The organism is Paeniroseomonas aquatica, assembly GCF_030409335.1.
GTDB classification, from domain to species: domain Bacteria; phylum Pseudomonadota; class Alphaproteobacteria; order Acetobacterales; family Acetobacteraceae; genus Belnapia; species Belnapia aquatica.
In genome coordinates, this window is sequence record NZ_JAUFPN010000184.1 from 110192 (window position 1) to 162955 (window position 52764).

The window sequence follows — 52764 nt, forward strand, 5'->3', positions numbered from 1 at the left end:
GGCCCTGCGGGCTGCGCGGCACCGGCAGCGGGCCATGGGTGCGGAAGAACTTGCCCTCGTATTTCACCGGCCGGACCTTGCTGGCATCGGCGAAGCGCCCGCTGACCTTGTCCAGCAGGATGGCGTCGTCGTCCCAGCTGTCCCAATGGCCCATGACCGCTTCCATGAACTCGTCGGCACGGTCGTAGCGGAGGTCGTGCTCGAGGTGCTCGGTGCGGCCGAAATTCGCCGCCTCGCTGTCGTTCAGCGAGGTCACGACATTCCAGGCGGCCCGCCCCCGGGTCATCAGATCCAGCGTCCCGAACAGTCGGGCGACGTGGAAGGGCTCGTAGTAGGTGGTCGAGTAGGTGCCGCCGAGACCGAGCTTCGAGGTCACCGCCGACATCACCGCCAGGATGGTCGCCGGGTCCATCTTCACCACCCGGATGCCGTTCTCCACCGCCGCCACGTGGTCGCGGCCGTAGATGTCGGGCATCGCCAGGCGGTCATCGAAGAAGGCGAGGTGGAACTTGCCATCCTCGAGCACGCGTGCGACGCGGGTGAAATAGTCCGGCGTCAGGAAGTCCGTCGCCGCATTCGGGTGTCGCCAGGATCCGGGCGCGATGGAGCAGTTCTGCGCCTGCAGAAAGCCCACCATCTTGATCGTGCGTTCCATGCTGTCTGCTCCCGCTCAGATGGCGCCGCTGCGGCGCAGCGCGTCGATGTCCCCGGCCAGCAGGCCGAGCCAGTCGTTGAGGATCGTCTGCGTGTCGGCGCCCCGCGCGCGGCCGGCATGGCGGAAGGTGGCCGGCGTCGCGGTCAGCCGCGGCACCGCCGCCGGCAGCGCCAGCTCCCCGGCACGTTCGTCCACCACCCGCAGGATGTTCTCCCGCGCGGCGAAATGCGCATCCTCGAAGATATCGGCGATGCTGTTGATCGGCCCCCAGGGGACGTCCGCCGCATCGCAGGCGACGCCGAGTTCCTCCATCGTCATGCCCGCGGCCCAATCGGCCACCAGCCCGTTGCATTCCGAACGGCGGGCGATGCGCTGCGCCGTGGTCTGCATCTGGTCGGCATTGGTCAGCTCCGGCTTGCCCATGGCGCCGGCCAAGCGCGCGAAGATCTTGTCGCTGGTGCAGGCGATGGCGACCCAGCGGCCCTCGCTGGTCTGCCAATGGCCATGCGGCACCACCGTCGGCACGTCGGCGCCCATGCGTTCCCGCACGAAACCCGTCTTGGCATAGGCCGGGGCGATCTCGTCCAGCAGCCGGAACACGGATTCGTACAAGCCGATATCCACGTCCTGGCCGATGCCGGTCCGCTCCGCGACCCGCAGCGACATCAGCACGCCGACCGCGCCCCAGATGCCGGAGAGATAGTCGGCCAGCGAGGTCGAGCCCGGCACCACCGGCTTGCCGTCCGGCTCGCCCGCCAGGTAGCTCAACCCGCCGAAGCCATGCGCCACGCGGGCGAAGCCCGGCAGCCCGCGCTTCGGCCCGGTCTGGCCATAGGCGGAGACCCGCAGCACCACCAGCTTCGGGTTGATCTCCCGCAGCAGGTCCGGGCCGAGGCCCCATTTCTCGAGCGTGCCGGGGCGGAAATTCTCGAGCAGCACGTCGGATTGCGCGATCAGCTTGCGGAACACCGCGGCCCCCTCGGGGTGCCGAAGGTCGAGCGTCATGCACTGCTTGTTCCGCGCCTCGCTCAGCCAGGCAAGCGTGTCGCCGCATTCGGTCTGGGTGCCGAAGGCGCGCATGGGGTCGCCGAGCTTCGGATGCTCGATCTTCAGCACCGTCGCGCCGAAGTCGGCGAGGATGGTGCCGGCGAAGGGCGCGGCGAGGAAGGTGGCGATGTCCAGCACCTTCACCCCCGCCATCGGTTGTGGCTTGGTCATGCTGTCTCTCCTGCCTGTCGCAATATGTCGCGCGCCATCAGCGCATGGACCGCATCCACCATCATGCCATCCTCGCTTGCCGCGCCGGCGCCGGCGGCTTCCGCCCGCGCCAGCACCGCCAGGATCTTCCGGGCCCACTCGATCCGTGCCGCATCCGGCGAGAAGACCGCATTGATCGGCGCGATCTGGTCCGGGTGGATCGCCCATTTGCCGTCGTAGCCCAGCGCCCGCGACCGCGTGGCGGAGGCCCTGAGCCCCGCCTCGTCGCGGAAATTCGCATAGACCGCGTCGATCGGCCGCACGCCGGCGGCACGGCACGCATTGGCGATGCGGGCCAGGGCGTAGTGCCACTGGTCGTTGGCCGCGCCGTCCAGCGCGTAGTCGGGGTTGGGCTGGCCAACCACCGTATCCGGCGTGCGCATCTCCCGCATGTAGTCGCCGAGGCCGAAGATCACCGTCTCCAGCCGCGGATGCGCCGCGGCGATCTCCTCCACCCGGCCGACGCCCTTCGCGGTCTCGACCAGCGCCGCGATGCCGATCGGCCTTCCGCCGCCGCGCGCCTGCTCCACCCCGTCCAGCAGGGTCGCGAGGAAGCGGATGTCGAAGGCCTCGCTCGACTTCGGCAGCACGATGCGGTCGAGCCGCGGGCAGGCCGCAGCGACCTCGACGATGTCGCGGTGGCACCAGGGCGTGCCGAGCCCATTGACCCGGACCGACATGATCCGCCCGCCCCAGTCCACCTCATTCAACGCCGCGATCGCCGCCGCCCGCGCCTCATCCTTGCGGTCCGGCGCCACGCCATCCTCGAGGTCGAGGACGATCGCATCCGCCGCGCTTGCCGCCGCCTTGGCGAAGAACTTGCCCGAGGTCGCCGGCACCGACAGCTCGCTCCGCTGCGGCAACCTCGCCCGGGCCTCGACGCACCCCTGCTCCGGTGTCACCCTGCGCCCTCCATGTCGGTCAACCTCAAGCTGCTGAACGCCTTCCTGCTGGTCGCCGAGCACCGCAGCTTCCGCCGCGCGGCGGAGCTGTCGCGCCGCAGCCAGTCCGCGCTCAGCCTGCAGGTGCGGGAGCTGGAGGCGCAGCTCGGCGCCTCGCTCTTCCACCGCACCACCCGCGCCGTGAGCCTGACGCGAGAGGGCGAGGCGCTGCTGCCGCATGCCCGCCGTGCCCAGGCCGAGCTCGATGCCGGGCTGCGCCGGGTCCGCGCCGCGGCGGCGATGGAGGGCGGCCGGGTCGCGCTCGGCTGCGCCCCGCATATCGCCATCGTCGCCCTGCCGTCGGTGGTCGCCGGCTTCCGCCTCGCCCACCCCGATGTCGCCATCAGCATCCGCGAGGCGCTGCAGGCCGAGGTGCTGGAGGCGGTGCGCCGGCAGGACCTCGATTTCGGCATCGGCCCGCGGCCGGCCAATGCGCCCAGCCTGACCTTCGCCCCGCTGCGGGAGGAAGCCATCCTCGCCCTTGCTCCGCCGCGCTTCGCCCCGCGCGGGGCGCGCAGCATCGGCCTGGCCGCGCTCGGCGCCCTGCCGCTGATCGTCACCGCCGGCACCAACAGCCTGCGCGCGATGATCGAGGAGGCCGCCGCCAGCATCGGCGTCTCCTTCGAGATCCGCTGCGAGGTGCAGATGCCGGGCACCGCCCTGGCGCTGGCCGAGGCCGGGGTCGGCGTCGCCATCATCCCGGAATTGTCACTGCCCCGCGGCCGGATCGCCGGCCTCAAGGTATTGCAGATCACCGACCCGCCGCTGATGCGGGAGGTCGGCATCGTCCAGCTGCGCGGCAACCGTCCGTCGCCGGCGGTCGCGGCCTTCCTGGCACTGCTGGAGGCGCAGCTCTCGGCCAGGCCTGGTTGATCGGACATCGCGCTCCCACCCCGCGCCTTGGACCGGCGCTTCAAGGCCATCGAAGCGCCTGCCGCCGCCGGATCACAAGCGAGTTTCGGCAACCGATTGATCGCATTTCCCGATCAACCTCCGGCGGCTCGACAGCGGGGCGAAACCGTTCCAGCCTTGCCCCCGGCAGATCGGGGGAAGCGCCATGGCGGATGCACTGGGCAGTGGCGACTACCGCTACGAACCGGTCCCCGGTTGGGGCCGCCTGCCGGAAGGCTGGCAGCTGCGCGACGTCGGCGCCGTGGCGGTCGATAGCCAGGACCGCGTCTATGTCTTCAACCGCGGCGAATACCCGATGGTGGTCTTCGACCGTGACGGCAAATTCCTGACCTCCTGGGGCGAGGGCCTGTTCGCCCGCGCGCATGGCCTGCACATGGGCCCCGACGACACGCTCTGGTGCACCGACGACGGCGACCACACCGTCCGCCGCTGCACCCTGGATGGCCGCGTGCTGATGACCCTCGGCGTCCCCGGACGGCCCTCGCCCTACATGGGCGGGATGCCCTTCAACCGCTGCACCCATACCGCGCTGTCGCCGGAGGGCGACATCTACGTCTCCGACGGCTACGGCAATGCCCAGGTCCACAAGTACTCGTCCAATGGAAAATACCTCTTTTCTTGGGGTGGCTCCGGCACCGAGCCCGGTCAGTTCAACCTGCCGCACAACATCGCCTACGATGCCGATGGCTGGGTCTACGTGGCGGACCGCGAGAGCCACCGCGTGCAGATCTTCAACGGCGACGGCCGCTACGAGACGCAGTGGAACAACCTGCACCGGCCCTGCTCGATCTTCCTCGGCAAGGGCCGCTGCCCCGTCTGCTACGTCGGCGAACTCGGCCCCGCGCTGGCGGTGAACATCACGGCGCCGAATCTTGGCCCGCGCGTCAGCGTCCTCTCGCATGAGGGCAAGCTGCTGTCCCGCTTCGGCGAGCTCGGCGAGGGCGAGGGGCAGTTCCTCTCGCCGCATGGGCTGGCGGTGGACAGCCACGGCGACATCTATGTCGGCGAAGTCGCCTATACCGCCTGGCCGCGCTACCACGGCGGCGCCGCGCCACCCGATGGCCTCCGCAGCCTGCAGAAATTCTGACGGCTCCCGTCATGATGCACCGCCGCGTCCTATTGGCCCTGACGCTCCTGCTGCCCGGCTGCCTCGGCGAGGAAATCCCGGCGCCGCCGGCCGGCGCGCTCGACCAGGCCGCGCCGAGTGGGCCGCATACCGCCATCGCTGCCCGGAGCTTCCCGCTGCCCGCGGCGCGGCTGTTCACCGCCATCACCGCCGTCGCCGCGACCGAACCCCGCACCGAGCCGCTGACCGCCTATGCTGACCGGCTGGAGGCCAGCTTCGTCGCCCGCAGCCGCGTCTTCGGCTTCCCCGACGTCATCCTCCTGCGCGTCACCCCGCAGGGGGAGGCGGCCAGCACGCTGACGCTGCATTCCTCCAGCCTTTACGGCTATTCCGACTTCGGGGTGAACGGCCGCCGGCTGGAGCATTGGCTGGCACGGCTGAGGACGGTGCTGCCGCCGTGAAAGCAAGAACCGGGGAGAAGATATTCTCCCCGGGCCCTTCATCTATTTCTGGGAGTCGCACCTACCGCGCGGCGGGTGCCGGACTCAGAAAAAACAATGGAGGGGTTTGGGGAGGAAATGCTTTCCTCCCCAACCTTTCCGTCACGAACGCAACCCCGGCGCCTCCTGCCCCGTCCGCGCCACGTATTCGGTGTAGCCGCCGCCATACTGGTGGATGCCCTCAGGCGTCAGCTCCAGCACCCGGTTCGACAGCGCCGCCAGGAAGTGACGGTCGTGCGAGACGAAGAGCATGGTGCCTTCGTACTGCGCCAGCGCCGCGATCAGCATCTCCTTGGTCGCCATGTCGAGGTGGTTGGTCGGCTCGTCCAGCACCAGGAAATTCGGCGGGTCGTAGAGCATCTTCGCCATGACCAGCCGTGCCTTCTCGCCGCCCGAGAGCACCCGGCAGCGCTTGCCCACCTCGTCGCCGGAAAAGCCGAAGCAGCCCGCGAGCGCACGGAGCGAGCCCTGCCCGGCCTGGGGAAAGGACGCCTCCAGCGCCTGGAACACGGTAAGGTCGCCATCCAGCAATTCCATGGCGTGCTGGGCGAAGTAGCCGAGCTTCACGCTGCCGCCGAGCGCCACGCTGCCGGCATCGGGTTCGGTCGTGCCGGTGACCAGCTTCAGCAGCGTCGACTTGCCGGCGCCGTTCACGCCGAGCACCGCGCAGCGCTCCCGCCGCCGCACCAGCAGGTCGAGGCCCTCATAGATCACCCGGCTGCCGTAGCGCTTGTGCACGCCCTTCAGGTTCACCACGTCGTCGCCCGAGCGCGGCGCCGGCTGGAATTCGAAGGTGACGGTCTGCCGCCGCTTCGGCGGCTCCACCCGCTCGATCTTGTCCAGCTTCTTCACCCGGCTCTGCACCTGCGCCGCGTGGGAGGCGCGGGCCTTGAAGCGCTCGATGAACTTGATCTCCTTGGCCAGCATCGCCTGCTGCCGCTCGAACTGCGCCTGCTGGTGCTTCTCGCTCAGCGCCCGCTGCTGCTCGTAGAATTCGTAGTCGCCGGAATAGGCGGTCAGGCTGCCGCCATCGATCTCGACGATGCGGTTGACGATGCGGTTCATGAACTCGCGGTCGTGCGAGGTCATCAGCAGCGCGCCGTCGTAACCCCGCAGGAAATTCTCGAGCCAGATCAGGCTCTCGAGGTCGAGGTGGTTGCTCGGCTCATCGAGCAGCATCACGTCGGGCCGCATCAGCAGGATGCGGGCGAGCGCCACGCGCATCTTCCAGCCGCCCGAGAGCGCGCCGACATCGCCCTCCATCATCTCCTGGCTGAAGCTGAGCCCGGCCAGCACCTCGCGCGCGCGGCCGTCCAGCTCGTAGCCGCCGAGCTGCTCGAAGCGCGCCTGGACCTCGCCGAAGCGCTCGATGATCGCTTCCAGCGCGTCGGCCTGCTCCGGGTCGGCCATGGCGGCCTCCAGCGCCGCCAGCTCGGCGGCGACCGTGCTCACGTCGCCGGCGCCGTCCATCACCTCGGCGACGGCGCTGCGGCCCGACATCTCCCCCACGTCCTGGCTGAAGAAGCCGATGCTGACGCCGCGGTCCACCAGGACCTGGCCCTCGTCCGGCTGCTCATCGCCGGTGATCATGCGGAACAGGGTGGACTTGCCGGCACCGTTGGGGCCGACCAGCCCGGTCTTCTCCCCCCGCTGGAGCGCCGCCGAGGCCTCGATGAAGAGGATCTGCTGGCCGTTCTGCTTGCTGATGGAATCGAGGCGGATCATGGGGTCCCGGGGCCTGGGGCGGTTGCGCCGCGCTTATGGCACGGCCCGGCGCAAAGGGCATGCCTGCCCTGCTGCATCCACCGGGACCGCCTCGGCGTAGTACCCGGGGCATGAGGGATGGTGGTCGATGCGCTTGCGACGAATGCTGACGGCGCTGCTGCTGGCGGCCGGCCTCGGCGGCTGTTCCGGCGCCGATGTGCTGAACGCCCTCGCCTCAGGCCGCGGCGTCGCCGCCACCCCGGACATCGCCTATGCGGAAGGCCCCGGCCACCGCCTCGACCTCTACACGCCGGCAACCCCCGCCCCCGGCGCCCCGGTGGTGGTCTTCTTCCACGGCGGCGGCTGGGAGACCGGGTCCCCCGCCGACTACCGCTTCCTCGGCACCACCCTCGCCCGGCATGGTGTCACCGCCGTCATCGCCGGCTACCGGCTGTATCCCGCGGTGCGCTACCCGTCCTTCCTCGAGGATGCGGCGCTGGCGACGCGCTGGGCGCGGGACCATGTGGCGGGCGGCGGCCGGGTCTTCGTCATGGGTCATTCCGCCGGCGCCTATATCGCCGCCATGCTGGCGCTGGACGGGCGCTGGCTCGGCGCCGTCGGGATGCAGCCGGGGCGGGATCTCGCCGGCTTCGTCGGCCTCTCCGGCCCCTATGACTTCCTGCCGCTGGAGAGCGAGACGCTGAAGACCATCTTCGGGCCGGAGGACCAGCGGCCGGATACCCAGCCCCTCCGCCACCTCGGCCCCGCCGCGCCGCCGATGTTCCTCGCCACCGGCTGCGCCGACACCACCGTGCTGCCGGCGAATACGGCGCGGCTGGCGGCGGCGCAGCGGGCGGCGGGGGGCATCGTGACGGAGCGCAGCTACCCGCTGCTCGGCCGCCCGCTGGTGCATGAGCTGACCATCGGCGCCTTCGCCGGCGTGCTCGGCTTCGTCGCCCCGGTGCGGGCGGAGGTGCTGGCCTTCCTGGCCGATCCCGCCGCACCACCGCCCCCGCTGCAGCCCTGCCCGGCCGCCACCGGCTAGGTGGGCATCGCCCGCCGCAGGGTGCCGCAGAGCACCACCATGCGGGCGATCGCATCGCCGCTGAACCGGTCGATCGCCGCCCGCACCGCCGGCCGCTGCGCCTCCGGCAAGGACACCGCCGCTGCCGGGTGCAGCCCCGCCGCCCGCGATTGCGCCAGCGCCAGTACCTCGGCGATTGTCGCCGGCAGTCCTCCCAGCGGCGCCAGCTGCGCCCAGGCGAGCGCCAGGTAGGGCGGCCAATGCGCCAGGGTCCGATACATGCTGGCGAGGATCGGCTCCGGCCCGGCGCCGAGGCCGTTCAGCCGCAGCACCAGCGCGGCGGTCTCCGGCGCCATCGCCTCCAGCCGCAGCAGCGGCGGGAGCGGGATCGCGGCCTCCGGCGGCACCGCCGGGCCGGCCGGGGCCGCCTGGCCCGCGCCGCCATCCAAGGCCTGACGCAGCACCGCCAGCGCCACCAGCGCCATCGGATTGGTCCGCTCGTAGGCATCCAGCACGGCGGTGATCCGCGCCTGCGCCGTCGCATCCAGCCCGGCTGCCGCCAGCACCTCCGGCGGGAGCACCGGCACGAGCGGCAGCCGCCGCGCCGCCCGGACCGCCGCCGCTTCCCGCGCGATGCGGCCATCCACGTACAGCGGCCGCACCGCCCCCCAGGCCCAGGGCAGCGCCCCGGGGAGGGTGGCGAGGTGCCGCCAGATCAGGTTCACCACGCCGACGCCATAGACCGCGCGGATATCGGCAAAGATCGCCGCCGTCTCCCCGGTCGCCGAGGCCTCGGCGACGGCGGCGACCGGGTCGCTCACGCCCCGAAGCTGGGCGCGCTGCGGGCGAGGCCGCCGAACAGGTCCAGCATCCGCTCCCGCCAGGCGTGCACGGGATCGCCGGCCTCCAGCAGCGGCAGCGGGCTGACGCTGCGCGGCCACATCAGCGTGCCGAAGGCGGCGAAATCGCCGTAGTCCGGCGCGACGCCGCCGAGGAATGCCTGCCCCCGCAGCACCATCCGCAACGGATGCAACAAGGCGCGGAATTCGGGCAGCTTCGCCTCCCGCCCCGCGGTCACCTCGGCGAGCTTCATGCCGAAGCGCTTCTCCCGGCTCTCGATGAAATAGGCCGCGTCCGCCGCCCCCAGCAGCGGCGGGATGTCGGAGACGATGAGCTTGGCCAGCGCCGGCAGCAGCACCGCATCGCACCAGGTGGGGTTAAAGCGCTGGCTCTCGGGCGGCCCCTGGAACAGCTTCGGCGCCTCCGGATAGGCCTCGTCGAGGTAGACCGCGATGGCCCAGCTGTCGGTCACCGTGCGGTCGCCGTCCACCAGAACCGGCACCTTGTCGTAGTGCGCGAAGGCCAGCGCCGCGGTATCGGTGAAGCGCCAGGGCACCACCTCGGCCTCCAGCCCCTTGTGCGCCAGCGCCATGCGGCTGCGCCAGCAATAGGGGCTGAAGCGCCGTGCCGGATCGGTGCCGCAGAGCTCGTACAGCTGGCGCGCCATGGCTCTCTCTCCCTCGATGCCGGCGGACGATACCGGCGCCCTTGGCCAACGCAAGCGCCTCCCCCATAGTCCCGGAAAAGGGGAAGGAAACGCGCCATGGCACATCCGCAGGCCGGCAGGCTCGCTGGCAAGGTCGCCTTCATCACCGGCGCCGGCACCGGCATCGGTCGCGCCACCGCCGAACTGTTTGCCCGCGAGGGCGCCCGCGTCGTCATCGCCGAGATCGACGCGTCGAGCGGCGAGGAGACCGCGCATCGGATCGCTTCCGCCGGCGGCGAGGCCATCGCCATCCCGACCGACGTGCGCGAGGCCGACAGCCTGCAGGCCGCCATCCGCCAGGCCGTTGCGCATTTCGGCCGGCTCGACGTGCTGCACAACAACGCCGGCGGTTCCACCTTGCAGGACTCCGACGTGGTGAATGCGCCGATCGAGGAATTCTGGCGGGCGATCACGCTGGACCTCTTCGGCACCTTCCTCGGCTGCCGCTTCGGCATCCCGGAGCTCATCCGCTCTGGCGGTGGCGCGGTCATCAACATGGCCTCGGTCGTCGCGCTGATGGGCTTCCCCGGGCGGGACTGCTACACCGCGGCCAAGGGCGGCATCGCCGCGCTGACCCGCTCGCTGGCGGTGGAATACGCGCCGCAGAAGGTGCGGGTGAATGCCATCGCCCCCTGCGTGACCCTGACGGATCGCGTCAACGGCCTGCTCGCCGGCAACGAGGGCGTGCGCAAGGTGGCCGAGGCGCATCTGCTCGGCCTCGGCCAGCCGATGGATATGGCACAGGCGGCGCTCTACCTCGCCTCCGACGAAAGCCGGATCATCACCGGCCATATCCTGCCGGTCGACAGCGGCATCGTCACCGCCTGAACAGGAGCCTCCCATGGCCAATACCACGCATATCGGCTTCATCGGCCTCGGCCAGATGGGCGCGCCCATGGCCGAACGGCTGCTCGCCGAGGATGTGACGCTCCATGTCCACGATCCGCGGCCGGAGGCGATGGCACCCTTCGTCGCCCGCGGCGCCATCGCCTGCGCCAGCCCGCGGGCGGTCGCCGATGCGGCGGCGGTGATCTTCGCCTGCCTGCCCAACGGCAAGGTCAGCCAGGCCGTCGCCTCCGGCGCGGAGGGAATCATCGGCGGCGGCGCGGTCCGCCTCTACGCGGAGATGTCCACCATCGGCAAATCCACCGTCGCCGGCATCGCCGCGACGCTGGCGGAACGCGGCATCGCCATGGTCGATGCGCCGATCAGCGGCGGCCCCGCCGGCGCCCGCAACGGGACACTCGCCATGCTCGCCGCCGGCGCCCCGGCCGCGGTGGAGGCGCTGCGCCCTTGGCTGCTGCGCATCGGCCGCCAGGTCTTCGTCCTAGGCGAGCAGCCGGGCCAGGCGCAGGTGATGAAGCTGGTGAACAACCTGATCTTCGCCGCCAACATGGTCTCGGCGCTGGAAGGCCTGTCGCTCGGCGCCAAGGCGGGCCTCGATGCCGATACCATGCTCGAGATGCTGAACGCCGGCACCGGCCGCAGCATGGTCAGCGAGCATATCATGCCGGAGGTGCTCTCCCGCCGCTTCGCCTTCGGCGCCACCATCGCGGTGGTGGACAAGGATGTCTCGCTGGGCCTGGCCGAGGCTGCGGCGCTGGATGTCCCGATGTGGGGGCTGGAACAGGCCGCCAGGGTCTGGCGCTTCGCCGCCAGCCAGGGCGCCGGGGCTGACGACATCTCCGAACTGGCCCGGGTGATGGAACGCTGGGCGGGGGCCGAGATCCGCAGCGGGGACTAGGCCGTGACCAGCGCTGCCAGCGCGGCGCGCACCTCGGCCACCTCCAGCCCCGCCAGCGGCGCGTGGCGCAGCACCGCCACCGCCCGGCCGCGCGGGGCGCAGAGCGCCGGGTCGCTGTCGTCACCGAACAGCGCCAGGGTCGGGCAGCCGGCGGCGGCGATCAGATGCGTCGGTCCGGTGTCGTTGCCGATGGCGAAGGCCGCCCGCCGGGCCACCGCGCCCAGCTGCACCAGGCTGGTCCGCCCGGTCAGGTCGATGCAGCCCGGCATCGCCGTGGCCAATGCCGCCTCCGCCCTGCTTCCCACCACCGCCACCGGCAGGCCGAGCCCGGCCGCCAGCGCCGCGAAACCCTCCACCGGCCAGCGCTTGCCCGGCCGCCCCGGCGAGGCGCCCGGCACCAGCAGGGCGAAGCGCGCCGGCAGGCCGAGGCCGGCGATGTCGTCTTCCAGCCAGTCCAGTGCCGGCGCGGGGAATTCGGTGATCCCGGCGACCTCCAGCTGTTCCCGCTGCCGTTCCACCGTATGCAGCAGGTCCCGCCCCGGATTGGCATGCGGGTGGCTCGCCCCGGGGGCGATGCCGGACCATTCGACCCGGCCGGGCAGGAGGCTGCGGTAGCGCGAGGAGCGCGCCGAGGTCTGCAGGTCGTAGACCCTGGCGAAGCCCGCCCCGCGCAGCCGCCGCGCCAGCCGCCACACCGCGCCGAGGCTCGTCCAGGCCGGCCGCCCATCCTCCCACACGTCATCGAACCAGGGGCTGCGCCGGGCCAGCGGCGCATAGGGCGGCGTGGTCAGCAGGGTAATGTGCGCGCCGGGATGATGCGCCCGGATGGCAGCGAAGGGCCCGAAGGCCTGCACGAAATCGCCGAGGGCGGCGAGCTTGATGACGAGGATGCGTTCGGTCACGCCGCCCTCGGCCTGTTATGGGCGCGGCTCCGCCGCGGGAGGGCAGCGAGCTTGATGACGAGAATACGTTCGGTCACACCAATTCCCGATAGACCGCCAAGGTCGCGTCCTGCATCGCCCGCGTGCTGTAGCACGCCAGCACATGCGCCCGCGCCGCCGCGCCGATCGCCGCGCGCGCCGCGTCCGGCATCGCCAGCACCCGGCCCAGCGCCGCGGCCAGGGCCGCCGCATCGCCCGGCGGCACCCGCCAGCCGGTGACGCCCTCCGCCACCGTCTCGCGCGGCCCGCCGAGATCGGCCGCCACCACCGCGCGGCCCATCGCCTGCGCCTCGATCACCGTGCGGCCGAAGGCCTCGGCATCGGTCGAGGCATGCACCACCACATCCGCCAGCAGCAGCGCCGAGGCCATGTCGTCGACATGGCCGACCAGCCGTAGCCGCCCCGCCACGCCCAACGCCTCGGCCCGCGCCGTCAGCTCCGCCCGGAAGGCCGAGCCGCCATCGCCGACCAGCACCGCCATGGCATCGCCGCCGAGCTTCGCCAGCGCCTCGACCAGCACCAGCTGGCCCTTCCAGCGGGTCAGCCGGCCCGGCAGCATCACCACCGGGCGGCCCTCCGGCAGGTGCCATTCCTCGCGCAGCGCCGCCAGCCGCTCCGCCGGCACCAACCCCGGGTCGAAGCGCCGCGGATCGACGCCGCGCGGGATGATGCGGATGCGCGCGGGGTCGGTGCCATGCGCCGCCCGCAGGTGGGCCGCGATGTGCTCGCTGATGGCGATCACTCGCTCGCCCCGCGCCATGACCGAATTGTACCAGCGCTTGCCGGGATAACCGGCGTTGTAGGTGCCGTGATAGGTGGTGACGAAATGCGCCCCCGTCCGCCGCGCCGCCAGCAGCGCCGACCAGGCCGGCGCCCTAGAGCGCGCATGGATGATCGAGACCTTCTCCACCGTCACCAGCTTCACCAGCGATGCCGCGTTGCGCCAGACGCCAAGCGGCGATTTCGCCTTCAGCGGCAGGGTCACGTGGCGCGCGCCCAGCCGTTCCAGCCGCCCGACCAGCGGCCCGCCGGCCGAGGCGACCAGCGCCCGGCCGCCGGCGCCGACGATCGCCTCGGCGATCTCCAGCGTCCCCCGCTCCACCCCGCCCGAGACCAGGGCGGGCAGCACCTGCAACACCGTCGGGAAGCTCATGCGGGAAGCGGCACCGGCGCGGCGATCCCGGCCGCCTGGGCGCGCGCCGCCAGCATCGGCGGGATGGAGGGGTGCAGCGCCACGCCCTCAGCCAAGGCCGCGCTGCGGCGCTGCCAGGCGCGTTCCCCGGGCAGGCGCGGCGCCGGGCCGCCCTTGACCGGCGGGTTCGTGTGCACCGCATCGGCCATCCAGCCGCTTTCGCGGAGGAAGCCCTCGGTGCCGCCGAAGCGGGCCGGGTCGATCACCAGCACCAGCACGTTGGCGCCCCAGCCGCCGGGATTCTCCGCCCGGCCCTGGCCGGAAAGCCCGGAGGTCAGCGCCTCCACCAGCAGCCCCAGGCCGAAGCCCTTGTGCCCCGCCGCCATGCCGCCCAGCGGCAGCAGGGTGCCGGCCGGGTCGGTGAAGAAGGCATTGGGGTCCGCGGTCGGCGCGCCCTCCGCGTCCAGCAGGGCATCGAAGGGGAAGCGCGTCCCCTCCCCCCGCCGCCGCGCCGTCATCCCATTGGTGGTGATGGACATCGAGACGTCGATCATCACAGGCCCGTCCTTGCCCGGCCAGCCGGCCGCCAGCGGGTTCGGCGTGATCACCCGCCGCGTGCCGCCCCAGGGCGCGACCGAGGCCGTCGCCGGGTCCGAGGACCAGACCTGCATCACCTGCCCCCGCTCCACCACCCGCGGCAGATAGGCGGCCAAGCAGCCGATATGATGGCAGCGGCGGATCGAGACCGCCGCCAAGCCAAACACAGCCGCCCGGGCCGAGGCCAGATCCCCCGCCTGCCGCACCAGCCAGGGCCCCGGCAACTTGCGGCCGTCCCAGGTCTCGACGACGGGCGTGCCGGACAGCACCTCCGGCTCCCCCTGCCCCAGCATGTCGCCGCTGGCCAGGCCATCGAGGTAGGGCGGCAGCAGCGCCAGCCCATGGGTGTCGTGGCCCATCAGGTCGCCCTCGACCAACACCTCGGCGACGGTGGCGGCCTTGGCCGGCTCCATGCCGCCGGCTTCGAACAGGGCGGCGGCGAAGCCGGTCAGGGCGGCAGGGGCGTAGCGGGTCATGCGGGCCTCGGCGAGGGTGGGGGTCGTTCGTCGACCGCGCCCCCGGTTTCGTCAAGCCAAGCCGGGTGTAGGATCGGCCCGGGGGAGACCAAGCGGATGATCGAGGACGCCATTGCGGCCCGTTGGCAACAGGCGGCGGCGGAGGATGCGGTGCTGGCCCGCTGGTGCCGCGGCGCCGCGGCGCGCTGCGTCATCCGGATCGGCGGCCGCGCGCTGGCCTTCCCCCTCGGCGCCGGCGGCCCGGAGTTCAGCCTCTCGGCCCCCAAGGCGGTCTGGGACAAGGTCCTGCAGCCGATCCCGCCGCGGCACCACCATTCGATCTTCGCGCTGCGGATGCGGGTGCCGGAATTCGTCCTCGGCGGCGATGAGCTGGCCTTCATCCAGCACTGCCGCCCGGCCCGCCGCCTGCTCGAGATCGGCCGCTGGATCCGCGCCGGGAACGCCGGCCCTACCCCCGCCAGCCTGCGCCCGGCCCTGGCGGAGCCCCCGCCCGCCGAGATCACCGGCCGCTACCTCCCCGTCCATGCCGATGGCACCGACTGGCGGATCCATGCCGAGAGCGCCGGCACCGGCCGCGACCTGCTCTGCCTGCATACCGCCGGCGCCGATGGCCGCCAGTTCCACCGGCTGATGGCCGATCCGCGCCTCACCCGTGACTGGCGGCTGACCGCCTTCGATCTGCCCTGGCACGGCAAGTCCCCGCCGCCTCCTGGGTCGCAGCCGGGCGACTGGCGGCTGACGACGGACCGCTACGTCGAGATCATCATGGGCGTCATCCGCGCCGCCGGGCTGCACCGGCCCGTGGTGCTCGGCGCCTCCATGTCCGGCGAGATCTGCTTGGAACTGGCTCTCCGCCACCCGGAGGCCTTCGGCGGCATCATCGCCTGCGAGGCCAGCGCCCATATCGAGGGCCGCAAGACGGGCTGGGCCGAGCACCCGCAGGTCGACCAGATGGTCTTCACCCCCGAATGGATCGAGGGGCTGGTGGCCCCCCAAAGCCCGGCCGCCTGCGCCACCGACGTCTGGTGGCACTACAGCCAGGGCGGCCACGCCACCTTCGCCCGCGACATCGATTTCTACAGCGGCGAATGGGACGCCCGCGACCGCGTCCACCGCATCGACACACGCCGCTGCCCGCTGTTCATGCTGACCGGCGAATACGACTATTCCTGCACCGCAGAGCATTCCGCGGCGACAGCCGCGCTCATCCCCGGCGCGCGCTTCGCCATGATGCCGGGGATCGGGCACTTCCCCTTCGCCGAGAACCCGCCGCTCTTCGCCCGGCACCTGCTGCCGGTGCTGGACGAGTTGCGCGGCTGATCAGAGGCCGAGGCGGCGCCGGAAGGCCTCATCGCGCATCGAGGCATCCTCGCCCTGCATGTCGTCGGCAGCCTTGGTGCAGAGGTACAGCAGGCCGCTGACCGCATGCGCCACCGGCGAGAGCTCGGCGCGGGGGATCTTGCTGATGACGTTCATCCCCGAGGCCCGGATCTTCACCTGCATCTCGGTATCGATGGTGCCCGGGGAGAAGCCGAAGATACGGATGCCCTTGCCGGCGGTCTCCAGCGCGATCGCCTTGGTCAGCATCGCCAGCCCCGCCTTGCCCGAGCAATAGGCGCTCCAGCCCTCCAGCGGCCGGTAGGCGGCACCGGAGGAGATGTTCACCATGGTCCCGCCGCCGCCCGCCAGCAGCCCCGGCAGCACCGCCCGCACCACGTTGTAGGCGCCCACCAGGTTGATGGTGATGTTGCGCGCCCAATCGCCTGGGTCGGAGACGGCGATCTCGGCGATCGGGTCGATGACGCCGGCATTGTTGATGAGGATGTCGAGCCCGCCCAGCTTCGCCCGCGTCGCCGCCACCACCGCCTCGACCGCGGCGTAGTCCGCGACGTCGCAGGCCATGGATTCCGCCCGGCCGCCGGCCGCGACGATGCCGGCCGCGACAGCACCGATCGCCGCCGCATCCCGCGCCACCAGCATCACCGCCACGCCCTCGGCCGCCAACGCCCGGGCGATGCCCTCGCCGAGGCCGCGCCCGCCGCCGGTGACCAAGGCCACCTTGCCCGTCAATTCCGCCATGCCCGTCTCTCCCCTGTCATTTCGGCGCCGCCGGGTACCAGTAGTCCGGCTCCGGCCGCTGCCAGCCCGGTGCGGAATACCGCACCTCGATCGTCGTGGTCAGGCTGCCCTCGGTCTCGTAATAGGCGAACTGGCTGCCGAGGTAATTCCCCTCCATGACCGGCGGCCAGCCGCGGGCGGTGAATTCCGCCGTGGTCTCGGCCAGGGTCCGGTCGCCGTAGTCCACCATGACATGGTGGATGCCCTCGCCATGGTCGCGCAGGAATTCCTGGTAGATCGAGGGCCCCTCCAGCGGCTGGATCAGCTCCCACATCATTTCGTTGGTCCAGGCCAGCGCCAGCTTCATGCTGTAGGGCGTCTCGATGCCGCGGATGCGCATCCCCGTCAGCTTCGGCGGCGCATAGGTATAGACCCGCCAGGGCCCGACCCCGAGCCTGTTGGCATATTGGTCCAACGCCTTGTCCAGGTCGCGGACCACGATCCCGACCTGGGTGATGTTCTGCACCAGCGGCGCCATGGCCCCCTCCCTCTCGGCAGCCTCTTGAAGCCGGGCCGCCCCGATGGTCTACCACCCCCATAGCGGGAGGCGAATATGGCAGGCGTTCTGGATGGCAAGGTCGCGCTGGTGACCGGCGCGGGGAAGAACATCGGCCGGGCGATTGCGCTGCAACTGGCCAAGGACGGCGCCACGGTGGTGGTGAACGGCCGCTCGGACCTGGCGGCGATCCAGGCGGTGGTCGCCGAGATCAATGCCCTTGGCGGCCAGGCCCTGGCGCAGCAGGCCGATGTCTCGGACGAGGCCGCGGTCGCCCGGATGATGGCGGCGATCGAGTCCAGCCTCGGCGGCGTCGACATCGCGGTGCTGAACGCCGGGCTGCGGCGGCAGACGCCCTTCCTGCAGATGGAATTGGCGGAGTGGAAGGAGATCCTCTCGGTCGCCCTCGACGGCGCCTTCATCCTCTCCCGCGCGGTGGCGCCGCAGATGATCAGGCGCGGCGGCGGCGCCATCGTCGGCCTCTCCGGCATCTCGACCCATGTCGGCACGCCGAACCGGGTGCATGTCTCCGCCTCAAAGTCGGGGCTGGAGGGGCTGATGCGGGCGCTGGCGGTGGAGCTTGCGCCGCATGGCATCCGCTGCAACAGCGTCTCCCCCGGCAGCATCGACACGCAGCGCGGCGCCTCCGCCGGCGCCATGCCGGCGACGCTGGCCGAGCGCGGCATCCCGCTGCAGCGCAAGGGCTCGGTCAAGGAGATCGCTGGCGTGGTGCGGATGCTGGTCGGGCCGGAGGGCGGCTACGTCACCGGCCAGACCATCCATGTGAACGGCGGCGCCTTCCTCACCTAAAGCAGGTCCTCCATGATCCGGGAGGAAAGTTCGCGCAGCCGCGGCACGATGCCGCGCTGCCGCCACTGGTGCAGCTCGATCGGCCGCCCGCGGGCGAATTCGCGTGCCAGGATGCGTTCCAGCGCCTGCGCCGTGTCCCGTCCCAGCACGATGGCATCCACCTCGTTGTTCCAGGCCACGCTGCGGTAATCGAGGTTCGAGGAGCCGATGGCCGACCAGACGCCATCGACCACCGCGACCTTGCCATGCAGCACGCCATCGCCGATCTCGTGGATCCCGACGCCGGCCTCCAGCAAGTCGTCGTAGGTGCCACGCTGCACATCCAGGGCCTGCGGGCTGTCGCTGACATGCGGCAGCAGCAGCCGCACCTTCACCCCGCGCCGTGCCGCCGCCCGCAGCGCCCGCCGCTGCTGCCAGGTCGGCACGAAATAGCCGGTACAGAGCCAGAGGCTGCTGCGCGCCGCGGCGATCGCGGTCAGCAGGGTGACGTAGTAGCGCGGCCGCTTCTCCCCAGGCGCGCTGCCCAGCATCCGGATGCGCGCCGGCCCGGGCGAGGCCAGGACGGGGAACCAGTTGCGCGGGGGCAGCGCCTCGCCGTGCTCCTTCGCCCAGGTTTCGAGAAAGAGCGTCTGCATGGCGCCGACGGTCGGCCCCTCGATGCGGATGGAGGTATCGTGCCAGCAGGCGGCCTCGGTATCTGGCTCCGGTGCCCCGGTGCCACAGGGATTCTCATAGACATGGTCTAGGTTGATCCCGCCCATGATTCCGAGGCGGCCATCCACGATCAGCATCTTGCGGTGGTCCCGGTTGTTCGGCCGCCAGCCGGTCTTCGCCGCGGTCGGGTCCAGCGGATGGAATTCCAGCGTCCGCGCGCCGGCCGCCCGCAACGGCCCAAAATCGCTGCCGAGCGAGCCGTAGCCGTCGTGGATGATGGTCACCGCCACGCCCTGCGCCAGCTTCAGCAGCAGCAGCCCGAACAAGGAAGGCCCCTCGGTGCCGGGGATGCGGACATCCTGCAGGATGTAGAATTCGAGGTTCACATGGTCGGTCGCCCCGGCAATCGCGCGGAAGGCCGCCTCGAACATCGCCACCCCGCCATCCAGCACGTCGACCTTGTTGCCGGCCAGCAGCGGCGCGCCATCGAGCTGCTCGACCAGCAGGGCGTGCCGCTCCATCGGGTCCTCGGGACCATCCGGCAGGACGGGGATCCGGGCGCAGGCGGCGAGTGCCGGCAGGCCGGCCAACACGGCCCGCCGGGTGGTACGGGAATGGGTCATCCCGGCCCAACGCGGCCCGCCCGCTTCGTTTCATTTCAGCAATACGCGAGCAGCCTCCAGCTCCTCCGGCGTGGCCGCCACGCCGCGGCGCCGCAGCGCCGCCGAGACCGCCGGTGACGCGGTGAGGACGCAGAGCGGCACCGCCAGCAGCAGCCCGGCCGTCCAGGGCAGCGCCCACCAGGCCGCCCGCGCCGCCGCCGCCAGCAGCAGGGCCAGGACCAGCGCGCCGAAGGCGGCATGCGGCCAGAGCAGCCGTGCCGCATCCGCCCAGCCCACGCCGCGGTCCGCCCGGTTCTGCGGCGCCCAGCCGGGCTTCACCCCGAAGGGCAGCGCCGCCAGGAACATCGCTTTGTTGAAAATGCTGACGGGGTCCAGCAGGGTGGTGAAGGCCAGCTCCGCCACCGCCCCGCGCAGGAAGGCCCACCGCCCGCCGTAGCGCGCCGCCAGCTCGGTCTTCAGCAGCACCTCGGCATATCCCACCAGCTTCGGCGCATGCAGCATGGCCCAGCTTGCCGCCATCAGCAGCGCCAGCCAGCCGCCGGGGGTCGCCGCGCCGCCGCCGCCCGCCACGTTCAGCACGGCGAAGACCAGCACGCCGACCCAGAGCGGCGCGCCGAGGAACAGCAGGATCGCCTGGGCCAGCTGCCAGCGCCCCATCCAGGTCATCCCCGGCAGGCGGAAGAGCGCGAAATACTGCATATTGCCCGCCGCCCAGCGCAGGTCGCGGGCCATGAATTCCGGCAGCGCCGGCGGGTTGCCCTCCATGCTGCCGGCCTCCTCCGGCAGGCAGCAGACCTTCCAGCCGGCGGCATGCAGCCGCACCGCCTCCACCTGGTCATGCGACAGGATGGGGCTGCCGTCCGGCAGCGCCTCCAGCCGGCAGTGGCGGCGGAAGGGCTCGATGCGGAGGATGGCATTGTGCCCCCAGTAGGGGCCATCGCCGCCCTGCCACCAGTCCTGGCCGGTCGCCCAGCTCCGCATCCCCGCCCGCATGCCGAATTGGAACAGCCGCGGGAAGGCCGCCGTCGCCGGCCGCCCGACGATGAGCTGCTGCAGGATCGCCAGGCGCGGGTCGGCCTCCATGCAGGCGACCAGCCGCAGCACCGCCGCCGCCGTCATCTCGCTGTCGGCATCGAGGCTGAGCATCAGCGCCGCATCGCCGGCATGGTGGTCGAGGAAGTCCATGACGTTGCCGGCCTTGAAGCCGGTATTGGCCTCCCGCCGGCGGTAGCGCACGGCCGGGTGCGTGGCGCGGAAGGCGGCGATCGCCGCCTCCTCCGCCGCCACCGCGGCCGGGTCCTGGGTGTCCGAGAGCAGCCACAGGGTGAAGCGCTCCGCCACCCCGGCCGCGGCCAGCCCCTCCAGCAGCCGGGCCAGCGGTGGCAGCACCTGCTGCATGTCCTCGTTGCGGATGCAGACGGCGATGGCCGTCCGCAGGATGCCGGTAGCGGGCCTAGCCCGCAGCACCGCGGCCGGCGGTGCGGGGGCCCGCAGCAGGATCGCCCCGCCGACCAACGCATTGCCGGCGCAGAGCGCGGTCCAGGGGGCGGTGCCGGAGAAGCAGGCCAGCAGCAGCACCTCCCACGGAGTCCAGCCGCCCGGCGCCAGGGTGCGGACCGCCAGCCAGAGCAGCAGCGACGTCAGGGCGAGGACGAGCAGGGCGAAGCCCAGGCGGCGGATCGGCATGGAGACAGCCTAGCGCGCCGGCATGGCGAAATTGGGAAGCGCGAGCCGCCCTCTCCCCTGGCTTGCGCTTCGGCCCCGCTGTCCCGAGACTGCTGGAAAAGCTTGGGGGAGAAGCGACCGCAATGGTCTATGATACCATCATCGTCGGCGGCGGCTCGGCTGGCTCGGTCCTGGCCAACCGGCTCTCGGCCCGCAGCAGCCACCAGGTCCTGCTCTGCGAGGCCGGGCAGGACACGCCGCATGGCAAGGTCCCGCCGGAGATCCTCGACAGCTACCCCGGCACCGTCTACTTCGACCCGCGCTTCCACTGGAACGCGCTGCGGGTGCAGACCCAGGTGGTGCAGCACAACGCGCCCGAGGCCACCCGCCCGCCGCTGCGGAAGTACGAGCAGGCGCGGGTGCTGGGCGGCGGTTCCTCCATCAACGGCCAGCTCGCCAATCGCGGCGCCCCCTGGGACTACGACGAGTGGGAGCAGCGCGGCGCCACCGGCTGGAACTGGGAGAGCTGCCTGCCCTATTTCCGCAAGGTCGAGCGGGACATGGACTTCACCGGCCCCTTCCACGGCAACGAGGGCCGCATCCCGGTCCGCCGCATCTTCCAGGATCTCTGGAACCCCCATGCCAAGGCCGCCGCCGCCGCCTTCGAGGCCGCGGGCTACCCCTACCTTGCCGACCAGAACGGCGAGTTCAAGGAGGGTCATTTCCCCATCACCATCTCCAATGCCTACGACCGCCGCGTCTCGGCGGCCATCGGCTACCTCGACCCGGCGACCCGGCAGCGGGAGAACCTGACCATCTCGACCAGCACCACGGTCGAGGCGCTGCTGTTCGAGGGCAGCCAGTGCACCGGCATCCGCGCCCGCGTCGCCGGCCGGCTGCAGGAATTCCACGCGAAGGAGGTCATCCTCTCCTGCGGCGCCATCCATTCCCCGGCGCATCTCATGCGCGCCGGCATCGGCCCGGTCGGCCATCTGAAGGAGATGGGCATCGAGGTCCGCGCCGCGCTGCCCGGCGTCGGCCAGGGGCTGATGGACCATCCCTCCATCTCGCTCTCGGCCTTCATCCACCCGGAAGCCCGCATGCGCGACCTGACGCGGCGGCACATCCTCGTCGGCATGCGCTATTCCTCCGGCATCGGCGAGGCGCCGCCCTGCGACATGTTCGTCGCCGCCGCCAGCAAATCCGCCTGGCATGCGGTGGGCGAGCAGGTCTCCGCCATGGTGCTCTTCGTGAACAAGACCTTCTCCGAGACCGGCCAGGTCCGCCTCGCCTCGCGCAGCGTCGCCGATGAGCCGCAGGTGGAGTTCAACCTGCTGTCCGACCGCCGCGACATGGAGCGGCTGATGGACGGCTTCCGCCGCCTCGGCGCCATGCATCTCAGTGGCCCGCTCACCGAGGTCACCAGCAACCCCTTCCCCGCCAGCTATACCGACCGCGTGCGCAAGATCGGCGTGGTCAACACCAAGAACCGGCTGATCACCAAGGCCGTCGCCGCCCTGCTCGACGGCCCGGCCTCCCTGCGCAAGGCGCTGATCGAGAAGGTCATCGTCGAGGGCTACCGCTTCGAGGAGGTCATGGCCGACGACGACGCCGCCGAGGCCTTCATCCGCGGCGCCGTCATCGGCGTTTGGCACGCCTCCTGCTCCTGCCGCATGGGCGCCGAGGGCGACCCGATGGCGGTGGTCGATCCCGCCGGCCGGGTGCGCGGCATCGACGGGCTGCGGGTGGTCGATGCCTCCATCTTCCCCGTCGTGCCCTGCGCCAATACCAACTTCCCCACGCTGATGACTGCCGAGAAGATGGCCGATGCCATCATCGCCGGGCACTGAGGATGAACGCCATGGAAGACGCCGACTACGTGATCCTGGGCGGCGGCTCCGCCGGCTGCGTCCTCGCCGCGCGCCTCTCGGAGGACCCGGCGGTGAAGGTCGTGCTGCTGGAGGCCGGGCCCTGGGACCGCAACCCCTGGATCCATATCCCGATGGGCTTCGCCCGCCTCTACGTCACCCGCAAGTACGACTGGAACTACCAGACCGAGGCGGAGCCCGAGCTGGGCGGCCGTAGCGTCTACTGGCCGCGCGGCCGGGTCATCGGCGGCTCCGGCAGCGTCAACGGATTGGTCTTCCTGCGCGGCAGCCCGCGCGACTACGACCGCTGGGCGCAATCCGGCGCCCGCGGCTGGTCGCATGAGGAGTGCCTGCCCTATTTCCGCAAGCTCGAGAACTTCGCGGGCGAGGCCAGCGAGTACCGCGGCAAGGACGGCCCGGTCCGGGTCGGCGAGGTCCCCGCCCCCTCCCCCGGCTGCCGTGCCTTCGTCGCCGCCTGCGAGCAGCTCGGCTTCGCCCGCAACCGCGACAACAACGGCGAATGGTTCGAGGGCGTCGCCCCCAACCAGCTCAATGTTCACAAGGGCCGCCGCTGGAGCCCTGCCGTGGCCTATCTCCGCCCGGCGCTCGGCCGGCCGAACCTCGTCGTGCATACCGAGCAGGTCGGCCAGCGCATCATCCTCGAGGGCAACCGCGCCGTCGGCGTCGCGGTGCGCGGGCCGGATGGCGTCGAGCGCATCCATCGGGCGAAGCGCGAGGTGCTGCTTTCGGCCGGCGCCATCGAGAGCCCGAAGATGCTGATGCTGTCGGGCATCGGCGACGGCGCCGCGCTGCAGTCCCTCGGCATCGAGACGAAGGTCCATGCGCCGGAGGTGGGGCGCAACCTGCAGGACCACTTCATGATCCGCTTCGCCTTCCGCACCAAGCCCTGCGGCACGCTGAACGAGTTCATGGCCAATCCGCTGAAGACCGCGCAGCTCGGCCTCGACTACGCGCTGCGCCGGCGCGGCCAGATGGCGATCGGCGCCTCGGAGGCCAGCCTGTTTGCCCGGGTCCTGCCCGGCTCCGAGGAGGCCGAGGTGCAGTACCAATTCGTCAACTACAGCCTCGACAACCAGGCGACCTCGGCGGCGGCGCTGTCGAAGCAGCCGGGCTTCACCTTCAACTTCTGCCAGTGCCGGCCGGACAGCCGCGGCGAACTCACCCTCCGCTCGCCGGATGTCGCGGACAAGCCGCGCATCCAGGCGAATTACCTGACCGCGGCCAGCGACGTCCGCATCATGCTGGAAGCGGCCAAGCTCGGCCGCCGCATCTCGCAGACCGAGCCCTTCGCCGGGCTGATCCGCACGGAGGACAGCCCCGGCCCGGCGACCGAGGGCGACGAGGCCATGCTGGACTACATCCGCCAGTCCGGCACCACCGTGTACCACCCCTGCGGCACCAACCGCATGGGCAGCGACGAGCGCAGCGTGGTCGATACCGATTTGCGCGTGCGCGGGGTGCAGGGCCTCCGGGTGGTGGATGCCTCGGTCTTCCCGCTGGTGCCGTCCTCCAACATCCACCCGGCGGTGCTGATGACGGCGGAAAAGGCCGCGGCCGCGATCCGGCGGGCCGTCTAGCCGCCCGGCGCCGGGGCGCGGCGGCTGGCGGGCGGCGCCGCGATGCCGCATGTTGCCCGCCCAGGGCCGCAGGAGGAACAGGCAGGATGGACGCAGTCGCATCGCGCTACGGCACGGCTTGGCCGAGCATCCGGGACCAGGTGAGCCCTGAGGAATGGCAGGCGCGGCTCGACCTCGCGGCCTGCTACCGGCTGGTCGACCGCTACGGCATGACCGACCTCATCTACAACCACATCACCCTGCGGATTCCCGGCACCGACCACCTGCTGATCAACCTCTATGGCCTCCTCTACAAGGAGATCACCGCGACCTCGCTCGCCCGGATCGATGTCGAGGGCAACATCCTCTGGAAGCCGGAGACCGACTACGGCATCAACAAGTCCGGCTACGTCATCCATGGCGCCATCCACAAGGCGCGGCCGGATGTGGCGGCGGTGATCCATACGCATACGCGGGCGGGGATGGCCGTCGCCTCGATGGAATGCGGCCTGCTGCCGCTGACCCAGACGACGATGCGCTTCGTCGGCCACCTCGGCTACCACGCCTACGAAGGCCCGGCGGTCGACCTGGCGGAGCGGGAGCGGATCGTCGCCGACCTCGGCCCGCATGACGCGCTGATCATGCGCAACCACGGGCTGCTGACCTGCGGCGCGACCCTGCCGCAGGCCTTCAACACCCTGTACCAGCTGGAGATGGCCTGCCGGGCGCAGGTGGATGCGATGGCGGCACGGACCGAGCTGACCATGCCCGGCGCCGAGATCCTCAAGCGCACCGCGCACCTCTACCAGCCGGGCACGCGACGGCCCTATGGCGTGCTGGAATGGCACGCGATGCTGCGGCTGCTGGAGGCCGAGCAGGCTTCCTCGGGCTTCCCGCCCTACTGGTCCTGATCCCGGCGCCGGCGTCAGGGCTTGATGAGCGTGCCGGCGCCGCCGTCGGTGAAGAGCTCGCGCAGCACCGCATGGGGGACGCGGCCGTCGAGGATGACGGCGCCCTTCACGCCGCGCTCGATGGCGTAGATGCAGGTCTCGACCTTCGGGATCATGCCGGCGGAAATCCAGCCGGCCTCGATCCCGGCCATCACCTCGGCGACCGTCATCTCCGGGATCAGGACGCCATCGGGGCCCTTCACGCCGGCGACGTCGGTCAGCATCAGCAGGCGTTCGGCGCCCAGCGCGCCGGCGATCGCGCCGGCCACGGTGTCGGCGTTGATGTTGTAGGTCTGGCCATCCTCGCCGACCCCGACCGGGGCGACCACCGGGATGATGTCGGCGCCGATCAGCAGCCGCAGCACCTTCGTATCGACCTCGGCCGGCTCGCCGACGAAGCCGAGGTCGAGCACCTGCTCGATCCTCGACTCCGGGTCGCGCACGGTACGGGTGACCTTGCGTGCCTTGATGAGCCCGCCGTCCTTGCCGGAGATGCCGACCGCGAGCGCTCCGGCGCGGGTGATGGCCTGGGCGACCTGCTTGTTCACCGGCCCGGCCAGGACCATCTCGACCACGTCGAGCATGGCGGCATCGGTGACGCGCAGCCCCTGCACGAAGGTGGACTGCACGTTGAGCCGCTTGAGCATGGCGTTGATCTGCGGGCCGCCGCCATGCACCACCACGGGGCTGACGCCGACCTGCTCCAGCAGCGCGATGTCGCGGCCGAAGCGGAGGGCGGTCTCCTCCTCCCCCATGGCATGACCGCCGTACTTCACCACGATGATCTGGTCGTCGTAGCGCTTCAGGAATGGCAGTGCGCCGGCCAGGGTCTTCATGGCATCGAGGGGATTGTCGGTCATCGGGCCGGCTCCAGCGGATGGCGCATTCGCTGTAGCGGAGATTGGGCGATTGGCAAGCCGGCCGATGCCGGGTTTCGGCGGCGGGCGCCGCCGGGCTGCCTCAGGCCGGCCGCGCCAGGGAGGCCATCTCGGCCCGCAGTTCCGGAATGCCGCCACCGGTATGGCTGCTGGTCACCAGCACCATCGGATGCCCCGCGGTATGCGACCGGGCCAGCTCCTCGGCCTCGGCGATGCGCTGCTTCAGCCACCAGGGCTTGGCGTCGTCGGCCTTGGTGACGACGATCTGGAAAGGCACCGCCGCATCGGTCAGCAATTCCATGGCCATGCGGTCGGCCGGCTTGGTCTCGATCCGGGCGTCCAGCAGCAGCAGGACCCGGCGCAGGGTGGGACGGCCGCGCAGGAAGTCGAACATCAGCCCCTGCCAGTCCTCCTTCACCGCCTTGGAGGCCTGGGCATAGCCATAGCCCGGCATGTCCACCAGGGTCAGCCGGTCGCCGAGGTTGAAGAAATTCAGCTGCTTGGTCCTGCCCGGTGTGTGGGAAACGCGGGCCAGGGCGTTGTGCCCGGTCAGCGCATTGACCAGCGAGGACTTGCCGACGTTGGAGCGGCCGCAGAAGGCGATCTCGGGGCCTTCCGCGGGGGGCAGCTGGTCGATCTTCTGCGAGGCGTAGAAGAACTCGCAGGGCTTGGCGAAGAGCAGCCGCCCGGCCTCGAGCAGGGCCGCGCGGTCCTGCTCGGTTCTCGCTTCCGAAAGTCCCCCCGCCAGGACGGCGGGGTGGACGGGGAGGAATTGGCCGGTCATCAGCCCTTCTTCGGTTTCGCCAGCGCCGGGGCGGCGGGGGCAGGCTTGCCGCCGCCGCGCTTGGCCTCGAGCGACATGATGTAGCGCTGCTGCGCAATCGACAGCAGGTTGTTCCACGACCAGTAGATCACCAGCCCGGCCGGGAAGCTGGCCAGCATGAAGGTGAAGATGATCGGCATCCACTGGAAGATCTTGGCCTGGATCGGGTCCGGCGGCTGCGGGTTCAGCTTCTGCTGGAAGAACATGGTGGCGCCCATGATCAGCGCCCAGGCCGGCATGTGCAGATAGTGCGTCAGCTGCGTCGGGTCGTAGGGGATCAGCCCGAAGAGGTTGAACAGGTTGGTCGGGTCAGGCGCCGAAAGATCGTGGATCCAGCCGAAGAAGGGCGCGTGCCGCATCTCGATGGTGACGAAGAGCACCTTGTAGAGGGCGAAGAAGACCGGGATCTGGATCAGGATGGGCAGGCAGCCCGAGGCCGGGTTGATCTTCTCGGTCTTGTAGAGCGCCATCATCTCCTGCTGCGCCTTGGCAGGGTCTTCCTTATGGCGCTCCCGGATCTCGGTCATCTTCGGACCGAGGATCTTCATCCGGCTCATGGACTTGTAGGCCTTGTTGGCGAGCGGGAAGAAGGCCGCCTTCAGGGCCACGGTGAAGATCAGGATGGCGACGCCGAAGTTGCCGATCAGCAGGAACAGCCAGTCGAGCGCGTAGAAGAAGGGCTTGGTCAGGAAGTAGAACCAGCCGAAGTCGATCGCCTTGTCGAAGTCGGGGATGCCGAGGTTGTCGCGGTAGGCATCCAGCAGCTTCACCTCCTTGGCGCCGGCAAACAGCCGGGTGCCGAGGACGGAGGTGGCGCCGTTGGCGACGCTGATCGGGCTGGTGGCGGCCATGTCGACCTGCCAGCGGTCCTCCGGCCCGCGCGGCCCGGCATCCGAGACGTGGCGGAAAGCGGTGCGGGTGCGGATGGCCGGGTTGGCCGGCGACAGGGCGGCGAGCCAGTACTTGTCGGTGAAGCCGGCCCAACCGGCGCCGGTCTCCTGGTCCAGCGCTACGCCATTGGCCTTGGCGCCGTCGCTCTTCGCGGTGGCGTAGGTGGCTTCCCGCAGCCGTCCGTCGAGCACGCCGACGAAGCCCTCGTGCAGGATGTAGAAGCCCTGGGTCGGCGGCGTGCTCTCGCGCCGGACCCGGGCCCAGGGCAGCAGCTGGACCGGCTCGGCGGCGGTGTTGCGGACCCGCTGCTCGGCGGTGACGAGGTAGTTCTCGTCCAGCGTCAGGGCGATCTCGAAGAGCTGGCCCTCGCCATTGTCCCAGCGCAGGGTGACCGGGGTGGCGGGGGTCAGCCGGGCGCCCGCATCCACGGTCCAGTCGGTGTCGTTGGCCGGGACCTTGGTGCGGCCATCGGTCGCGGTCCAGCCCCACTGGGCGTAGTAGGGGGCCGAGCCCTCCCGCGGGGCGAGGATGCGCACCAGCGGCGAGTTGCGGTCCACCGTCTCGTGGTAGTTGCGCAGCACCAGATCATCCAGCCGGGCGCCGCGGAGCGACAGAGTCCCCTCGACGCGCGGGCCTTCGACCGGCAGCCGGGCGGCCGGGGTCCGCGGCTCGCCGGCGGCCGGCGAGGCATCCGTCGGGGCGCGCAGCGGACCGGGCGGACCGGGCGTGGGGGCGGGCTGCTGGACCTGGGCGGCCTGCTGCTGCTGGGCCCGCTGGGCGTCCCGCGCCGGGCGGTTGAACATGTCGAAAAGCAGCAGGATGCCGATGGAAGCGGCAATCGCCACAAGGAGGCGCTTCTGGTCCATGGAACGGGGTCAGCCTTTCGGGACGGGCTGGATTGCGGCACCGGCCCCAGGAGAGAGGGGGACTGGGTCGTAGCCGCCGGGATGCCAGGGGTTGCAGCGGAGGATGCGGCGGCCGGCGAACCAGGCCCCGCGCAGGGCGCCATGGGTGCCGAGGGCTTCCAGCGCATAATCGCTGCAGGAGGGATAGAAGCGGCAGTTGCAGCCGAGCACCGGCCGCAGCGTGTACTGGTAGGCGAGGACCGCGCCCTTGAGCGCCCAGGTGCCGGGGTGCGGCGCACCGGCGGTCATGGTGCCGGATCCGCGGCCGGCCCGGCCGGGACCACGCCGATATGGCGCAAGGCGCCGCGCAGATCCGCCATGAGCTTGTCCCAGGGCCGGCTGCCGGTGCCGTCGCGGGCGATGAGCACGAGGTCCCAGCCCTGCGGCGGCGGAGCATCGGCCAGGGTCAGCCGGGCGGCGGCGCGCAGGCGGCGCTTGGCACGGTTGCGCACCACGGCGTTGCCGATCTTCTTGGTGGCGGTGAAGCCGACCCGCACCGGCCCCTCGGGCTGCGGCAGGGCCTGCAGCACCAGGGCTGGTCGCGCGGCCTTGCGGCCACGTCCGGCGACGCGGAGGAATTCGCTGCGCCGGGTCAGCCGGGAAAGGCGGCCCGGCATGCAGGGATCCCTCCGGATGCCTTAGGCGCTGAGCTTGCTGCGGCCCTTGGCGCGGCGGTTGGCCAGCACCTTGCGGCCGCCGACCGTCGCCGTGCGGGCACGGAAGCCATGCCGGCGCTTCCGGACGAGCTTGGAGGGCTGGTAGGTACGCTTCACGGCTCGGTCTCCGACAGGAAAACGCCCGGTTTCGCCAGACCCCGGAATGGGGCGGCGCTGCGCGGGCGGCCGGCGACCCTTGCGTGTGGGTCCCGGCGAAGGGAGGGACGTATAGGGAGAGGGATGGGGGCGCGTCAATCGGCCGCGCGTCCTCCCACGGTTTCGGCAGGCCGGACTGGTGCCGCGCCGCCGCATGGCGTAACCGCGGGCAGCTTGCGCAGCGGGGTTGCAGATGCCGGATTTCGACGTGGTGGTCATCGGCGCCGGAGCGGCCGGACTTTCGGTCGCGGCCATTTCGGCCGGATTGGGATTGAAGGTGGCGCTCATCGAGCGAGGCCGGATGGGGGGCGACTGCCTCAACTACGGCTGCGTGCCGTCCAAGGCGCTGCTGGCCGCCGGGCACGCGGCGGCCGAGGCCCGGGCGGCGCATCGCTACGGCATCCGCCTGCCGGAGCCCGAGATCGACTGGGCCGGGGTCAGGGCGCATGTCCAGGGCGCCATCGCCCGGATCGCGCCGACCGACAGCGTGGAGCGCTTCACCGGCCTCGGCGTCGAGGTGATCCAGGCCTCCGCCTGCTTCACCGCCCCCGACCGGATCGAGGCCGGCGGGCGGAGCCTGAGTTTCCGCCGGGCGGTGATCGCCGCCGGCAGCAGCGCCGTCGTGCCGGACCTGCCGGGACTCGACGGGGTGCCCTGGCTGACCAACGAGACGCTGTTCGGGCTGGAGGAGCCGCCGGGGCACCTGATCATCCTGGGCGGCGGGCCGATCGGGCTGGAGATGGCCCAGGCGCATGCCCGCCTCGGCTGCCTGGTGACGGTGCTGGAGGCCGCTCCGCGGGTGGCGATCCGCGAGGACCCGGAACTGGTCGAGGGGCTGCGTGCCGCCCTGGTGGCCGATGGCGTCGAGTTCCGCGAGGGGGTGAAGGTCACCCGGGTCGAGCAGCTCGAGCCGAACAGCAAGGCGGCGGTGGCCGGGGTGATCGCGGTGCTGGAGGACGGCAGCCGCATCGCCGGCACGCATCTGCTGCTGGCGGTCGGCCGGGCGCCGCGGCTGGCCGGGCTCGACCTGGCGACCGCCCAGGTGGAGGCGGGGCCGCGCGGGATCGTCACCGGCGCCGACCTGCGCTCGGTGTCCAACAAGCGTGTCTGGGCGGTGGGCGACATCGCCGACCCCCGGGGCATCGGGCCGCGCGCCTTCACCCATGTGGCGAGCCAGCATGCCGGCATCCTGGTGCGGTCGATGCTGTTCCGCCTGCCCTTCACCAAGGTCGGCTACGCCGCCCTCCCCCGGGTCACCTATACGGATCCGGAATTGGCGCAGATCGGCCTGACCGAGGCCGAGGCCCGCGAGCAGGGGCACGAGGAGGTGACCGTGCAACGCTGGACGCTCGCCGAGAACGACCGGGCCATCGCCGAGGCGCGCACCGAGGGCATGGTGAAGCTGGTCATCAGCAGGTCCGGCAAGCTGCTCGGCGCCGGGCTGCTGGCGCCGCGGGCCGGGGAGATGGCCGGGATGTTCGGGCTGATGATCGACCGCGGGCTGCCGCTCTCGGCCCTGGCCGGGCTGGTGCTGCCCTACCCCACCCTGGCCGAGGCGGCCAAGCGCGCCGCCGGCGCCCATTACACGCCGAAACTTCTCTCGCCCTTCACGAAGCGGCTAATCGGCTTGCTGAAACGCCTGCCCTGAGCGTTCATGCTGCAACTGCGAACTTCGGAGCCTGCTTTCATGGAACAATCTCTCGCCGGACGGACCGCGCTGATCACCGGCAGCACCAGCGGCATCGGCCACGGCATCGCCCTGCTCTATGCCCAGGCGGGGGCCAAGGTCATGCTGAACGGCTTCGGCAAGCCGGAGGAAATCGCCAGGGCCCGGGCCGAGATCGGCGCCGCCATGGGCGTGGCCGAGGCGCCCTATTCCGCCGCCGACCTGTCCAAGCCGGAAGCGGTGCGGCAGATGGTGAAGGATGCCGAGGCGGCGCTGGGCTCGGTCGATATCCTGGTGAACAACGCCGGCATCCAGTTCGTCGCGCCGGTCGACGAATTCCCCGATGATAAATTCGACGCCATCATCGCCATCAATTTCGCGTCCAATTTCCACGCCATCAAGGCTGCGCTGCCGGGCATGAAGGCGCGCAACTGGGGGCGGATCGTCAACATCGCCTCGGCGCACGGCCTGGTCGCCTCGCCGCAGAAGGTCGCCTACGTCTCGGCCAAGCATGCGGTGGTCGGCATGACCAAGACGGTCGCGCTGGAAGTCGCCAAGCTGCCGATCACCTGCAACGCCATCTGCCCCGGCTTCGTCCGCACTCCGCTGGCCGAGGCCCAGGTCGGCCCGCTGGCCAAGGCGCACAACGTCTCGGAGCAGGCCGCGCTGGAGGATCTCCTGCTGGAGAAGCAGCCCTCCAAGCGCTGGATCGAGGTGGATGAGGTGGCGCGCATGGCGCTCTATCTCGTCGGCCCCGGCAGCGGCGGGGTGAACGGCGCCGCCCTGTCGATCGATGGCGGCTGGCTGGCGGCCTGATGGACGACGCTTCGGGCGGCGCTCCGATCGTGCCGCAGGATTTGGCCTCGCCCGCGGTGGCGAGGCCGGTGGCCACCAAGCGGGTCAACCTGGCACTGCAGGGCGGCGGCACCCACGGCGCCTTCACCTGGGGCGTGCTGGAACGGCTGGCGGAGGACGACCGGCTGGTCTTCGACGGCGTCTCCGGTGCCTCGGCCGGGGCGATCAATGCCGCGGTCTTCGTCCAGGGCCTGGCCGATGGCGGGCCGCAGGGCGCCATCAAGGCCCTCGGCAAGATGTGGCGCGAGGTGGCGCAGGGGCTGGCGCGCAGCCCGATGCGCAACACGCCCTTCGAGAAGGCCCTCTGGGGCCATGACATGACCTACTCGCTGGCCTACCAGGCCTTCGAGACGCTGACCCGGGTCTTCTCGCCCTACCAGATCAACCCCTTCGCCGGGGACTTCAACCCGCTGCGCAAGGTGGTGGACGACAACCTCGACTGGCAGCGCCTGCGCACCGACCCCAGGGCGATCCGGCTCTTCATCTCGGCGACCAACGTGCGGACCGGCAAGCCGCGGGTCTTCAACCGGGCGGAGGTCAGCACCGACGTCGTGCTGGCCTCGGCCTGCCTGCCCAACGTGTTCCGGGCGGTGGAGATCGAGGGCGAGGCCTTCTGGGACGGCGGCTATGTCGGCAACCCGGCGCTCTGGCCGCTGTACTACGAGCGCGGCGCGCCCGACATCGTGCTGGTGCAGATCAACGCCATCGTCCGCGACGAGCTGCCGACCAATGCCGCCGACATCATGAACCGGCTGAACGAGATCAGCTTCAATGCCTCGCTGATGGCGGAGATGCGGGCGATCGACTTCGTCCAGCGGCTGCTGGACGGCGGCCGGCTGGAGCAGCCGCGCTACCGCCGCATCTTCCTGCACGTCATCGAGGACGAGGACCGGATGCGCGGCTTCAAGCTGAGCACCAAGCTGAACGGCGACTGGGAATTCCTGCAGATCCTGCGACGCTACGGGCGGGAAGCGGCGGACCGCTTCCTGGCCAGCCACTTCGACACGCTGGGCAAGGAAAGCACCCTGGATATCCAGCGCTACCTGTAGCGGAGCAGCCGCAGGCGGGCCGGCTGGCCCCGCGCCACGGTGACGATCGCGGCCTGGCGGAAGCGGCGGGCCAGGACCAGCAGCCGGCGCGGGTCGGCGCCGACCAAAAGGTGTGCCTCGCGCCAGCGGCCGGCGCCGCCCTGGCCGGGCGCGCTCGGCAGGCGGCGGGTCGCGGTCGCGAGCCGTTGCAGCATCCGGGCATTCCAGCCGTCCGGCCGCCGGTGGCTGAAAGGGTTCCAGGCGGTGACGAAGCCCCCCGCCCGCACGCCGAGCCGGGCCAGCAGAACATCCACCGCCGCGCTGCGCCGGCCGATGCGGGCCACGGCGCCGGCCGCCTCGTAGGTGCTGCGGCGATAGGCGGCCAGCAGCCGGTCGCTCATGTCAGCTGGAAGAGCATGCCCTTGAGGTAGGCGCTTTCCGGCAACTGCGGATGGATCGGGTGATCCGGCCCGGCGCCGCCCTGGAACAGCAGCTTGGCGTCCCGCCTGGCCCGGCCCAGACCCCAGATGACGGATTCGGCGAATTCGCTCGGCGCCACGTGGTGGCTGCAGGAGGCGATGAACAGGAAGCCGCCGGGCGCCACCAGGGTCGCCGCCATCCGCGCCAGCTTGGCATAGGCCCGCAGCGCGTTCGGCTGGTCCTTGCGCTGCTTGGCGAAGGCCGGCGGGTCGGCCACCACCAAGTCGAAGCGGGTACCGGCGTTGCCCAGGCGCTCGAGCTCCTCCAGCGCCTCCGCCCGGCGGCCGATGATGCGCTCGCCCAGGCCATTGGCCTTGGCGGTCTCATAGGCCAGCTCCAGCGCATGGGCGCTGCGGTCGAGCAGCGTCACCTGCGTCGCCCCGGCCGCGGCGGCGCGCAGGCCGAAGCCGCCGGTGTGGCAGAAGGCGTCCAGCATGGTGCCGCCGGCGGCCAGCTTCGCCACCCGGTCGCGGTTCTCCCGCTGGTCGAAGAACCAGCCGGTCTTCTGGCCACCGAGCAGGTCGGCGGAGAAGCGCAGCCCGCCCTCCTCCGCCAGCACCGAGCCGCCCTCCCCCAGCAGTACCTTCGTCTCCTCCGCCAGGCCCTCGAGCGTGCGGACGCTGGCATCGTTGCGGGCGATGATGAGGCGGGGCGAGAGCAGTTCGGTCAGTGCCTCGACCAGCAGCGGGGTCAGTGCCTCCATCCCCGCGGTATTGGCCTGCAGCGCCAGCGCATCGCCGTAGCGGTCGATGACCAGGCCGGGCATGCCATCCGCCTCGGCATGGATCAGGCGGTAGTAGGGGGTGTCATACAGCCGCTCGCGCAGGGCCAGCGCGGTGGCGAGGCGCCCGCGCACCCAGGCGAGGTCGACCGCCGCCGCGGGGTCGCGGTCCAGCCGGCGGGCGGCGATCAGGCTGTGCGGGTTGAACAGCCAGGTGCCGTGGGAGACGCCGTCGTCGCCCTCCAGCCGCACCGGGCTGCCCGGTGGCAATGCCCTGGCCGCCGGGGTCATGGCGATCTCGTTGGAGAAGGTCCAGGGATGGCCGGCCTTGACCCGGCGGTCGTGGCGGGGAAGCAGGCGGATCAGCGGGTGCGGGAAGGTTTGCATCAGGCGGCGGACCATGGCGGCGCCCGCCTTGCAGCGCAACGGCGGATGAGGCAGATGCGTCGGAATGCGCATCGCCCGAGACCTGCCGACCCTCCGTGCCGAGCTGGCGAGCCTCGGGCCGCTGGCCCTGGTGCCGACCATGGGGGCCTTGCACGAGGGGCATCTCTCGCTGCTCGCCGCGGCCCGCCAGGAGGCCCCGGCGGTCGCCGCGTCCATCTTCGTCAACCCGCTGCAATTCGGCCCGAACGAGGATCTCTCGCGCTATCCCCGGCAGGAGGCCCGTGACCTCGAGATGCTGGAGGCGGCGGGCTGTGACCTCGCCTGGCTGCCGAGCGTCGAGGCCATGTACCCGCCCGGCCGGGCGACCACCATCGACGTCGAAGGCGCGGCCGAGGGCTGGGAAGGCGCCGCGCGCCCGGGGCATTTCCGCGGCGTCGCCACGGTCTGCACCAAGCTGTTCCAGCAGACCGGCGCCGTCGCGGCGATGTTCGGCGAGAAGGACTGGCAGCAGCTGCAGGCCATCCGCCAGGTGGTGCGCGACCTCGACATGCCGATCCGCATCATCGGCTGCCCGACGGTGCGGGAGGCGGATGGGCTGGCCATGTCCTCCCGCAACCGTTTCCTCAGCCCGGCGGAGCGGGCCCAGGCTGCGGCCCTGCCGGGAGCGATGCAGGCCGCCATCGCCGCCATGGCCCGGGGCGCCACCCCCGCGGCGGCACTTGCCGAGGCCCGGGCCGGGCTGGCGGCGGCGGGCTTCGCCCTCGACTACCTAGCGCTGGTCGAGCCGGAGACGCTGCGCGCATGCGCCGCGCCGCCGGCCCGGCTGATCGCCGCCGCCCGGCTGGGCGGCGTGCGATTGCTGGACAACATGCCGGCCTGAAGGGCCGGCCTCAGTAGAACCAGTGGCCGGTGGCGGCGTAGTTCGCCTCCGCCTGGGCCGCGAGGGCGTACCAGTCGACCGGCGCCTCGGCAGGGGCGGCCGGCTGCGCCGGCTGCGGGGTGGCCGCGGTGCCTTCGGCGGCGGGCATGTCGTAGTACCAATGCCCGGTCGCCGCGAAATTCGCCGCGGCCTGCGCCGCCAGCGCATCCCAGTCGATGGCCGCCGCGGGGGCCGCCACGGGGACGGTCGGCGTCGGGGTGCTGGGCGCGGGGGCGGGAGACGGCGTCGGATCGGTCGCCGGCAACTGGGCCACCGGGGTGCCGGCCACGCCGAGCGGCACGTAGTCCACGTCGGTGACGGTCATCGAGGTTTCGTAGCTCGTGTTGAGCCAGCCGATGACGTTGTTCATGCCGCCGTGGTCGTAGTCGATCGGCACGTACTGGGTGAACTCGGCCTGCTTCACCCCATCGACCAGGTAGGTCAGGTGGTTCGGCTCCCAGATCAGCTTGAACTCGTGGAAGACCCCGGTGAGGACGCCCTCGTAGATGTCGGTCACCGCATGGTCGCCGTTGTCGTCCCAGTGCAGGGCGCCGTAGATGCGGCCGGTGCCGTCGTTGGTGACCTCGGCGAGGTTGATCTCCTGGCCCGGCCAGTGGTTGTCGCCCGGCCAGAGGATGATGGCGGGCCCGGGCATGGTGCCTTCGAACTTCGCGTTGATCGTGTAGGTGCCGTAGCCCTGGCCGGAGCTGGTGCTCACCGCCTGCTGCATGAGGCCGGAGGTTCCGCGCAGGGTCACCTGACCGGGGACGGAGGCATCGACGTTCCAGTTGTCGGTGAAGACACCGATGCCGTTGTCGAAGCTCTCGTGCAGGGGACGGTCGGTCTCGACGGCACTGGTCGGGCTGGTCGTTGCCATTCGGCAAAATCCTCGCGATTCGGCATTGCGGCTACCTGTCCGGGCGGAAGGCCCGGCCGCGATCCAGCCCCGCAACTGGGCCGAACATGGTGCGGCCGTCGGCTCACCCCAGGGGCGCAAGCATGCCGGCCACGACAGGCATCCCCGGACTTAGACCGCTGGCGCTGGCACGCAAGTACACGAACCCGGCAACTTGGAATGCGCCGAATATTCAACGCCCCAGCCGAAGCCCTTTGTCACAGACAATGAGGTAAAACGAAATATTCCGACGCCGCCTCATTGCTGCTTGACTACATTCGTCGTAGCCAGACCTGCTCGATCCTGTGCTCCGAGTCTTTGCGAAGCACCAGCCTGGCACGATGGCGCGTCGGCTGGATGTTCTCCCGCAGGTTTAGAAGATTGATGTCCTGCCAGATGCCCATGGCCACCGCTCGCGCCTCCGCCGGGGGCAGCTTGGCGAAATGATGGAAGTAGCTGTCGGGCTTGGGGAAGGCGATCTTCTGCAGAAGGAGGAAACGTTCGATGTACCAGGCCTCGATCTCCGCCTCGCCGGCATCGAGATAGACCGAGAAGTCGAAGAAATCGGAGGCGACGACGGCCGCGCCGGCGGCATGCTGCAGCACGTTCAACCCTTCGAAGATGACGATGTCGGGGCGCCGCAGCACCTGCGCCTCGCCGGGGATGATGTCGTATTTCAGGTGCGAGTAGACCGGCGCCGCCACCTCCGCCTCGCCCGCCTTCAGCGCATGCAGGAAGGCCAGCATCCGCCGCAGGTCGTAGCTTTCGGGGAAGCCCTTCCGCCGCATCAGCCCGCGCTCCTGCAGCACCCGGGTCGGGTGCAGGAAGCCGTCGGTGGTGACCAGTTCGACGCGGGGATGGTCCGGCCAGCGCGCCAGGATCGCCTGCAGCACCCGGGCCAGGGTGCTTTTCCCCACCGCGACGCTGCCGGCGATGCCGATGATGTAGGGCGGCGGCGCCGCCCGGTTGCCGAGGAAGCTGTCCTGCGCCATGGCCAGCCGCCGCGCCGCCCGCACCTGCAGGTTCAGCAGCCGCGACAGCGGCAGATAGATGTCCTGCACCTCGGCCAGGGAGACGGTGTCGTTGATGCCGCGCAGCGCGCCGATGTCGGCCCGGGTCAGCGACAGCGGCGTGTTGGCCCGCAGCGCGGCCCAGGCGGCGCGGTCGAAGATCCGGTAGCCCGGCTCGGCCAGCGGGGCATCGCCCGGGAGGTCGCCCGGGAGGCCATCGGCCAGGAGCGGGGCGGCCGGTCGGGGTTCGGCCGGGGGAGGATCGGCCATCAGCGGGGCGGCTTGCATGGGCGCCATCGTGTCATGCCGCGGGAAATCTCCAAAACCGATCAGCCGCGCGCCACCGGCACCACTCCGGCGAGGGTCAGCCCCAGGGCCGCCATGTCGCCCAGGCCGGGGCTTTCGTCCAGCACCCGGACCGGGCCGCGCGCCCGGCCGGCGGCGGTCACGGCGGCAGGGCCGGGTCGGCGAAGCCGGCCAGGGCCCGCACCTCGGCCGGGGTCATGCCGGCGTCGCGCAGCGACCGCAGGCTCGGCGCGCCGTCCCGCTTGGCGAGGCGCCTTCCGGCCGCATCGGCCAGCAGGCGGTGGTGGGCATAGCCCGGCTCCGGCCATCCCAGCAGGGTCTGCAGCAGGCGGTGAAGATGGGTGGCGGGCTTCAGGTCCTCGCCCCGGGTCACCAGCGTGACCCCCTGCAGCGCGTCGTCATGGGTGACGCACAGATGATAGCTGGCCGGGACATCCTTGCGCGCCAGCACCACGTCGCCGAACTGGCCGGGGTCGCAGCGCAGCCGCCCCTCCCCGGCCTCGTGGAACGAGAGATCCCCCGGCGCCGCGGCCAGGGCCGCCGCCATGTCGAGCCGCAGGGCGAAGGCATCGCCCCGGGCGATGCGGGCGGCCCGCCCGGCGGCGGTCAGCCGGCGGCAGGTGCCGGGGTAGAGCGGCCCGTCCGGCCCCTGTGGCGCCCGGCCGGCGGCGGCCACCTCGCGGGCGATCTCGCCACGGGTGCAGAAGCAGGGGTAGAGCAGCCCGCGGCCGGAGAGCCGGTCCAGGGTCGCGCGGTACTCGGCGAAATGCGCCGATTGCCGCCGTGGCGGCGCATCCCATGTGAGGCCCAGCCAGCCCAGGTCGGCCAGGATCGCCGCGGTGAACTCGGGGCGGCATCGGGTGGTGTCGATATCCTCGATCCGCAGCAGGCAGCGGTCCCCCGCCCGCCAGGCGGCCAGGGCGGCGTGGGCATGGCCGAGGTGCAGCAGCCCGGTCGGGCTGGGGGCGAAGCGGGTCACGGTTGCGGCCATGGCCGCCCCTGGGTAGCGGGTGCCGAGCAGAAGGAGCAAGCCGGATGGTGCTGTTGGATGGGCCCCGCATCGGGCCGCAGGCGGGCGGCAGCCCGCGGCAACTCGTGGTGCTGCTGCATGGGCTGGGGGCCGATGGCGCCGACCTGATCGACCTGGCGCCGCAATGGGCCGCGACGCTGCCGCATGCCGCCTTTGTCGCGCCGGACGCGCCGGAGCCCTGCGACATGGGCCCCTACGGCCGGCAGTGGTTCAGCCTGCAGGACCGCCGCCCGGCGGTGATGGCGGCGGGGGCGCGGCTGGCGGCCGAGGGGCTGAATGCCTTCCTGGATGCCGAGCTGGCCCGGCTCGGCCTGCCCGGCACCGCCCTGGCGCTGGCCGGCTTCAGCCAGGGCTGCATGATGGCGCTCTACGCCGGGCTGCGGCGGCCGGCGGCGCCGGCGGCGGCGGTCCTCGGCTATTCGGGCGCCCTGCTGGCCGCCGAGTCGCTGGCCGCCGAGCTCGTCTGCCGCCCGCCGGTGCTGCTCGTGCACGGGGAGGCCGACGACATCGTCCCCGTCGCCGCCAGCCGGGCGGCCGAGCAGTCGCTCCGTGCCGCCGGGGTTCCGGTGGAGGCGCTGTACCGGCCCGGCCTGGCGCATGGCATCGACGAGGCGGGGCTGCTGGCCGGCGCCCGGATGCTCGGCCGGGCCTTCGCCGCGGCGCCCGGCGCATGACAGCCGGATGAAACGAGCCGGCGGCCCTGTTGCACCGCCGCGACGGGACTGGCATGAATGCGCTGTTGATCGGCGGCGCCACTGCATGTTGGGCCCGTTAGCCGTGACAGGCCCCAATGCTGGATGGCCCCGCCCCGGATGAGGAGCGGCGCTTGCCTGACGGCGGTACGTTCATCGGTGGGCAGACTTTCCCGGCCCTGGTATTGAATGCGGACTTCCGGCCGCTTTCGTACTTTCCCCTGTCGATCTGGTCCTGGCAGGACGCGGTCAAGGCCGTGTTCCTCGACCGCGTCTCGGTGCTGAACGAATACGAGACCGAGGTGCATTCGCCGACCCTGTCGATGCGCCTGCCCAGCGTCATCGCGCTGAAGGAATACATCCCGGCGGCCCGCCGCCCGGCCTTCACCCGCTTCAACGTCTTCCTGCGCGACCGCTTCGAGTGCCAGTACTGCGGCGAGAACCGGCCGACCCACGACCTGACCTTCGACCACGTGATCCCGCGCAGCCGCGGCGGCCGGACCACCTGGGACAATGTCTGCACCGCCTGCGGCCCCTGCAACCTGCGCAAGGGCGCACGGCTGCCGCGGGAATGCCACATGCATCCCCGCGAGGTGCCGCGGCAGCCGACCAGCTGGGAACTGCAGGAGAACGGCCGGGCCTTCCCGCCGAACTACCTGCACGAGAGCTGGCGCGACTACCTCTACTGGGATTCCGAGCTGGAAAGCTGAGCCAGCACCAGGGCGGGCGGCGAGCCGGTCATGATCGTGGGGTAAGGCGAGACGAGGCCTTCGCCGGTGGCCAGCGCCTCGGCCAGGCTGGCGGCGAAATTGCCGACCAGGGTGTTCACCGCCATGCCGTTCATCGCATCGTGGTTGACGGTGGCGATGATGGTCAGGAAGCGGCCCTGCAGGCCGGTGACGCAGGTGTAGCGGACCTGGGCGCCCGCCCCGAGGGGACGGCGCAGGACCGAGCAGCGCAGGGCCGTGCCGGCGCCGCCCTGGAAGCCCTGGTCCGCCTCGCGGCGCCACGCCGCGGATGCGGCCTCCGACACGGCCGGTGCCGCCTCCCGGGTGGTGCCCCGGGTGGTGAAGGAGTCGGCCGGGCGCGGCGGCACGCCGGCTGGCGGTGCCCGGTGCTGGACGGAGGTGGTCAGCTGCTCCAGCAGCACCCGCACCTCGGCGCCTTCCGGCCCCTCCGGCAGGGCCTGCGGCGCCTGCGGCCGGGTCAGCACCACGCTCGAGAAGGCGCCGGGCACCCCGTAGGACCGGCCGGCGCTGTCGGCCACCGCCAGGGCGGTGGCGGGACCATGGGCGGTGAAGGCGGCCAGGCGCGGCGGCAGGCTGTTCAGCAGGTCGCGGCTGGACCGCTCGGGGGACTCCGGGGCCGGGACTGGGCCGGCGCAGGCCGCCAGCAGCAGGGCGCCGCCGAGCATCAGGGCATTCTGCAGGGTCATGCGACGCCATCCCATTGCCGCGGCCGGCCGATGCCGCCTCGTCCGGCCGTCAACCTGGTGAGCCTGCCGCCATTGGCGGCGGCGGACCATGCCAGCGCAAAAGGCCACCGGCTGTCAAAGCCCGCTGGCCCGCTACCGCGCCTTCACCGCGCGCTTGCCGTGGCTGTCCTGCGGCACCCCGCGCTGCAGCGACATGTGGCTGTGCACCCCGACCCAGCGCCCGTCCGGCTGCTTCGCCAGCACGATTGTCGCCCGCCCCGGCCGCGGGAAGGCGCGGCCGTCGGGGTGGAAGCCGGTGCTGTCCCAGGGCGCGACCGCCACCGCCATGCCGCCATCCGCAGAGGCCAGGACCAGGGTATTGGCCAGGTCGAAGGCGAAGCCCTCGGTCCGCGGCCAGACATTGTCCCACTGGCTGTCGGTCCAGGCCTGGCGGCTGCGGACCAGCTCCTGGTAGGTCCCGAAGATGACGATGGCATCGTGCCAGAAGGGATAGGCCCGGGCGTAGTCCACCTCCCGGACGCAGGCGGCGAAGCGGTCCAGCCAGTCCTTGACCGAGGCCGTGGTGGCTGCATCCGCCTCCGGGAGCGGCAGGGTCTCCATCAGATCTTCTCGCTCACCTTGATGGCCACCTTGCAGCCGGCCTTGATGGCGCTGCTCAGCAGCCGGTAGCCGGGCGTCAGCTCGGCCTCGTGCTCAAGCCCGGTATCGCGGTGCTCGAGCTCCTCGGCGCGGAACTGCACGATATGGGCGCGCAGCGGCGCCTCGTCCTCGCCGAGGGCGGCCTCCTGCGCCTGGTAGTGCTCGTCGATCGCCTCCTCCACCGCGACGGTGCAGGCCATGGCGGCGCGGTGGCCGAGCAGCGCCGTGGCGGCGCCGAGCGCGAAGCCGGCGACGTGCCAGATGGGCAGCAGCGCGGTGGGGCGGACGCGGCGCTCGGCGATGAGCCGGGAGAAGGTGTCGAGATGCACCTGCTCCTGGTCCTGCATGTGCTGGATCAGCGGTTCCCACCTGGTGCCGCGGAGGACCGCGAGCTGGCCGGCATAGATCCGCTTGGCGCCATACTCGCCGGCGTGGTCCACCCGGATGGTCTCCTCGATCATCCGGCGGGGGGTCTTGCGGGTCATGGGCGGTCTCCTCTCCGCATCCAGATGGCGGCCAGCCCCGAAAGGCCAAGCGCGTAAAGCAGGTTCATCGCCGCCATCGACAGCGGCAGGCCGGGGACCAGGTAGGTCGGCGCGTCGCAGGGCTTGGACGGCGCCGGCGCGAGCGCGCGCATGAGGTCGTCCACCGTCGCCCCGCCGGCCGAGCGCGGCGCCTGGCAGCCCGGCAGCGGCGAGGGCCACCAGCCCTGCTCGACGCCGACATGGAAGCCGGCGATCGCCCCCGAGACCAGGATCGCCCCCAGCGCCAGCCAGAACAGCGGCCGCCGGGCCCGCGGCAGCAGCGCCCCGCCCAGCGCCAGCGCGGCCGCGACCCAGTAGGGCCAGCGCTGCCACAGGCAGAGCTCGCAGGGCGCGATGCCGAAGAGGTCCTCGCTGGCGCGGGCGAACAGCGGCGCGGCGGCCGCGGCGGCGGCGAGCAGGAGCATTCCGATCATGCCGCTATGTCGCGCCGCCGCGCCGCGGGCGCAACTGGACCGCATCCCGCCCGCCCCATAGTCTGGCCGCTCGGCAGGGCGGGACGCGGGACATGATGAAGCTATGGGGCCGGGCCAGCTCCAGCAACGTGATGAAGGTGCTCTGGCTCTGCGAGGAGCTGGGCATCCGCCACGAGCGGATCGATGCGGGCGGCGAATTCGGCCGCACCACCGAACCCTTCTACCGCGCCATGAACCCGAACAGCCGGGTCCCGACCATCGAGGAGGCCGATGGCTTCACCCTGTGGGAGAGCAATACCATCCTCCGCTACCTGGTGGCGCGGCATGCGCCGGGCAGCTCGCTGCATCCGCCGGAGCCCCGGCTCCGGGCCGATGCGGAACGCTGGATGGACTGGCAGCTGGCCTCCCTGAACGGGCCGATGGTGACGGTCTTCTTCACCTATGTCCGGACCCCCGAGGCCGCCCGGGACTACCCGGCGACCCACCGGGCCCGCGACGCGGCGGAGGCGCTGTGGCGGATGGTGGACGCGCGGCTCGAGGGGCGCGACTACCTCGCCGGCGCCTTCAGCATCGGCGACATCGCGCTCGGCCCCTACCTGCACCGCTGGTTCGCCCTGCCGATCGACCGCGCCCCGATGCCCCGGCTCGAGGCCTATTACGCCAGGCTGAAGGCGGGCCACCCGGGCTTCGTCAAGCATGTCGCGGTGGAGATGAGCTGAGATGATCACCGTCTGGGGCCGGGCCAGCTCGGTCAATGTCATGAAGGTGCTGTGGCTGCTGGAGGAGCTGGCCATCCCCTGCCGGCGCGTCGATGCCGGCGGCGCCTTCGGCCGGACCCGGGATGCCGACTACGCGGCGATGAACCCGAACGCCACGGTACCGACGCTGGTGATGCCGCATGGCTACAGCCTGTGGGAAAGCCACGCGATCCTGCGCTATCTCTGCCGCACCCAGCCCGGCGGCACCGCCTTCTATCCCGAGGCGCCGGAGGCCCGGGCCGATGCCGAGCGCTGGATGGACTGGACCCTGGCCAGCCTGAACGAGCCGATGCGGGTCATCTTCTGGACCTTCGTCCGCACGCCGGAGGCCGAGCGGGACCTGCCGGCCGCGGCCCGGGCGCGGGACGCGGCGGAACGGCTCTGGCGCATCGTCGAGGCGCAGCTCGAAGGCCGGGAATTCGTCGCGGGCAGCTTCGGCGTGGCCGACATGGCGCTTGGCGGCTTCCTGCACCGCTGGTTCGAGCTGCCGCTGGCGCGGCCCGAGCTGCCCAGGCTGCGCGGCTGGTACGAGAGGCTGCTGCAGCGCCCCGCCTACCGGACCCATGTGGCGGTGCCGCTGACCTGACCTTGGGGCGTCAGGCCTCCAGCGCCGCGAGGAAGTCCCGTCCCCAGGCCCTCGCCCCCGCCTCCCAGACGGCGGGGCGCATGGCCTCCCAGCGGGCCACCCGTTCCTCCTTCGGCATGCTCAGCGCGGCATCCAACGCCTCGGCGATCGCATCCGGGTCGAGCGGGTTGACCAGCACGGCACCGGGCAGCTGCGGCGCGGCCCCGGCGAAGCGGGAGAGCAGCAGCACCCCCGGGTCGGCCGGGTCCTGTGCCGCGACGTATTCCTTGGCCACCAGGTTCATGCCGTCCCGCAAGGGGGTGACGAGGCCGACGCGGGCGATCCGCATGAAGCCGGCCAGAGTCGGCCGCGGCACGGCGCGGGTCATGTAGCGCAGCGGCGCCCAGTCGGGCTCGGCATGCTGGCCGTTGATGCGGCCGACCCATTCGTCCAGCTCCCGCCGCAGGCTGCGGTACTGCGCCACGTCGCCGCGGGAGACCGGGGCCACCTGCAGGTAGGTGACCTTGCCGTGGTGCGCCTTGAAGCGGGCCAGCAGCTGGGCATAGCCGGCGAAGCGCTGCGGCAGGCCCTTGGTATAGTCGAGCCGGTCGACCCCGATCACCAGGTCGCGGCCGACCAGGCTCTGGCTGAAGCGCCGGGTATCGGCGCGGTCCATGGCCCGCTCGGCCAGCTTGCGGAAGGCCTCGGCATCGATGCCGACCGGGAAGGCGGCCACCCGTTCGGCTGCCTCCGCCTGCCCCACCGCGACCAGGGCGCCGCGCAGGTTGGCGGCGTCATCCTCGGTCTGCACGCCGATCACGTCGTAGGCGGCGAGGTCGGCCAGCAGCTCCTCGGCCTTCGGCAGGGCGCTGAACAGGCCGAAGGGGGGAAAGGGGATGTGCAGGAAGAAGCCCTGGCGCTGCCTGCAGCCGAGCCGCCGCAGCTCCGCCCCGAAGGGGAAGAGGTGGAAGTCATGGGTCCAGACCAGGTCATCCGGCCGCAGCAGCGGTGCCAGCGCAGTGGCGAAGGCGGCGTTCACCGCCCGGTAGCCGGCGTAGTCCGCCCGCTGGAACAGGGCCAGGCCCAGCCGGTAGTGCAGCGTCGGCCAGAGCGTCGCATTGGCGAAGCCCTGGTAGTAGCGCCGGTAATCCTCCCGGCCCAGGTCGAGGGTCGCGTAGGTGAGCTTGCCCTGGGTGTTGATGCTCGGCTCCGTGGCGGTGGCCTCGGCGGTCTGCCCCGACCAGCCGAACCACATCGCCTCCCGCCTCGACATCGCGTCCTTCAGCGCGACGGCGAGGCCGCCGGCGGTGGCACCGCGTTCCCGTGGGTTGGGAACACGGTTGGCAACGATGACCAGCCGGCTCATCGGCCTGTCGCGGCCTCGGCCAGCCAGTCCCGCAGCACCTGCGGGGTGCCGAACATGTCGTCCAGGCGCCAGCCCTGGCCGCCGAAGCTGCGGGCCGCGTCCATCCCCTCCTCGTCGGTCACGTCGTCGCCGATGAAGACGGGGGTGCGGCCGGCGAAGGGGGCCGCGGCCATCAGCGCCCGCACGGCGGTCGCCTTGGAGGCACCGCGCGGGCGGATCTCCCAGGCCATGCGGGCCTCGAGCAGGGTGAAGGCCAGCGGATCCTCGGCCACCATGGAGGCGAGCAGCGCAGCCGCCTCCGGGCCCAGCTCGGGAGCCTGGCGGTAGTGGATGACGAAGCCGTGGGTCTTGTCCTCGACCAGGGCGCCGGGATGCTTGGCGACCAGGGCATCGGCCCGGGCGCGCCAGGCCTCCGGCGGGCTGGGCAGGGACGGCAGGGTGGGCGGCTGCAGCGGATCCGGCCGCAGGGTGGCGCCATGGTCACCCGCCATCGGGATCGGCACCGGCAGGAACTGCTCGAGCTCGCCCAGGGCCCGGCCGCTGACGATCGCCAGGGCGCCGCCCAGCCCCTCGGTCAGGCGGTGGAGCAGGTCGGGAAGGTGATCGGGGACCTCCACGGCATCGGGGCGCGGGGCGATCTCCACCAGGGTGCCATCGAAGTCGAGAAACAGCGCCGCGGCGGCAATGGGGCCAAGACCCGGGACGCGCGGCGGCGGCGGCAGGATGATTCTGTCTGACATGCGTCCGGAACAAGCCGCCTGCGGCGGCAGGGTTGCGTCACGGAAGCGTGAGCGAAGCCAGGGCCCGGCTCCGGCCGCACCAGCCGGGCCGGATCCGGGTTTCCCGGTGCCGGTGCGACAGAGCCGACGGCACCCTGGCCTGTCACCCAACAGTGGGTCCGGTCCGTGGCCCGGATCAACCATTCCGACTCCCAAGGCGGAGGCGGGCCAGTCGCGCCACCGGCATCCGGCGGGCGGCACCGCCCGGGGCTTCCCGCCCGGTCCGCGAGCCTTCACCCTGGGCTGTGGCGGCCTGATCGGCAGGACGCTGCCGGATGCACGAAACCGTGATTGGCCCAGGAACAACGCTCTGGAGCGCACCATGCCCGATGAAGGCCCCACCACCGGCACCAGCAGCCGGACCACCGTTCGCCACGCCGCCGAGGCGTCCCATGAATCGGGCCTCCGCCCCTTTTTCACCTACCGAGACCTCGGCATCCGCGGCGCCACCGGCGGCGGCTACGGCGCGCATGTGGTCCGTGCCGTTCCCGGCGTGCAGGCCGAGCCGCTGTGGCATACCCACAGCCTCGCCTTCCAGATAGTGTTCGTGCTGAAGGGCTGGGTCCGGTTCGAATACGGCGACATCGGCGAGGTGCTGCTGCAGCCCGGCGACAGCGTCTACCAGCCGCCCGGCATCCGGCACCGCGAGCTCGCGCATTCCGAGGACATGGAATTGCTCGAGATCACCTCGCCGGCCGAGTTCGCCACCGCCCTGGCGCCCTGAGCACCGGCCGAACCGGTTCCTGGCAGGCCGGCCGTGCCGGGCGCGGCCCATCTCGTCAGCCGCCCGCCGCCATGCTATCGCTGCCGCCAGCGGGGGCGTGGCGGAACGGTAGACGCAGGGGACTCAAAATCCCCCGACCGCGAGGTTATGCCGGTTCGAGTCCGGCCGCCCCTACCAGCCAAGCCCGGCCTTCCCCGGGCCATTCCCCCGGGCACCCCGCCCAGCCGGCGCTTGCCAAGCGCGCCGGATCGCGCGAAGACCCGCCTCCCATCCCTGTTCGTTCCGGAGATTCCCCATGGCCTCGGCGTTCGAGCGCATCGCCGACATCATCGCGGAGACGAGCGACGTCCCGCGCGAGAGCATCAAGCCCGAAAGCCATGTCATCGAGGATCTCGGCATCGACAGCCTGGATTTCCTCGACATCGTCTTCGCCATCGACAAGGCCTTCGGCATCAAGGTGCCGGTCGAGTCCTGGACCCAGGAAGTGAACTCCGGCGCGGCCCCGGCCGGGCAGTATTTCGTCATGGAGAACCTGGCGAAGCGGATCGAGGAACTGGTCGCGGCCAAGGCCGGCTGATCCGGCGGTGCGCCTCGAATACTTCCAGATGATCGACCGGGTGATCTCGGTTGGTCCCGGGGAGATCGCCACCGAGGCCACGGTGCCGCTGGCGAGCCCGGTCTTCGAGGGGCATTTTCCCGGCCATCCCCTGGTCCCCGGCGTCCTGCTGGTGGAGACCATGGCGCAGGCCTCCGGCTTCCTGCTGCTGCACCGGCTGGGCTTCGCCCGGATGCCCTTCCTGATCGGCAGCAAGGAGACCAAGCTGCGCAGCTTCGTCGCCCCCGGCGCGGTGCTGCAGGTCACCGCGACCCTGGTCCACGAAGGCTCCGGCTTCGCCGTGACGGACGCCGCCATCACCGCCGCCGGCAGGCGGATCTGCGAGGTCCGGGAGCTGAAATTCAGCCTCCAGGGCTTCCCCGCGCCGGAATTGCAGGCCGCGATGCGCGAGCGCGCCCTGCAGATCGGCCTGACCGAGGAGCCGCGGCCATGAGCGAGCCCGTCTGGATCACCGGCGTCGGGCTGGTCTCCTGCCTCGGCGAGGGCGCCGCGCCGCATCTCGCCGCGCTGGCCGATCCGGCTGCGCCGCCGGTGGTCGATGCCACCACCTTCGCCCCCTTCCCCATCCACCCGCTGCCGCCGCTCGACCTCGACCGGCAGATCCCGAAGAAGGGCGACCAGCGCCAGATGGAGCCCTGGCAGCGGCTCGGCACCTATGCCGCCGGCCTGGCCATCGACCATGCCGCAGCGCGCGGCCTGGTAGCCGACATGCACCTCGTGGTCTCCGCCGGCGGCGGCGAGCGCGACGTGCCGCTGGACGAGGCCATCTGCCGGGAACTCGCCGGCCTGCCCGCCGGCGAGGCCGGGCGGCGGCTGAACGAGCGGCTGGCCAACGGGCTGCGGCCGACGCTGTTCCTCGCCCAGCTGTCCAACCTGCTGGCCGGCAACATCTCCATCGTGCATGGCGTCACCGGCTCCTCCCGCACCTTCATGGGCGAGGAATCCGCCGCCGCCGACGCCGTCCGCATCGCCGCGGCGCGGCTGGCCGAGGGCCGCGGCGAGCTGGCACTGGCCGGCGGCGCCTATGTGGCGGGGCGCTGGGACATGGTGCTGCTGCATGCCCCATCCGGCGGCCTCTGGCGCGGCGACTGGGCCCCGTTGGCGGCACGGGCGGCGAGCGGTGGCGGCATGGTCACCGGCAGCGCCGCGGCCTTCCTGGTGCTCGAGACCGAGCGCCATGCCCGGGCCCGCGGCGCCAGGGGGCTGGCGCGGCTGCAGGCGGTGCGCAGCGGCGCGGCGCGGCGGCGCGGCCAGGATACCGCCCGGGCCAGCGCCACCGGCCTCGCCGAGGGCCTGCCCCTGCGCCCGGGCTATGCGGTATTCTCCGGCGCCAGCGGGGTCGCCGCCCCGGCCGAGGCCGAAGCCGGCTTCCTCGCCGATCTCGGCGCCGCCGGCCCCGCCCAGGGCCCGGTCCGCCACACCGCCGACATCCTGGGCCATACGGTCGAGGCGGCCTTCCCTGCCAACCTCGCCCTGGCCGCCCTGGCGATCGACGCCGGCCGCGTGCCGCAGGCGCTGGTGACCGGCTTCGGCCTGTGGCGGGGCGAGGCCCTGGCGGTATTGGATCCCGTCGCCGAAGGGGCCGCCGCATGAGCCGGACGCGCGATCAGCTCGGCCGACCCCTCGTCGCCGTCACCGGCATCGGGCTGGTCACCCCGCTCGGCTTCGGCGTGGCCGACAGCTGGGCCGGGCTGCTGGCCGGCCGGTCCGGAATCAGCCGCATCACCCGCTTCCCGACCGACCACCTCCGCACCACCATCGCCGGGCAGGTCGTGCTGCCCGAGGAGGCGGGGCGCCAGCCCTTCTCCTCTCCCGAGCGGGTCGAGCGCATGGCGGCGCTGGCCGCGACGGAAGCCGTGGCCGGTGCCGGCATCGGCGGGGATTTCCCCGGGCCGCTGTTCCTCGGCATGCCGCCCGTCGAGGTCGAATGGCCGCAGCGGCTGGAGCTGGCGCGGCAGACCCATGGCGAGCAGGCCGGCCGCTACCCGGCCATGGTCGCCGCCGCCGCCGGCCGGCAGGACCTGTTCGAGATGTTCCTCTTCGGCGGCATCGGCGAACGGCTGGCCGACCGCTTCGGCACCCGCGGCGCGCCGATCTCGCTGACCACCGCCTGTGCCACCGGCGCCTCGGCCATCCAGCTCGGCGTCGAGGCGATCCAGCGCGGCGAAGCCGCGGCGGCACTCTGTATCGGGGCCGAAGGCAGCGTGGCGCCGGAGGCGATGATCCGCTTCTCCCTGCTCTCGGCGCTCTCGACCCGCAACGACGAGCCGCAGCGCGCCTCCCGCCCCTTCGAGAAGACGCGGGAGGGCTTCGTGATGAGCGAGGGCGCCGCCGCGCTGGTGCTGGAAAGCCTGGAAGCGGCCGAGGCGCGGGGCGCCACGGTGCTCGGCCTGGTGCTGGGCTGCGGCGAGAAGGCGGACAGCTTCCACCGCACCCGGTCCAACCCGAATGGCGGCGCCATCATCGGCGCCATGCGCGCGGCGATCGCCGATGCCGGGCTGGAGCCGGGGCAGATCGACTACGTCAACGCCCATGGCACCGGCACGCCGGAGAACGACAAGATGGAGACGCTGGGCATGCTGGCGGTCTTCGGCGATACGCCGCCGCCCATCTCCTCCAACAAGTCGATGATCGGCCATACCCTCTCGGCGGCCGGCGCGATGGAGGCGGTGTTCAGCCTGCTGACCATCCGCGACCAGATGCTGCCCCCCACGATCAACCATGAGACGCCGGACCCGGCGGTGCCGCTCGACGTGGTGCCGAATGTGGCGCGACCGGCGAAGGTGAGCCGCGTGCTGTCCAATTCCTTCGGCTTCGGCGGGCAGAACGTCTGCCTCGTCCTGGGCGCCGCGCCATGAGGGCGCTGCAGCTCTTCGGCGACCGCGACACGCGCCTGGTCGAGGTGCCGCCGCCGCCGCCGCCGGGGCCGGGCGAGGTGCAACTTCGCATGCTCGCCGTCGGCCTGAACCACATCGACGTCTGGGGCTGGCGCGGCATGGCCTTCGCCAAGCGGAAGCTGCCGCTGACGGTCGGCGCCGAGGCGGTCGGCGAAATCACCGCGCTTGGCGAGGGCGTCACCGGCTGGCGCCTCGGCCAGCGGGTCATCCCGTATGGCGCGCTGACCTGCGGCGTCTGCCGCGCCTGCCGCGAAGGCCGTGACAACCTCTGCGAGAACGTCGCGGGGGTGAAGGGCTTCCACGTCGACGGCTTCGCGCAGGAGCTGGTGAACCAGTCGGCGCGGCTGCTGGTCGCGGTGCCCAATGGCATCGAGGTTGCGGATGCCGCCTGCGCCGCCGTGACCTTCTCGACCGTCGAGCACATGCTGTTCGACAACGCCAGGCTGGAGCCGGGCGAGACCATCCTGGTCCAGGCGGCCGGGTCCGGCATCGGCACCGTCGCGGTGAAGATGGCCAAGGCCATGGGCTGCACCGTTATCGCCACCGCCGGCTCGGACGAGAAATGCGCCCAGGCCCGCGCGCTGGGTGCCGACCATGTGGTGAACTACACCACCGACCGCTTCGAGAGCATCGCCCGCAAGGTGACGAAGAAGCGCGGCGTCGACGTGGTCTTCGAGCATGTCGGCGCCACCACCTGGGCCGGCAGCCTGCTGTCCCTGAAGATGGGCGGGCGGCTGGTCACCTGCGGTTCCACCTCCGGCGTCTCGGCCGAGACCAACCTGATGATGGTCTTCCAGCGCCAGCTCCGCATCATCGGCAGCTTCGGCGCCGCCATGCGCAACATCGGCGACGGCTTGCAGAAGATGGCGGGCGGGCTGGTGCCGGTGCTGGATACCGTGGCGCCGCTCGAGGGCTTCGCCGATGCGCTGGCGCGGCTCGAGACCCGCCGGGTCTTCGGCAAGATCGTCGTCACCCTCTAGCATGTCGACGACGGACCGCGCCGTCGCCGCGCTGGTCCGCGTGCTGTTCCGGCTGGTCCGGCTGCTGGGGCCGGATCGGGCCGGAGCGCTCGGCGCCGCCCTGGCACGCCGCTTCGGGCCGCTGGTGAAGGCGCACCGGATCGCGCTGGAGAACATCCGCCAGGCCTTCCCGGACCTGCCGGCCGCCGAGCACGGGCGCATCGCGGCGGCGGCCTGGGACAACCTCGGCCGCACCGCGGCCGAATACGTCCACCTCGACCGCCTCTGGGATTTCGACCCGGAGAGCGCCACGGTCGGCCGCATCGAGATCGCGCCGGAGGTCACCGCCCGCTTCGAGGCGCTGCGCCAGGACGGCAAGCCCGCGCTCTTCTTCGCCGCGCATCTGGCCAATTGGGAATTGCCGGCCATCGCCGCCGCCCGGCACGGCCTCCCCTCCGCCGTGCTGTACCGCACGCCGAACAACGCCGCGGTGGCGCGCGACATCATCGGCCTGCGCGAACGCCTGATGGGCCGGCTCATCCCGGCCAATGTCGCCGCCCCGGTGCGCATGATGGAGGCGCTCGACCAGGGCCTGCATGTCGGCATGCTGATCGACCAGCGCTTCAGCCGCGGCCCGCAGGTCCCCTTCCTGGGCCGGCTGACCCCCTCCAACCCGCTGCTGGCCCGCATGGCCCGGCGCTTCGACTGCCCGGTGCACGGAGCCCGGGCCATCCGGCTGGCGGGCGGCCGCTTCCGGCTGGAATTGACCGAGGCGATCCACCTGCCGCGCAACCCCCAGGGCGGCATCGACGTCGAGGCCGCGACAGCCGAGCTCAACCGCATCGTCGAGGGCTGGGTCCGCGAGTACCCGGGCCAGTGGCTCTGGATGCACCGCCGCTGGCGATAGCCGGCGTCAGTGCCGCAGCCGGTCCAGCGGCAGCAGCAGCTCCACCTGCAGGCCCGCGGGGATCCAGTCGAAGCGGGTGGTCCCGCCCAGCTGGGCGGTGCTCTGCGTCACCAGCCGGTGGCCGAAGCCGGCCCGCACCGGCGGCGCCACCGGCGGCCCGCCCGCCTCCTGCCAGACCAGCCGCAGCATGGCCGACCCTTCCTCGGCCCAGCGGATCCCGACCACGCCGGAGGCGGTGGCCAGGGCGCCATACTTGGCGGCATTGGTCGCCAGCTCGTGCAGGGCCAGGGCGACCGGCGGCGCGGCGATCGGCCCCAGCCGCACCGGCGGCCCGTCCAGCACCAGCCGGTCGGCACCCCCCGGCGCGGCGTGGAAGGGATGCAGCAGCGCCGCCGCCAGGGTGCCGAGGGTGGTGCCGGCATCCTCCGGCGGCACCGGCCGCAGCTCCTGGGCGCCGCCCAGGGCAGGGCGCACCAGGTCATGCGCCTGGGCCAGGGCCTGGATGCGGCCGAGCAGGATGTTACGCATCGCCTGGGCATCGGGCGCCGCCCGGGCGGTGAAGCTGACCAAGCCGCCGATGATGGCGAAGAGGTTCTTCACCCGATGG

57 protein-coding genes and 1 tRNA gene (2 of these 58 only partly in view) are annotated in these 52764 nt (G+C 71.8%); 27 read left to right on the top strand and 31 right to left on the bottom strand.

Translation table 11 applies throughout. The annotated features are described in order from the left end of the window. The 3 genes in view from QWZ14_RS21730 to QWZ14_RS21740 are tightly spaced (at most 15 nt apart) and all read right to left on the bottom strand, a layout consistent with a single transcriptional unit that may run on beyond the window. A protein-coding gene (locus tag QWZ14_RS21730; protein ID WP_290319007.1) for an LLM class flavin-dependent oxidoreductase crosses the window boundary here: on the bottom strand, positions 1 to 655 show its start. The gene continues 701 nt to the left of window position 1, outside the view; only the first 655 of its 1356 coding nucleotides appear in the window; its start codon is at positions 653 to 655; its stop codon lies off the left edge, out of view. 15 nt (positions 656 to 670) lie between these two features. Beyond that, positions 671 to 1873: a CaiB/BaiF CoA transferase family protein gene (locus tag QWZ14_RS21735; RefSeq protein WP_290319009.1), complete on the bottom strand. Its 1203-nt coding sequence runs from the start codon at positions 1871 to 1873 to the stop codon at positions 671 to 673. Further along, positions 1870 to 2814 (bottom strand): HpcH/HpaI aldolase/citrate lyase family protein, encoded by a 945-nt coding sequence (locus QWZ14_RS21740; protein ID WP_290319010.1) that lies wholly within the window; start codon positions 2812 to 2814, stop codon positions 1870 to 1872. Before QWZ14_RS21740 ends, QWZ14_RS21735 begins: the two co-directional genes overlap by 4 nt. Positions 2815 to 2826: 12 nt before the next feature. On the opposite strand from QWZ14_RS21740, the gene QWZ14_RS21745 reads away from it, so the two are divergent. The 3 genes from QWZ14_RS21745 to QWZ14_RS21755 all read left to right on the top strand — a co-directional run bounded on the left by QWZ14_RS21745 (position 2827) and on the right by QWZ14_RS21755 (position 5292). Then, entirely contained in the window at positions 2827 to 3726 is a 900-nt protein-coding gene (locus tag QWZ14_RS21745) for a LysR family transcriptional regulator (RefSeq protein ID WP_290319011.1), read from the top strand. Between the two features lie 184 nt (positions 3727 to 3910). Continuing rightward, positions 3911 to 4852 carry a peptidyl-alpha-hydroxyglycine alpha-amidating lyase family protein gene (locus QWZ14_RS21750; RefSeq protein WP_290319012.1) on the top strand — a complete coding sequence of 314 codons (942 nt, stop codon included), beginning with the start codon at positions 3911 to 3913 and terminating at the stop codon, positions 4850 to 4852. A gap of 11 nt (positions 4853 to 4863) precedes the next feature. Continuing rightward, positions 4864 to 5292: a DUF1499 domain-containing protein gene (locus tag QWZ14_RS21755; RefSeq protein ID WP_290319013.1), complete on the top strand. Its 429-nt coding sequence runs from the start codon at positions 4864 to 4866 to the stop codon at positions 5290 to 5292. 141 nt (positions 5293 to 5433) lie between these two features. On the opposite strand, the gene QWZ14_RS21760 is transcribed toward QWZ14_RS21755, so the two are convergent. Beyond that, positions 5434 to 7056 carry an ABC-F family ATP-binding cassette domain-containing protein gene (locus QWZ14_RS21760; protein ID WP_290319014.1) on the bottom strand — a complete coding sequence of 541 codons (1623 nt, stop codon included), beginning with the start codon at positions 7054 to 7056 and terminating at the stop codon, positions 5434 to 5436. 127 nt (positions 7057 to 7183) lie between these two features. On the opposite strand from QWZ14_RS21760, the gene QWZ14_RS21765 reads away from it, so the two are divergent. After that, on the top strand, positions 7184 to 8080 hold the full coding sequence (locus QWZ14_RS21765) for an alpha/beta hydrolase (RefSeq protein ID WP_290319015.1): 897 nt from the start codon (positions 7184 to 7186) through the stop codon (positions 8078 to 8080). Here the strand turns inward: QWZ14_RS21765 and QWZ14_RS21770 are convergent. Next, positions 8077 to 8880, bottom strand: coding sequence for a hypothetical protein (locus tag QWZ14_RS21770; protein ID WP_290319016.1), 804 nt, complete (start codon positions 8878 to 8880; stop codon positions 8077 to 8079). The two genes, QWZ14_RS21765 and QWZ14_RS21770, sit on opposite strands and share 4 nt — an antisense overlap. Beyond that, on the bottom strand, positions 8877 to 9566 hold the full coding sequence (locus tag QWZ14_RS21775) for a glutathione S-transferase family protein (RefSeq protein WP_290319017.1): 690 nt from the start codon (positions 9564 to 9566) through the stop codon (positions 8877 to 8879). Before QWZ14_RS21775 ends, QWZ14_RS21770 begins: the two co-directional genes overlap by 4 nt. 96 nt (positions 9567 to 9662) lie before the next feature. Here QWZ14_RS21775 and QWZ14_RS21780 point away from each other — a divergent pair, with 96 nt between their 5' ends. Then, entirely contained in the window at positions 9663 to 10433 is a 771-nt protein-coding gene (locus QWZ14_RS21780) for an SDR family NAD(P)-dependent oxidoreductase (RefSeq protein WP_290319019.1), read from the top strand. Between the two features lie 13 nt (positions 10434 to 10446). Further along, positions 10447 to 11349: an NAD(P)-dependent oxidoreductase gene (locus QWZ14_RS21785; RefSeq protein ID WP_290319020.1), complete on the top strand. Its 903-nt coding sequence runs from the start codon at positions 10447 to 10449 to the stop codon at positions 11347 to 11349. Here QWZ14_RS21785 and QWZ14_RS21790 read toward each other — a convergent pair. From QWZ14_RS21790 to QWZ14_RS21800, 3 genes are all read right to left on the bottom strand, one after another. Further along, positions 11346 to 12251 (bottom strand): glycosyltransferase family 9 protein, encoded by a 906-nt coding sequence (locus QWZ14_RS21790; protein ID WP_290319021.1) that lies wholly within the window; start codon positions 12249 to 12251, stop codon positions 11346 to 11348. The two genes, QWZ14_RS21785 and QWZ14_RS21790, sit on opposite strands and share 4 nt — an antisense overlap. A gap of 73 nt (positions 12252 to 12324) precedes the next feature. Next, a complete protein-coding gene (locus QWZ14_RS21795; RefSeq protein ID WP_290319022.1) occupies positions 12325 to 13443 on the bottom strand; it encodes a glycosyltransferase family 4 protein in 1119 nt (372 codons plus the stop codon). Next, positions 13440 to 14495, bottom strand: a complete 1056-nt coding sequence (locus tag QWZ14_RS21800; RefSeq protein ID WP_290319023.1) for an Ldh family oxidoreductase — start codon at positions 14493 to 14495, stop codon at positions 13440 to 13442. Before QWZ14_RS21800 ends, QWZ14_RS21795 begins: the two co-directional genes overlap by 4 nt. 96 nt (positions 14496 to 14591) lie before the next feature. On the opposite strand from QWZ14_RS21800, the gene QWZ14_RS21805 reads away from it, so the two are divergent. Further along, the gene (locus QWZ14_RS21805; RefSeq protein WP_290319024.1) at positions 14592 to 15815 is read left to right on the top strand and encodes an alpha/beta fold hydrolase; all 1224 of its coding nucleotides are present in this window, start codon (positions 14592 to 14594) and stop codon (positions 15813 to 15815) included. Here QWZ14_RS21805 and QWZ14_RS21810 read toward each other — a convergent pair whose 3' ends face one another. Together QWZ14_RS21810 and QWZ14_RS21815 are read right to left on the bottom strand one after the other, a co-directional pair. Continuing rightward, complete coding sequence (locus tag QWZ14_RS21810) at positions 15816 to 16574, bottom strand: SDR family NAD(P)-dependent oxidoreductase (RefSeq protein ID WP_290319025.1); 759 nt, start codon at positions 16572 to 16574, stop codon at positions 15816 to 15818. A gap of 16 nt (positions 16575 to 16590) precedes the next feature. Next, entirely contained in the window at positions 16591 to 17091 is a 501-nt protein-coding gene (locus tag QWZ14_RS21815) for a VOC family protein (RefSeq protein ID WP_290319026.1), read from the bottom strand. 75 nt (positions 17092 to 17166) lie between these two features. Here QWZ14_RS21815 and QWZ14_RS21820 point away from each other — a divergent pair, with 75 nt between their 5' ends. Next, the gene (locus tag QWZ14_RS21820; RefSeq protein ID WP_290319027.1) at positions 17167 to 17919 is read left to right on the top strand and encodes an SDR family NAD(P)-dependent oxidoreductase; all 753 of its coding nucleotides are present in this window, start codon (positions 17167 to 17169) and stop codon (positions 17917 to 17919) included. Here the strand turns inward: QWZ14_RS21820 and QWZ14_RS21825 are convergent. Continuing rightward, positions 17916 to 19196, bottom strand: coding sequence for a phospholipase D-like domain-containing protein (locus QWZ14_RS21825; protein ID WP_290319028.1), 1281 nt, complete (start codon positions 19194 to 19196; stop codon positions 17916 to 17918). The genes QWZ14_RS21820 and QWZ14_RS21825 overlap by 4 nt on opposite strands. Positions 19197 to 19226: 30 nt before the next feature. After that, positions 19227 to 20882, bottom strand: coding sequence for a glucans biosynthesis glucosyltransferase MdoH (mdoH, locus tag QWZ14_RS21830; RefSeq protein WP_290319029.1), 1656 nt, complete (start codon positions 20880 to 20882; stop codon positions 19227 to 19229). Between the two features lie 122 nt (positions 20883 to 21004). On the opposite strand from mdoH, the gene QWZ14_RS21835 reads away from it, so the two are divergent. From QWZ14_RS21835 to QWZ14_RS21845, 3 genes are all read left to right on the top strand, one after another. Beyond that, positions 21005 to 22711 (top strand): GMC family oxidoreductase, encoded by a 1707-nt coding sequence (locus QWZ14_RS21835; RefSeq protein ID WP_290319030.1) that lies wholly within the window; start codon positions 21005 to 21007, stop codon positions 22709 to 22711. 11 nt (positions 22712 to 22722) lie between these two features. Beyond that, the gene (locus tag QWZ14_RS21840; protein ID WP_290319031.1) at positions 22723 to 24327 is read left to right on the top strand and encodes a GMC family oxidoreductase; all 1605 of its coding nucleotides are present in this window, start codon (positions 22723 to 22725) and stop codon (positions 24325 to 24327) included. A gap of 86 nt (positions 24328 to 24413) precedes the next feature. Then, positions 24414 to 25217 carry a class II aldolase/adducin family protein gene (locus QWZ14_RS21845; protein ID WP_290319032.1) on the top strand — a complete coding sequence of 268 codons (804 nt, stop codon included), beginning with the start codon at positions 24414 to 24416 and terminating at the stop codon, positions 25215 to 25217. A gap of 14 nt (positions 25218 to 25231) precedes the next feature. Here the strand turns inward: QWZ14_RS21845 and argB are convergent, their stop codons facing one another. The 6 genes from argB to rpmH form a co-directional block, all read right to left on the bottom strand. Next, a complete protein-coding gene (gene argB / locus QWZ14_RS21850; RefSeq protein ID WP_290319033.1) occupies positions 25232 to 26116 on the bottom strand; it encodes an acetylglutamate kinase in 885 nt (294 codons plus the stop codon). A 100-nt stretch (positions 26117 to 26216) separates the two neighbouring features. Further along, positions 26217 to 26918 carry a ribosome biogenesis GTP-binding protein YihA/YsxC gene (gene yihA, locus QWZ14_RS21855; RefSeq protein WP_290319034.1) on the bottom strand — a complete coding sequence of 234 codons (702 nt, stop codon included), beginning with the start codon at positions 26916 to 26918 and terminating at the stop codon, positions 26217 to 26219. Beyond that, positions 26918 to 28714, bottom strand: coding sequence for a membrane protein insertase YidC (gene yidC / locus QWZ14_RS21860; RefSeq protein ID WP_290319035.1), 1797 nt, complete (start codon positions 28712 to 28714; stop codon positions 26918 to 26920). Before yidC ends, yihA begins: the two co-directional genes overlap by 1 nt. Positions 28715 to 28723: 9 nt before the next feature. Continuing rightward, positions 28724 to 29002 carry a membrane protein insertion efficiency factor YidD gene (gene yidD, locus QWZ14_RS21865; RefSeq protein WP_290319036.1) on the bottom strand — a complete coding sequence of 93 codons (279 nt, stop codon included), beginning with the start codon at positions 29000 to 29002 and terminating at the stop codon, positions 28724 to 28726. Beyond that, a complete protein-coding gene (gene rnpA / locus QWZ14_RS21870; protein ID WP_290319037.1) occupies positions 28999 to 29370 on the bottom strand; it encodes a ribonuclease P protein component in 372 nt (123 codons plus the stop codon). The genes yidD and rnpA overlap by 4 nt, the downstream gene beginning before the upstream one ends. A gap of 21 nt (positions 29371 to 29391) precedes the next feature. Beyond that, complete coding sequence (rpmH, locus tag QWZ14_RS21875; protein WP_290319038.1) at positions 29392 to 29526, bottom strand: 50S ribosomal protein L34; 135 nt, start codon at positions 29524 to 29526, stop codon at positions 29392 to 29394. 232 nt (positions 29527 to 29758) lie between these two features. Here rpmH and QWZ14_RS21880 point away from each other — a divergent pair, with 232 nt between their 5' ends. The 3 genes from QWZ14_RS21880 to QWZ14_RS21890 are packed head-to-tail and all read left to right on the top strand — an operon-like array spanning position 29759 to position 33135. After that, positions 29759 to 31213: a dihydrolipoyl dehydrogenase family protein gene (locus QWZ14_RS21880; protein ID WP_290319039.1), complete on the top strand. Its 1455-nt coding sequence runs from the start codon at positions 29759 to 29761 to the stop codon at positions 31211 to 31213. A gap of 39 nt (positions 31214 to 31252) precedes the next feature. Then, on the top strand, positions 31253 to 32047 hold the full coding sequence (locus tag QWZ14_RS21885) for a 3-hydroxybutyrate dehydrogenase (RefSeq protein ID WP_290319040.1): 795 nt from the start codon (positions 31253 to 31255) through the stop codon (positions 32045 to 32047). Beyond that, positions 32047 to 33135, top strand: a complete 1089-nt coding sequence (locus QWZ14_RS21890; RefSeq protein ID WP_290319041.1) for a patatin-like phospholipase family protein — start codon at positions 32047 to 32049, stop codon at positions 33133 to 33135. Before QWZ14_RS21885 ends, QWZ14_RS21890 begins: the two co-directional genes overlap by 1 nt. On the opposite strand, the gene QWZ14_RS21895 is transcribed toward QWZ14_RS21890, so the two are convergent. Together QWZ14_RS21895 and QWZ14_RS21900 are read right to left on the bottom strand one after the other, a co-directional pair. Next, complete coding sequence (locus QWZ14_RS21895) at positions 33126 to 33515, bottom strand: DUF3293 domain-containing protein (protein WP_290319042.1); 390 nt, start codon at positions 33513 to 33515, stop codon at positions 33126 to 33128. The genes QWZ14_RS21890 and QWZ14_RS21895 overlap by 10 nt on opposite strands. Next, positions 33512 to 34717 carry a class I SAM-dependent rRNA methyltransferase gene (locus QWZ14_RS21900; protein ID WP_290319043.1) on the bottom strand — a complete coding sequence of 402 codons (1206 nt, stop codon included), beginning with the start codon at positions 34715 to 34717 and terminating at the stop codon, positions 33512 to 33514. Before QWZ14_RS21900 ends, QWZ14_RS21895 begins: the two co-directional genes overlap by 4 nt. A gap of 49 nt (positions 34718 to 34766) precedes the next feature. Between QWZ14_RS21900 and panC the strand changes: the two genes are divergently transcribed. Continuing rightward, complete coding sequence (panC, locus tag QWZ14_RS21905; RefSeq protein ID WP_290319045.1) at positions 34767 to 35582, top strand: pantoate--beta-alanine ligase; 816 nt, start codon at positions 34767 to 34769, stop codon at positions 35580 to 35582. Between the two features lie 10 nt (positions 35583 to 35592). On the opposite strand, the gene QWZ14_RS21910 is transcribed toward panC, so the two are convergent. The 3 genes from QWZ14_RS21910 to gluQRS all read right to left on the bottom strand — a co-directional run bounded on the left by QWZ14_RS21910 (position 35593) and on the right by gluQRS (position 38823). Further along, positions 35593 to 36498 (bottom strand): family 16 glycosylhydrolase, encoded by a 906-nt coding sequence (locus QWZ14_RS21910; protein ID WP_290319046.1) that lies wholly within the window; start codon positions 36496 to 36498, stop codon positions 35593 to 35595. A gap of 290 nt (positions 36499 to 36788) precedes the next feature. After that, positions 36789 to 37823 (bottom strand): type I pantothenate kinase, encoded by a 1035-nt coding sequence (gene coaA / locus QWZ14_RS21915; protein ID WP_290319047.1) that lies wholly within the window; start codon positions 37821 to 37823, stop codon positions 36789 to 36791. Between the two features lie 148 nt (positions 37824 to 37971). Beyond that, on the bottom strand, positions 37972 to 38823 hold the full coding sequence (gluQRS, locus tag QWZ14_RS21920; protein WP_290319048.1) for a tRNA glutamyl-Q(34) synthetase GluQRS: 852 nt from the start codon (positions 38821 to 38823) through the stop codon (positions 37972 to 37974). A gap of 44 nt (positions 38824 to 38867) precedes the next feature. Between gluQRS and QWZ14_RS21925 the strand changes: the two genes are divergently transcribed. Continuing rightward, a complete protein-coding gene (locus QWZ14_RS21925) occupies positions 38868 to 39536 on the top strand; it encodes an alpha/beta hydrolase (protein WP_290319050.1) in 669 nt (222 codons plus the stop codon). Positions 39537 to 39688: 152 nt separating this feature from the next. Then, the gene (locus tag QWZ14_RS21930; RefSeq protein WP_290319051.1) at positions 39689 to 40264 is read left to right on the top strand and encodes an HNH endonuclease; all 576 of its coding nucleotides are present in this window, start codon (positions 39689 to 39691) and stop codon (positions 40262 to 40264) included. Here QWZ14_RS21930 and QWZ14_RS21935 read toward each other — a convergent pair. The 4 genes from QWZ14_RS21935 to QWZ14_RS21950 form a co-directional block, all read right to left on the bottom strand. Beyond that, on the bottom strand, positions 40237 to 40989 hold the full coding sequence (locus QWZ14_RS21935) for a hypothetical protein (RefSeq protein WP_290319052.1): 753 nt from the start codon (positions 40987 to 40989) through the stop codon (positions 40237 to 40239). The genes QWZ14_RS21930 and QWZ14_RS21935 overlap by 28 nt on opposite strands. A gap of 132 nt (positions 40990 to 41121) precedes the next feature. Then, the gene (locus QWZ14_RS21940) at positions 41122 to 41589 is read right to left on the bottom strand and encodes a YybH family protein (RefSeq protein WP_290319053.1); all 468 of its coding nucleotides are present in this window, start codon (positions 41587 to 41589) and stop codon (positions 41122 to 41124) included. After that, a complete protein-coding gene (locus QWZ14_RS21945; protein WP_290319055.1) occupies positions 41589 to 42113 on the bottom strand; it encodes a demethoxyubiquinone hydroxylase family protein in 525 nt (174 codons plus the stop codon). Before QWZ14_RS21945 ends, QWZ14_RS21940 begins: the two co-directional genes overlap by 1 nt. Beyond that, positions 42110 to 42586 (bottom strand): disulfide bond formation protein B, encoded by a 477-nt coding sequence (locus QWZ14_RS21950; protein ID WP_290319056.1) that lies wholly within the window; start codon positions 42584 to 42586, stop codon positions 42110 to 42112. The genes QWZ14_RS21945 and QWZ14_RS21950 overlap by 4 nt, the downstream gene beginning before the upstream one ends. A gap of 92 nt (positions 42587 to 42678) precedes the next feature. Here QWZ14_RS21950 and QWZ14_RS21955 point away from each other — a divergent pair, with 92 nt between their 5' ends. Both QWZ14_RS21955 and QWZ14_RS21960 read left to right on the top strand, forming a co-directional pair. Then, positions 42679 to 43305 (top strand): glutathione S-transferase family protein, encoded by a 627-nt coding sequence (locus tag QWZ14_RS21955; RefSeq protein ID WP_290319057.1) that lies wholly within the window; start codon positions 42679 to 42681, stop codon positions 43303 to 43305. Between the two features lies 1 nt (position 43306). Next, positions 43307 to 43930, top strand: coding sequence for a glutathione S-transferase family protein (locus QWZ14_RS21960; RefSeq protein ID WP_290319058.1), 624 nt, complete (start codon positions 43307 to 43309; stop codon positions 43928 to 43930). Positions 43931 to 43940: 10 nt separating this feature from the next. Here the strand turns inward: QWZ14_RS21960 and QWZ14_RS21965 are convergent, their stop codons facing one another. Further along, complete coding sequence (locus QWZ14_RS21965; protein ID WP_290319059.1) at positions 43941 to 45275, bottom strand: alpha,alpha-trehalose-phosphate synthase (UDP-forming); 1335 nt, start codon at positions 45273 to 45275, stop codon at positions 43941 to 43943. Continuing rightward, positions 45272 to 46015: a trehalose-phosphatase gene (gene otsB / locus QWZ14_RS21970; protein WP_290319060.1), complete on the bottom strand. Its 744-nt coding sequence runs from the start codon at positions 46013 to 46015 to the stop codon at positions 45272 to 45274. Before otsB ends, QWZ14_RS21965 begins: the two co-directional genes overlap by 4 nt. Positions 46016 to 46376: 361 nt before the next feature. Here otsB and QWZ14_RS21975 point away from each other — a divergent pair, with 361 nt between their 5' ends. The 8 genes from QWZ14_RS21975 to QWZ14_RS22010 all read left to right on the top strand — a co-directional run bounded on the left by QWZ14_RS21975 (position 46377) and on the right by QWZ14_RS22010 (position 52157). Then, positions 46377 to 46778, top strand: a complete 402-nt coding sequence (locus tag QWZ14_RS21975; RefSeq protein WP_290319061.1) for a cupin domain-containing protein — start codon at positions 46377 to 46379, stop codon at positions 46776 to 46778. 91 nt (positions 46779 to 46869) lie between these two features. Next, positions 46870 to 46955 (top strand) — tRNA-Leu (locus tag QWZ14_RS21980). A 118-nt stretch (positions 46956 to 47073) separates the two neighbouring features. Continuing rightward, the gene (locus tag QWZ14_RS21985) at positions 47074 to 47355 is read left to right on the top strand and encodes an acyl carrier protein (protein ID WP_290319062.1); all 282 of its coding nucleotides are present in this window, start codon (positions 47074 to 47076) and stop codon (positions 47353 to 47355) included. 7 nt (positions 47356 to 47362) lie between these two features. Further along, positions 47363 to 47827 (top strand): 3-hydroxyacyl-ACP dehydratase FabZ family protein, encoded by a 465-nt coding sequence (locus QWZ14_RS21990; RefSeq protein ID WP_290319063.1) that lies wholly within the window; start codon positions 47363 to 47365, stop codon positions 47825 to 47827. Next, entirely contained in the window at positions 47824 to 48987 is a 1164-nt protein-coding gene (locus QWZ14_RS21995; protein ID WP_290319064.1) for a beta-ketoacyl-ACP synthase, read from the top strand. The genes QWZ14_RS21990 and QWZ14_RS21995 overlap by 4 nt, the downstream gene beginning before the upstream one ends. Continuing rightward, the gene (locus QWZ14_RS22000; RefSeq protein WP_290319065.1) at positions 48984 to 50252 is read left to right on the top strand and encodes a beta-ketoacyl-ACP synthase; all 1269 of its coding nucleotides are present in this window, start codon (positions 48984 to 48986) and stop codon (positions 50250 to 50252) included. Before QWZ14_RS21995 ends, QWZ14_RS22000 begins: the two co-directional genes overlap by 4 nt. After that, positions 50249 to 51271 carry a zinc-binding dehydrogenase gene (locus QWZ14_RS22005; RefSeq protein ID WP_290319066.1) on the top strand — a complete coding sequence of 341 codons (1023 nt, stop codon included), beginning with the start codon at positions 50249 to 50251 and terminating at the stop codon, positions 51269 to 51271. Before QWZ14_RS22000 ends, QWZ14_RS22005 begins: the two co-directional genes overlap by 4 nt. Position 51272: 1 nt before the next feature. Beyond that, positions 51273 to 52157: a lipid A biosynthesis lauroyl acyltransferase gene (locus tag QWZ14_RS22010; protein ID WP_290319067.1), complete on the top strand. Its 885-nt coding sequence runs from the start codon at positions 51273 to 51275 to the stop codon at positions 52155 to 52157. Positions 52158 to 52163: 6 nt separating this feature from the next. Here the strand turns inward: QWZ14_RS22010 and QWZ14_RS22015 are convergent, their stop codons facing one another. Next, positions 52164 to 52764, bottom strand: partial view of a sensor histidine kinase gene (locus tag QWZ14_RS22015; protein ID WP_290319068.1) — the end only. Its footprint extends 1190 nt past the window's final position; 601 of the gene's 1791 nt are visible here — the last part of the coding sequence; its start codon lies beyond the right edge, outside the window; it ends in the stop codon at positions 52164 to 52166.

What these genes read in the sequence shown, in the direction of transcription:
- QWZ14_RS21795 (WP_290319022.1), bottom strand. Translation starts at nt 13,443, where the DNA reads ATGAGCTTCCCGACGGTGTTGCAGGTGCTGCCCGCCCTGGTCTCGGGC.
- argB (WP_290319033.1), bottom strand. Translation starts at nt 26,116, where the DNA reads ATGACCGACAATCCCCTCGATGCCATGAAGACCCTGGCCGGCGCACTG.
- QWZ14_RS21755 (WP_290319013.1), top strand. Translation starts at nt 4,864, where the DNA reads ATGATGCACCGCCGCGTCCTATTGGCCCTGACGCTCCTGCTGCCCGGC.
- panC (WP_290319045.1), top strand. Translation starts at nt 34,767, where the DNA reads ATGCGCATCGCCCGAGACCTGCCGACCCTCCGTGCCGAGCTGGCGAGC.
- QWZ14_RS21800 (WP_290319023.1), bottom strand. Translation starts at nt 14,495, where the DNA reads ATGACCCGCTACGCCCCTGCCGCCCTGACCGGCTTCGCCGCCGCCCTG.
- QWZ14_RS21835 (WP_290319030.1), top strand. Translation starts at nt 21,005, where the DNA reads ATGGTCTATGATACCATCATCGTCGGCGGCGGCTCGGCTGGCTCGGTC.
- QWZ14_RS21815 (WP_290319026.1), bottom strand. Translation starts at nt 17,091, where the DNA reads ATGGCGCCGCTGGTGCAGAACATCACCCAGGTCGGGATCGTGGTCCGC.
- QWZ14_RS21880 (WP_290319039.1), top strand. Translation starts at nt 29,759, where the DNA reads ATGCCGGATTTCGACGTGGTGGTCATCGGCGCCGGAGCGGCCGGACTT.
- QWZ14_RS21785 (WP_290319020.1), top strand. Translation starts at nt 10,447, where the DNA reads ATGGCCAATACCACGCATATCGGCTTCATCGGCCTCGGCCAGATGGGC.
- yihA (WP_290319034.1), bottom strand. Translation starts at nt 26,918, where the DNA reads ATGACCGGCCAATTCCTCCCCGTCCACCCCGCCGTCCTGGCGGGGGGA.
- QWZ14_RS21975 (WP_290319061.1), top strand. Translation starts at nt 46,377, where the DNA reads ATGCCCGATGAAGGCCCCACCACCGGCACCAGCAGCCGGACCACCGTT.
- QWZ14_RS21950 (WP_290319056.1), bottom strand. Translation starts at nt 42,586, where the DNA reads ATGATCGGAATGCTCCTGCTCGCCGCCGCCGCGGCCGCCGCGCCGCTG.
- rnpA (WP_290319037.1), bottom strand. Translation starts at nt 29,370, where the DNA reads ATGCCGGGCCGCCTTTCCCGGCTGACCCGGCGCAGCGAATTCCTCCGC.
- QWZ14_RS22010 (WP_290319067.1), top strand. Translation starts at nt 51,273, where the DNA reads ATGTCGACGACGGACCGCGCCGTCGCCGCGCTGGTCCGCGTGCTGTTC.
- QWZ14_RS21780 (WP_290319019.1), top strand. Translation starts at nt 9,663, where the DNA reads ATGGCACATCCGCAGGCCGGCAGGCTCGCTGGCAAGGTCGCCTTCATC.
- QWZ14_RS21910 (WP_290319046.1), bottom strand. Translation starts at nt 36,498, where the DNA reads ATGGCAACGACCAGCCCGACCAGTGCCGTCGAGACCGACCGTCCCCTG.
- QWZ14_RS21840 (WP_290319031.1), top strand. Translation starts at nt 22,723, where the DNA reads ATGGAAGACGCCGACTACGTGATCCTGGGCGGCGGCTCCGCCGGCTGC.
- QWZ14_RS21945 (WP_290319055.1), bottom strand. Translation starts at nt 42,113, where the DNA reads ATGACCCGCAAGACCCCCCGCCGGATGATCGAGGAGACCATCCGGGTG.
- QWZ14_RS21940 (WP_290319053.1), bottom strand. Translation starts at nt 41,589, where the DNA reads ATGGAGACCCTGCCGCTCCCGGAGGCGGATGCAGCCACCACGGCCTCG.
- QWZ14_RS21895 (WP_290319042.1), bottom strand. Translation starts at nt 33,515, where the DNA reads ATGAGCGACCGGCTGCTGGCCGCCTATCGCCGCAGCACCTACGAGGCG.
- QWZ14_RS21760 (WP_290319014.1), bottom strand. Translation starts at nt 7,056, where the DNA reads ATGATCCGCCTCGATTCCATCAGCAAGCAGAACGGCCAGCAGATCCTC.
- QWZ14_RS21995 (WP_290319064.1), top strand. Translation starts at nt 47,824, where the DNA reads ATGAGCGAGCCCGTCTGGATCACCGGCGTCGGGCTGGTCTCCTGCCTC.
- QWZ14_RS21890 (WP_290319041.1), top strand. Translation starts at nt 32,047, where the DNA reads ATGGACGACGCTTCGGGCGGCGCTCCGATCGTGCCGCAGGATTTGGCC.
- gluQRS (WP_290319048.1), bottom strand. Translation starts at nt 38,823, where the DNA reads ATGGCCGCAACCGTGACCCGCTTCGCCCCCAGCCCGACCGGGCTGCTG.
- QWZ14_RS21985 (WP_290319062.1), top strand. Translation starts at nt 47,074, where the DNA reads ATGGCCTCGGCGTTCGAGCGCATCGCCGACATCATCGCGGAGACGAGC.
- QWZ14_RS21955 (WP_290319057.1), top strand. Translation starts at nt 42,679, where the DNA reads ATGATGAAGCTATGGGGCCGGGCCAGCTCCAGCAACGTGATGAAGGTG.
- QWZ14_RS21805 (WP_290319024.1), top strand. Translation starts at nt 14,592, where the DNA reads ATGATCGAGGACGCCATTGCGGCCCGTTGGCAACAGGCGGCGGCGGAG.
- QWZ14_RS21735 (WP_290319009.1), bottom strand. Translation starts at nt 1,873, where the DNA reads ATGACCAAGCCACAACCGATGGCGGGGGTGAAGGTGCTGGACATCGCC.
- QWZ14_RS21775 (WP_290319017.1), bottom strand. Translation starts at nt 9,566, where the DNA reads ATGGCGCGCCAGCTGTACGAGCTCTGCGGCACCGATCCGGCACGGCGC.
- QWZ14_RS21960 (WP_290319058.1), top strand. Translation starts at nt 43,307, where the DNA reads ATGATCACCGTCTGGGGCCGGGCCAGCTCGGTCAATGTCATGAAGGTG.
- QWZ14_RS21750 (WP_290319012.1), top strand. Translation starts at nt 3,911, where the DNA reads ATGGCGGATGCACTGGGCAGTGGCGACTACCGCTACGAACCGGTCCCC.
- QWZ14_RS21825 (WP_290319028.1), bottom strand. Translation starts at nt 19,196, where the DNA reads ATGACCCATTCCCGTACCACCCGGCGGGCCGTGTTGGCCGGCCTGCCG.
- QWZ14_RS22000 (WP_290319065.1), top strand. Translation starts at nt 48,984, where the DNA reads ATGAGCCGGACGCGCGATCAGCTCGGCCGACCCCTCGTCGCCGTCACC.
- coaA (WP_290319047.1), bottom strand. Translation starts at nt 37,823, where the DNA reads ATGGCGCCCATGCAAGCCGCCCCGCTGATGGCCGATCCTCCCCCGGCC.
- QWZ14_RS21820 (WP_290319027.1), top strand. Translation starts at nt 17,167, where the DNA reads ATGGCAGGCGTTCTGGATGGCAAGGTCGCGCTGGTGACCGGCGCGGGG.
- QWZ14_RS21745 (WP_290319011.1), top strand. Translation starts at nt 2,827, where the DNA reads ATGTCGGTCAACCTCAAGCTGCTGAACGCCTTCCTGCTGGTCGCCGAG.
- QWZ14_RS21925 (WP_290319050.1), top strand. Translation starts at nt 38,868, where the DNA reads ATGGTGCTGTTGGATGGGCCCCGCATCGGGCCGCAGGCGGGCGGCAGC.
- QWZ14_RS21935 (WP_290319052.1), bottom strand. Translation starts at nt 40,989, where the DNA reads ATGACCCTGCAGAATGCCCTGATGCTCGGCGGCGCCCTGCTGCTGGCG.
- QWZ14_RS21900 (WP_290319043.1), bottom strand. Translation starts at nt 34,717, where the DNA reads ATGGTCCGCCGCCTGATGCAAACCTTCCCGCACCCGCTGATCCGCCTG.
- QWZ14_RS21765 (WP_290319015.1), top strand. Translation starts at nt 7,184, where the DNA reads ATGCGCTTGCGACGAATGCTGACGGCGCTGCTGCTGGCGGCCGGCCTC.
- QWZ14_RS21810 (WP_290319025.1), bottom strand. Translation starts at nt 16,574, where the DNA reads ATGGCGGAATTGACGGGCAAGGTGGCCTTGGTCACCGGCGGCGGGCGC.
- otsB (WP_290319060.1), bottom strand. Translation starts at nt 46,015, where the DNA reads ATGTCAGACAGAATCATCCTGCCGCCGCCGCCGCGCGTCCCGGGTCTT.
- yidD (WP_290319036.1), bottom strand. Translation starts at nt 29,002, where the DNA reads ATGACCGCCGGTGCGCCGCACCCCGGCACCTGGGCGCTCAAGGGCGCG.
- QWZ14_RS21965 (WP_290319059.1), bottom strand. Translation starts at nt 45,275, where the DNA reads ATGAGCCGGCTGGTCATCGTTGCCAACCGTGTTCCCAACCCACGGGAA.
- QWZ14_RS22005 (WP_290319066.1), top strand. Translation starts at nt 50,249, where the DNA reads ATGAGGGCGCTGCAGCTCTTCGGCGACCGCGACACGCGCCTGGTCGAG.
- QWZ14_RS21885 (WP_290319040.1), top strand. Translation starts at nt 31,253, where the DNA reads ATGGAACAATCTCTCGCCGGACGGACCGCGCTGATCACCGGCAGCACC.
- mdoH (WP_290319029.1), bottom strand. Translation starts at nt 20,882, where the DNA reads ATGCCGATCCGCCGCCTGGGCTTCGCCCTGCTCGTCCTCGCCCTGACG.
- yidC (WP_290319035.1), bottom strand. Translation starts at nt 28,714, where the DNA reads ATGGACCAGAAGCGCCTCCTTGTGGCGATTGCCGCTTCCATCGGCATC.
- QWZ14_RS21845 (WP_290319032.1), top strand. Translation starts at nt 24,414, where the DNA reads ATGGACGCAGTCGCATCGCGCTACGGCACGGCTTGGCCGAGCATCCGG.